This window comes from Micromonospora sp. NPDC004551, assembly GCF_040609975.1.
Lineage (GTDB): Bacteria > Actinomycetota > Actinomycetes > Mycobacteriales > Micromonosporaceae > Micromonospora.
Genome location: NZ_JBEXLM010000016.1, coordinates 1 through 57,671 on the forward strand (window position 1 = coordinate 1; position 57,671 = coordinate 57,671).

Consider the following 57,671-nt stretch of genomic DNA (forward strand, 5'->3'; position numbering starts at 1 on the left):
CCGGTGGACTACGCCTCGCACTCGTCGTCGGTGCAGGAGGTCGCCGAGCGGCTCCGCACCGACCTGGCCGACATCGCCCCGCAGCCCGGGCACCTCCGGCTGGTGTCGACGCTGACCGGCGACTGGGTCGACCCGGCCACGATGACCGCCGACTACTGGTACGACAACCTGCGCCGGACCGTCCGGTTCGACGCGGCGGTCCGCACGGCCGTCACGGCCGGGCACACCACGTTCGTGGAGATCAGCCCGCACCCGGTGCTCACCATGCCGGTCACCGCGATCCTCGACGACCTCGGCGCCACCGGCCACACGCTCGGCACCCTGCGCCGCGGCGACGACGACCCGACCCGGCTGCTGACCAACCTGGCCACCGCACACACCCTCGGCCTGCCCGTCGACCTCACCACCGTCCTCCCCGAAACCGACACCGTCGAACTGCCCACCTACGCGTTCGCGCACCAGCGGTACTGGCTGGACGGCAGCGGCGGCCCCGAGCCGGACCTGCTCCAGGGCGGCGCCGACCCGAACGACACCGGCTTCTGGGCGGCAGTGGAACGCGGTGACCTGACCGCCCTCGCCGACGTCGTGGCCACCGAGGACACCCCGGCCGGGCAGGCCGTCGACGCGCTCCGTCCGGCCCTGCCGCTGCTCACCTCCTGGCGCCGGCAGCGCCGCCGGCAGTCCGACATCGACAGCTGGCGCTACCAGGACACCTGGAAGCCGCTCACCGGCATCGCCAACCGGGGCATGGCCGGCACCTGGCTCGTGGTGCTGCCCACCGGCGACATCGTCGAGCCCTGGCAGGACGCCTGCGTCGAGGCGTTCGCCGCCGCCGGCGCCGACGTCGTCCCGGTGCCGGTCAGCACCCCCGACGCCGACCGGGACCTGCTCGGGAAGCTCCTGCGCGAGGCCCTCGCCACCGGCGCTCGCACGGGCGACGAACCGGCCGAGGTGGCCGGGGTGGTCTCCCTGCTCGCCTTCGACGAGCTGATCCATCCGCTGTACCCGTCGGTGCCCGGCGGCTTCGCCGCCACCGTCGCGCTCTTCCAGGCCCTCGGCGACGTCGGCCTCTCGGCGCCGATGTGGAGCGTCACCTCCGGCGCCGTCTCCGTCGGCCGCGCCGACCTGCTCCGCTCACCCACCCAGGCGATGGTCTGGGGTTTCGGCCGGGTCGCCGCGCTGGAACAGCCGCAGCGCTGGGGCGGCCTGGTCGACCTGCCCGAGGCCGTTGACGACCGCTGCGCCGGCCTGCTCGTCGCCGCTCTCACCGCCGCCGGCGAGGAGGACCAGATCGCGGTGCGCCCCGGCGGCCTGCTCGGCCGCCGGCTCACCCGGGTCCCGCTCGGCGACAGCCGGCCCACGCACCCGTGGGAGCCCTCGGGCACCGCGCTGGTCACCGGCGGCACCGGCGCCCTCGGCGGACACGCGGCCCGCTGGCTGGCCCGCAGCGGCGTGCCGAACATCATCCTGGTCAGCCGGCGGGGCATGGCCGCGCCGGGCGCCCAGGAACTCGTCGACGACCTCACCGCGCTCGGCGCCCGGGCCGGCGTGGTGGCCTGCGACGCCGCCGACCGGGACGCCCTGGCCGAGCTGATCGACGGGATCCCCGCCGAGCATCCGCTCACCACGGTCGTGCACGCCAGCGCGGTGCTCGACGACGCCATGATCAACGATATCCGGATCGACCAGATCGAGCGGGTGCTGGCCGCCAAGGTCGACGTCGCCTGGAACCTGCACGAGCTGACCCTGGACCTGGACCTGGCCGCGTTCATCATGTTCTCCTCGTTCGCCGGCTCGGTGGCCAGCTCCAGCGTCGGGAACTACGCCCCGAGCAACGCGTTCCTCGACGCGCTCGCCCAGCACCGGCGCGGCCTCGGCCTCACCGGCACCTCTATCGCCTGGGGCGCCTGGGCCGGTGGCGGCATGGCTGACGGACCACTCGGCGAGCTGCTGCACCGCCACGGCGTACCCGAGATGGCCCCGGAGGCCGCGATCGCCGCCCTGCACCAGGCCGTCGACCACGGCGAGGCGTTCCTCACCGTCGCCGACATCGCCTGGGAACGGTTCTCCGTCGCCTTCACCGCGACCCGCCCCGGCCCGCTGATCAGCGACCTTCCCGACGTGCGCCGGCTCCGGGCCGCCGACCGGGCCACCGGCGCCGACCTGCCCGACGGGCCGGAGTCGCTGCGGGAGGGGCTCGCCGGGCTACCGCCGGCCGACCGGCTGGCCGTGCTGCTCGACCTCGTCCGCGGCCAGGTCGCCGCCGTGCTCAACTACGCCGCCGGCGAGTCGGTGGACGAGCACCGGGCGTTCCGCGAGCTGGGCTTCGACTCGGTCACCGCGGTCGAGCTGCGCAACCGCCTCGGCAGCGCGACCGGGGTGGCGCTGCCGGTCACCCTGGTCTTCGACTACCCGACCCCGACCACGCTGGCCGAGTACCTCTACGCCGAGGTGGCCCAGGACGACGTGGTCACCCCGACCGCGCTCCTCGACGACCTCGACCGGATCGCCGACGGGCTCGACGTGGTGGTCCGGGACGAGGCCGCCCGGGTCCGGGCTACCGTCCGCCTCCAGGCCATGCTCTCCCGGCTCGGACAGGGCGGCGGCGACGGCCTCGGCCGGCACCTCGACGAGGCCACCGACGACGAACTGTTCGCCATGGTGGACCGGGACCTCGGTCTGTCCTGACCCGCTCCGGCTCTCTCCCCGTCCCCTGCGAGGAAGCGGCAACCCATGGCCAATGAAGACAAGCTCCGCGACTACCTCAAGCGGGTCATGGCCGACCTGCACGACACCCGCCGCCGGCTCAGCGAGGCCCAGTCCCAGGAACTGGAGCCGGTGGCGATCGTGGCCATGAGCTGCCGCCTGCCCGGCGGCGTCCGCGATCCGCGGGACCTGTGGGAGCTGCTGCGCGACGGCCGGGACGCCGTCACCCCGTTCCCCGACGACCGGGGCTGGGACCTGGGCCGGCTCTACCACCCCGATCCCGACCACCCGGGCACCTCGTACGCCCGGGAGGGCGGTTTCCTCGACGGCGCCGGCGACTTCGACCCCGCGTTCTTCGGCATCAGCCCGCGCGAGGCCCTGGCCATGGACCCGCAGCAACGGCTGCTGCTGGAGACCGCCTGGGAGGCGGTGGAGGCGGCCGGGATCGACCCCGCCGCGCTGCGCGGCAGCCGGACCGGGGTGTTCGTCGGCACCAACGGGCAGGACTACGGGACCCTGCTGATGATGTCGCCCGACGGCGACGAGGGGCACTCGATGACCGGCGGCGCGGCGGCCGTCGCGTCCGGCCGGGTGTCGTACACGCTCGGCCTGGAAGGGCCGGCCGTCTCCGTCGACACGGCCTGCTCCTCCTCGCTCGTCGCGCTGCACCTGGCGGCGCAGGCCCTGCGGGCGGGGGAGTGCGAGCTGGCCCTGGCCGGCGGCGTCACCGTGATGGCCACCCCCGGGCTCTACATCGGATCGAGCCGGCAGCGCGCCCTGTCGCCGGACGGGCGGTGCAAGTCGTTCGCCGCCTCCGCCGACGGCGCCGGCTTCTCCGAGGGGGTCGGCTGGCTGCTGGTCGAGCGGCTGTCCGACGCACGCCGCAACGGGCACCCCGTGCTGGCGATCCTGCGGGGCAGCGCGGTCAACCAGGACGGGGCCTCCAACGGGCTCACCGCGCCGAACGGACCCGCCCAGCAGCGGGTGATCAGCCAGGCCCTCACCGCGGCGCGGCTGTCCACCGCCGACGTCGACGTCATCGAGGCGCACGGCACCGGCACGACCCTCGGCGACCCGATCGAGGCGCAGGCGCTGCTGGCCACGTACGGGCAGGACCGCGGCGACGGCGTCCCGGTGCTGCTCGGCTCGGTGAAGTCGAACATCGGGCACGCGCAGGCCGCCGCCGGGGTGGCCGGTGTGATCAAGATGGTGCTCGCCATCCGGCACGGGCTCGTGCCGGCGACCCTGCACGTGGACGAGCCGTCGCCGCACATCGACTGGTCGTCCGGAGCGGTGGAGCTGGTCACCGAGGCCCGGCCGTGGCCCTCGGTGGACCGGCCCCGGCGGGCGGCGGTCTCGTCGTTCGGCATCTCCGGCACCAACGCCCACGTGATCATCGAGCAGGCCGGTGAGCCGGACGAGCCGGCCCCGGCCGCGCCCACCGCCGGGCTGGTCGACGCGAAGGTCACCGTGTGGCCGCTGTCCGCCCGGTCGCGCGGCGCCCTGGCCGGGCAGGCCGCCCGGCTGGCCGCGGACCTGCGCGCGCAGCCCGGGGCGGACCCGGCAGCGGTCGGCTGGTCCCTGGCCACCACCCGGTCCACGTTCGATTGGCGGGCGGCCGTGGTGGGCACCACCACCGGGGAACTGCTGGCCGGCCTCGACGCGGTCGCCGCCGGCCTACCGGCCGGAAACGTGCTGACGGGCTCGGCGGACGGCACCGGCCCGATCTTCGTGTTCCCCGGTCAGGGCGCGCAATCGGCGCGGATGGCGGCGGGGCTGATCAGTCGGACGCCGGTGTTCGACGCGACGCTCGCCGAGTGCCAGCAGGCGCTGGCCCCGTACCTGGATGTCGACCTCGTGTCGGTGCTCACCGGCGCCGACGAGTCCTGGTTGGACCGGGTGGAGATCGTGCAGCCGGTGCTGTGGGCGGTCGGTGTCGCCCTGGCAGCGGTCTGGCGGCACGCCGGCGTGGTCCCGCAGGCGGTGATCGGGCACTCCCAGGGGGAGATCGGCGCGGCCTGCGTCGCGGGGATCCTGTCGCTCGACGACGCCGCGAAGACCGTGGCGTTGCGGTCCCGGGCCCTCGCCGTGCTGCGCGGGACGGGCACGATGGCGTCGATCGACCTGCCCGCCGAGGCGGTCACCGGGCGCCTGGGCGGGTTCCCCGGCGTCGGCGTCGCGGCCGTCAACGGCCCGGCCACGACCGTGGTGTCCGGTCCGCCGCAGGCGGTGGCCGACCTGGTGGCGGCGTGCCAGGCCGACGAGGTGCGCGCCCGCCTCATCCCGGTGGACTACGCCTCGCACTCGCCGTCCGTGCAGCAGGTCGCCGAACGGCTGCGCACCGACCTGGCCGACGTCACCCCCCAGCCGGGCCACACGCGGCTCGTCTCCACGCTGACCGGCACCTGGGTCGACCCGGAGACCATGACCGCCGACTACTGGTACGACAACCTGCGCCGGCCGGTCCAGTTCGACCCGGCCGTGCGCACCGCCGTCGACGCCGGTCACACGACGTTCGTGGAGATCTCCCCGCACCCGGTGCTGACCATGCCGGTCACCGCGATCCTCGACGACCTCGGAGTCACCGGGCACACACTGGGCACCCTGCGCCGGGGCGAGGACGACCCCACCCGGCTGCTGACCGCCCTCGCCACCGCCCACACCGTCGGCCTGCCCGTCGAGCTCACCCGGGTCCTCGCCGGTACCGGCACCGTCGAGCTGCCCACCTACGCCTTCGACCACCAGCGGTACTGGCCCGCCCCGCCGCGCTTCGCCACCGAGGGCGACGGCGAACCCGACCCCGACCGGTGGCACTACCGGATCACCTGGGCGGCACTGCCCGACCTGCCGCTCACCCGGCTCACCGGCGCCTGGCTGGTTCCCGTGCCCGCCGACCTGGCCGACGACCCGCTGGTCGCCGGGGTGCTGGCCGCGCTCGGCAACGTCGGCGCGGATCCCGTACCCGTGCCGGTCGACCCGGCCGGCGACGCGACGGCGCTCACCGACCGGCTGCGCGCCGCGCTCCCCGCCGACGGGCCCGCCGCCGTGCTCTCCCTGCTCGGCCTGGACGAGCACCCCCACCCCGACCACCCGGCCACCCCACGCGGCGTCACCGGCACCGCCCACCTGGTGCAGGCGCTCGGCGCCCTCGGCGTCGAGGCGCCGCTCTGGTGCGCCACCCGGCGGGCCGTCGCGACCGACGCCGCCGACCACGCGCCGCACCCGGCCGCCGCCGCCGTCTGGGGCCTCGGCCGGGCCGTCGCCCTCGAACACCCGGCCCGGTGGCGCGGCCTCGTCGACCTGCCGGACACCCTCGAGGCGCACACCGCCGCCCGGCTCTGCGCCGTGCTCGGCGCCGACAGCGGCGAGGACCAGGTCGCCGTCCGCGACACCGGCGTCCTCGCCCGCCGGCTCACCCGGATCACGGACCCGGCGCCCGGCGACGACGACTGGCGGATGCGCGGCACCGTGCTCGTCACCGGCGGCACCGGCGGCCTCGGCGGGCACCTGGCCCGCTGGGCGGCCCGCTCCGGCGCGGCGCACGTGCTGCTGGCCAGCCGCCGCGGCCCCGACGCCCCCGGGGCCGGCGACCTCGCCGCCGAGCTGACCGACCTCGGGGTACGCGTCACCGTGGCGCGCTGCGACGTCACGGACCGCGCCCAGCTCGCCGCCCTGCTCGCCGACCTCCCGGACGACGCGCCGCTCACCGCCGTGCTGCACACCGCCGCCGTGCTCGACGACGGCGTCGTGGACACCGTCACCCCGGCCCGCCTGCACACCGTCGCCGCGCCCAAGAGCACCGCCGCCGACCACCTCGACGCGCTCACCCGCGACCTCGACCTCGACGCGTTCGTGCTGTTCTCCTCCGTCGCCGGCACCACCGGCAACGCCGGGCAGGGCGCGTACGGGGCGGCCAACGCGCAGCTCGACGCCCTCGCGGAACGGCGCCGGGCCGAGGGGCTGCCGGCGCTCTCCGTCGCCTGGGGCGCGTGGAGCGGGGCGGGCCTGCCCGCCGACAACGAGCGCGCCCAGCAGCGGCTGCGCCGGGGCGGCATGGTCGCCATGGACCCCGGTCTCGCCGTGGCGGCGCTGGCCCGGGCGCTGCGCCGCGGCGACCGCACCACGGTGATCGCCGACATCGACTGGACCCGGTTCGCCCCGGTGTTCACCCTGGTCCGGCCCAGCCCGCTCCTCGCCGACCTGCCCGAGTTCCACGCGGCCACCCGACCGGTCGAGACCCCGGCCGAGGAGCCGGCCGTACCCTCTTCGGAGCTGGCCCGCCGGCTCGCCGGCCAATCCGCGGCGGAGCGGAGCGCGGCGCTGCTCGACCTGGTCCGGCAGTGCGCGGCCGGCGCCCTCGGCTACGGCTCCGCCGACGACATCCCCGCCACCCGGCCCTTCCGGGACCTCGGCCTGGACTCGCTGACCGCCGTGGACCTGCGCAACCTCCTCGCCGCCGCCACCGACCTGCGGCTGCCCGCCACCCTCGCCTTCGACTACCCGAGCCCGGCGGTGCTCGCCGGGCACCTCGACGAGCTGATCAGCGGGGCCGCCGCCGAGGTCGCCGCGCCGGTCGCGGCGGCAGCCCCCGACGAGCCCCTCGCCATCGTCGCGATGAGCTGCCGGTTCCCCGGCGGGGCGGACGACCCGGAACGGTTGTGGCAGCTGCTCGCCGCGGGCGGCGACGCCATCGGTGACTTCCCCACGGACCGGGGCTGGGACCTGGACCGGCTGTTCGACGCCGACCCCGCCACCGAGGGCACCAGCTACGCCCGCCAGGGCGGCTTCGTCCCCGGCGTCGCCGACTTCGACCCCGGATTCTTCGGCATCAGCCCCCGCGAGGCCCTGGCCATGGACCCGCAGCAGCGGCTGCTGCTGGAGGTCTGCTGGGAGGCCGTCGAGCGGGCCGGCATCGACCCGCAGGCGCTGCGCGGCAGCCCCACCGGCGTCTTCGTCGGCACCAACTACCAGGACTACCGCAACCTGATGATCACCGCCGAGGGCGCCGAGGGGCACCTCATGACCGGCAACGCCGGCAGCGTGCTCTCCGGCCGGGTCTCGTACACCCTCGGGCTGGAGGGGCCCGCCGTCTCGGTGGACACCGCCTGCTCCTCGTCCCTGGTCGCGCTGCACTGGGCCGGCCAGGCGCTGCGCGCCGCCGAGTGCTCCCTCGCCCTCGTCGCCGGGGTCACCGTGATGTCGACCCCCGGCGTGTTCGTCGGGTTCAGCCGGCAGCGCGGGCTGGCACCGGACAGCCGGGTCAAGGCGTTCGCCGCCGCCGCCGACGGCACCAGCTGGGGCGAGGGCGCCGGCGTGCTGCTCGTCGAACGGCTCTCCGACGCCCGCCGCAACGGCCACCCGGTCCTCGCCGTGATCCGGGGCAGCGCGGTCAACCAGGACGGCGCGTCCAACGGGCTCACCGCCCCCAACGGGCCCGCCCAGCAGCGGGTCATCCGGGCGGCCCTGGCCAGCGCCCGCCTCGACGCCGCCGACGTGGACGCCGTCGAGGCGCACGGCACCGGCACGAAGCTGGGCGACCCCATCGAGGCCCAGGCGCTGCTGGCGACGTACGGGCAGGACCGGCCCGGGGACCGGCCGCTGCTGCTCGGCTCGATCAAGTCGAACATCGGGCACACGCAGGCCGCCGCCGGTGTGGCCGGCGTGATGAAGATGGTGCTCGCCCTGCGCCACGGCTACCTGCCGCCGACCCTGCACGTCGACGAGCCGAGCGACCAGGTGGACTGGAGCGTGGGCGCGGTCGAACTGCTCACCGAGGGCCGGTCCTGGCCGCTGACCGGCCGGCCGCGCCGCGCCGCCGTCTCCTCCTTCGGGATCAGCGGCACCAACGCCCACACCATCCTCGAACAGGCCCCCGAGCCGCCCGTGCCGGCCGGCGAGCCCGCCTCGCTGCCCGTGGTGCCGGTGCTGCTGTCCGCCCGGACCGCCGAGGCGCTCGCCGCCCAGGCCGGTCCCTGGGCCGACCGGCTCGCCGGGCCGCAGGCGCCCCCGCTGGTCGACATCGGCTGGTCGTCCGCCGTCTCCCGGCCCGCCCTGGACCACCGGGCCGTCGTGCTCGCCACCGAGCCCCGGGAGCTGCGCGCCGGGCTCCGCGCGCTGGCGGCCGGAACGGACGCGCCGATGCTGGTCACCGGGGCGGTGGCCGCCCGCCCCAGGGTGGCGTACCTCTTCTCCGGGCAGGGCGCGCAACGGCCCGGCATGGGACGCGAGCTGGCCGCCGCGTACCCGGTCTTCGCGGCCGCCCTCGCCGAGACCTGCGCCGCGCTCGACCCGCACCTGTCCCGGCCGCTGCGGCCGCTGCTCGACGCCGAGCCGGGCACCGCCGATGCGGCGCTGCTGGACGACACCGAGTTCACCCAGCCGGCGCTGTTCGCCGTCGAGGTGGCGCTGTTCCGGCTGCTCGCCGCGTGGGGGCTGCGTCCCGACGCGGTGGCCGGGCACTCCATCGGCGAGTTCGCCGCCGCCCACGCCGCCGGGGTGCTCACCCTGGCCGACGCGGCCGAACTGGTCGCCGCCCGGGGCCGGCTCATGCAGGCACTGCCCGCCGGCGGGGCGATGCTCGCCGTCGCGGCGGGCGAGGAGGACGTGCGACCCACCCTCGGCGCGGGCGTCGCCGTCGCCGCGGTCAACGGGCCCGCCGCGGTGGTGGTCGCCGGCACCACCGACGCCGTCGCGGAGGTCGCCGCCGAGTGGACCGCCCGGGGAGTACGCACCCGGCGGCTCGCCGTCAGCCACGCGTTCCACAGCCACCTCATGGACCTGGTGCTCGACGACCTCGCCGCCGTCGCCGCCCGGCTGCCGCACCACCCCCCGGCCGTGCCGCTGGTCTCCACGGTCACCGGTGTGCCCGTCGAGGCGGCGGAGATCGGCGCGCCGGGCTACTGGGCGCGGCACGCCCGCGAAACGGTGCGCTTCGCCGACGCGGTCGCCGCGCTGCGCGCGCAGGGCTGCACCGCGTACGTGGAGATCGGCCCGGACGGCGCGCTGACCGCGCTGGCCCAGGGCGTCCTGGCCGACGGTGGCCGGATCCCGCTGGTCGTGCCGACCCTGCGCCGGGACCGGCCGGAGCCGGCCGCCCTGCTCCGCGCCGTGGCCGCGCTGCACGCGCACGGGATCTCCCCGGACTGGCCGGCGCTGTACGCGGGCACCGAGCCGCAGCCGGCCGACCTGCCCACCTACGTCTTCGACCGGCAGCGGTACTGGCCGGAGCCGCCGGCCTGGCTGACCGCGCCCGTCGACGACGGCACCGAGGTGGAGCGCCGGTTCTGGGCGGCCGTCGACGCCGAGGACGTCGACACCCTGCTCACCGAACTGGACGTGGCCCGCGACCAGCCGTTCGGCGCCGTGCTGCCGGCGCTGTCCGCCTGGCGGCGACGGGGCCGCGAACGCTCCCTGGTGGACGGCAGCCGCTACCGGGTCCACTGGCAGCCGGTGGCGCCGCCGGACGCCCCGCCCGCGCCGGGACGCTGGCTGGTGCTGCTGCCCGCCGACCGGGCCGCCGACCCGGGGCTGGACGCCTGCGCCCGCGCCCTCGGCCCGGCGGTGACCACCGCGCCGGTCGACACCGCCGCCGACCCCGACGAGCTGGCCGCCCGGCTGGCCGACCTGGTCGCCGCGACGACCGCCGAAGGGCCGCTGTCGGTGCTCTCCTTCCTCGGCCTCGACGAGGCCCCGCACGCCGAACACCCCGTGCTGCCGCGTGGCCTGGCCGCCACCGTGCACCTGCTGCAGGCCCTGACCGACCTCGACGCGCCGGCCCGGCTGTGGTGCGCCACCCGGGGCGCGGTCGGCGTCGGCGACGACGACGGGCCGGCCAGCCCCCGGCAGGCGGCGCTCTGGGGCCTCGGCCGGGTCGCGGCGCTGGAGCAGCCCGCCCGCTGGGCCGGCCTGGTCGACCTGCCCGCCGTCCTCGACGACGCCGCCGCGTACCGGCTCGCCGGCCTGCTCACCGCCGCCACCGAGGACCAGCTCGCCCTGCGCGACACCGCGTACGCCCGCCGGCTCGCCCCCGCCGCCACCGAGGGCGAACCCGAGCCGTGGCAGCCGCGCGGGACCGTCCTGATCACCGGCGGCACGGGTGCGCTGGGCGGGCACGTGGCCCGCTGGGCGGCCGGCGCCGGCGCCGAACGGATCGTGCTGACCAGCCGGCGCGGCGTCGACACCCCCGGCGCCACCGAGCTGGTCGCGGACCTGGCCGCGCTCGGGGTCGACTGCCGGGTGGCCCGGTGCGACGCCGCCGACCGGGCCGGCATGGCCGACCTGCTCGCCGACCTGCGCCGGGACGGCCCGCCGCTGCGCGCGGTGGTGCACGCCGCCGGGGTCAGCGAGGTGGTGCCGCTGGCCGAGACCACCCTGGAGGACCTGGCGTACGTCATCGGCCCCAAGCTGGCCGGCGCCGAACTCCTCGACGAGCTGCTCGACGGCGTTGAACTGGACGCGTTCGTGCTGTTCTCCTCGATCGCCGCCGTGTGGGGCAGCGGCGGGCAGGGCGCGTACGCGGCCGGCAACGCCTACCTCGACGCGTTCGCCGAGCGGCGGCGGGCCCGTGGGCTGGCCGCCACCTCGGTCGCCTGGGGCCCGTGGACCGAGTCCGGCATGTTCGGCGAGGGCGCTCCGGAGCAGTTGCGCCGCCGTGGTCTGCGGGTGATGCCGCCGGGACTGGCGATGGCCGGGCTGCGGCACGCCCTCGCCGCCGGCGACACCTGCGTCACCGTCGCCGACGTCGACTGGGCCACCTTCCACCCGCTGTTCACCGCCCTGCGGCCCAGCCCGCTGCTCGCCGACCTGCCGGCCGTCCGGGCGCTCGCCGCCCGGCCCGCCGAGCCGGCCGGCCCGGCCGCCCCCACCGGGCGGGACCTGGTCGCCGAGCTGCGCCCGCTGCCGGCCGAGGAGCGGCGCGCCGCCCTGCTGGACATGGTGCGCACCGACGCGGCGAAGGTGCTCGGGCACCCCTCCGCCGATGCCGTGGACGCCGAACGGGGCTTCCTCGACCTCGGCTTCGACTCGCTCACGGCGGTGGAGCTGCGCAACCTGCTCACCGCGGCCACCGGGCACGAGCTGTCCACCACCGTGGTCTTCGACCAGCCGACTCCGGCCGCCCTCGCCGACCACCTCGACGCGGAGCTGTTCCCCGGCGAGGGCGATCCGGACGACGGCGGCGACGAGGAGACCGTCCGGCGGGTGCTCGCCGCCATCCCCCTGGACCGGCTGCGCCAGGCCGGCCTGCTCGACCAGCTGCTGCGCCTCGGCCGCGACACCGCCGGCCCGGCGCCGACCGCCGGGGTGCCGGCCCCGCCCGCCGCACCCGAGGGCGAGATCCGCGACCTCGATGTCGCCGGGCTGGTGCGGATGGCCCTCGAAGGATCCGACTCGTGACCCGGCCGGCCGCAGGGAGGCCCCGATGAGCGTCTCACTGGACGAGGTGGTCGGCGCGCTGCGCGCGTCCCTCCTGGACAACCAGAAGCTCAAGCAGCAGAACCGGCAGCTCGCCGACCGGCTCACCGAACCGGTGGCGATCATCGGGATGAGCTGCCGGTTCCCGGGCGGCGTCCGCTCACCGGAGCAGCTGTGGGAGCTGGTCGCCGAGGGTCGGGACGCGATGGCCCCGTTCCCCGCCGACCGCGGCTGGGACCTCGACGCGCTCTACGACACCGACCCGGACAGCCGGGGCACCTCCTACGTCCGCGACGGCGGTTTCCTGCCCGACGCGGGCGACTTCGACCCGGCCTTCTTCGGCATCAGCCCGCGGGAGGCCCTGGCCATGGACCCGCAGCAGCGGCTGCTGCTGGAGACCGCCTGGGAGGCGTTCGAATCCGCCGGCATCGATCCCACCACGCTGCGCGGCGCGCCCACCGGCGTGTACGCGGCCACCAGCAGCCAGGGCGACTACGCCGCGCTGCTCACGGGCGTCGGCGGCGGGGTCGAGGGCTACCTGGGCACCGGCAGCGCCGCCGCCGTGGCCAGCGGCCGGATCGCGTACGCCCTCGGCCTCGAAGGGCCGGCGGTCACCGTGGACACCGCCTGCTCGTCGTCGCTGGTCGCGCTGCACCTGGCCTGCCAGGCGCTGCGGCTGGGGGAGTGCACCCTGGCCCTCGCCGGTGGGGTGTCCGTGATGGCCACCCCGACCGTCTTCGTCGAGTTCTCCCGGCAGCGCGGCCTGTCCACCGACGGCCGGTGCAAGTCGTTCGCCGCCGCCGCCGATGGCACGGGCTGGTCGGAGGGGGTGGGGATGCTGCTGGTCGAGCGGCTGTCCGACGCCCGCCGCCATGGGCACCCCGTGCTCGCCGTGGTCCGCGGCAGCGCGGTCAACCAGGACGGCGCGAGCAGCGGGCTGACCGCCCCGAACGGGCCCGCCCAGCGGCGGGTCATCCGGCAGGCGCTGACGAACGCGGGCCTCACCGCCGAAGAGGTCGACGTGGTCGAGGCGCACGGCACCGGCACCACCCTCGGCGACCCCATCGAGGCGCAGGCGCTGCTGGCCACGTACGGGCAGGGCCGCCCGGCGGACCGGCCGCTGCTGCTCGGCTCGGTCAAGTCGAACATCGGGCACACCCAGGCGGCGGCCGGGGTGGCCGGCGTGATCAAGATGGTGCTGGCCATGCGGCACGGCCGCCTGCCGGCGACCCTGCACGTCGACCGCCCCACCCCGCACGTCGACTGGTCCGCCGGCGCCGTGGAGCTGCTGACCGAGGCGCGGTCGTGGCCCGACACGGGCCGGCCCCGGCGGGCCGGCGTCTCCGCGTTCGGGGTCAGCGGCACGAACGCCCACACCGTCCTCGAATCGGCCGCCCCCGAGGACACCGCCGCGCCCCCGCCCGCCGGCCGGCCCGCCCCGCCGGCGCCGTGGCTGGTCTCCGCCCGCTCGGCGCCGGCGCTGGCCGGGCAGGCCCGGCGGCTGCTCGACCACCTCACCGCCCACCCCGGGCTGCGCCCGGCCGACGTGGCCTACTCGCTGGTCACCACCCGGGCGGCGCTGCCGCACCGGGCCGCGGTCACCGGCGACGACCGGGACGCGCTGCTCGCCGGGCTGCGGGCGGTCGCCGAGGAACGGCCCGCCCCCGGCGTGGTGCGCGGCGTGGCCCGCCCGGCCGGCAAACTCGCGTTCCTCTTCACCGGCCAGGGCGCCCAGCGTCCCGGCATGGGCGCCGAACTGCACCGCCGGTTCCCGGTCTTCGCCGCCGCGTTCGACGAGGTGGCCGCCGAACTCGACCGGCACCTGAGCCGCCCCCTGCGGGAGGTGGCGTTCGCCGCGCCCGACACCGCCGAGGCGGCCCTGCTGGACCGCACCGAGTTCACCCAGCCGGCGCTCTTCGCCTTCCAGGTGGCCGCGTACCGGCTGGTCACCTCCTGGGGCCTGCGTCCGCACCACCTGCTGGGGCACTCCGTCGGCGAGCTGGCCGCCGCGCACGTGGCCGGCGTGCTGTCGCTCGCCGACGCGGCCGCCCTGGTGGCCGCCCGGGCCCGGCTCATGCAGGCGCTGCCCGCCGGCGGGGCCATGCTCGCGGTCCGCGCCTCGGCCGACGAGGTGGCGCCGCTGCTCGACGGGCGGGTGGCGCTGGCCGCGGTCAACGGCCCCGCGTCGGTGGTGCTCTCCGGCGACGAGGACGCCGTGCTGGCGGCCGGCGAGCGGCTCGCCGCGGCCGGCCGGCGGACCCGCCGGCTGCGGGTCGGCCACGCCTTCCACTCCGCCCGGATGGACGACATGCTGGCCGACTTCCGGGTGGTGGCCGAGAAGCTCAGCTGGCACCCGCCGACCCTGCCGCTGGTCTCCGACCGCACCGGCGCGCTGCTCACCGCCGCCCAGGCGACCGACCCCGGCTACTGGGTGGAGCACGTCCGGGACACCGTCCGCTTCCAGGCGGGGGTGGCCACCCTGGCCGCCGCCGGCACCGGGACCTACCTGGAGATCGGGCCGGACGCGGCGCTCACCCCGCTGGCCCGGGAGTGCCTGCCGGACGCCGAACCGGCCGCGTTCGTGCCGCTGGCCCGCCGGGAGCTGCCCGAGGCGGCCGGCCTGCTCACCGCGCTCGCCGCCGTGGACCTGCGCGGCGCCGCCATACGTTGGGCCGCCCTCTTCGACGGCACCGGCGCCGCCCGGATCGACCTGCCCACGTACGCCTTCCAGCACGAGCGGTTCTGGCCCGCTCCGATGCTGCTCGACCTGACGCCGCGGCCCGCCGACCCGGCTGACGGGGAGTTCTGGGCGGCCGCCGAGGGCGGCGACCCGGCCGCGCTGGCCGGCGTTCTCGGGCTCGACGCCGACTCGTCGGACGCGCTCGGCGACCTGCTGCCCGCCCTGGCCGGCTACCGCGACCGGCAGCGCCGGGCGTCCCGCGTGGACGGCCTGCGCTACCGGACCGGCTGGGTGCCGGTCGACCCGCCGTCCGGCGCCGCGCCGGACGGCCCCTGCCTGGTGCTCGTCCCCGCCGGCGAGTCGCCGGAGGCGGTGCTCTCGGCACTGCGGGCCGAGGGGCTGGACCCGGTGCCCGTACCCGTGCCGGCCGGCGGCGCACCGGGCGCCGCGCTGCGGGAACGGCTCGACCCGGCCCCCGCCCGGGTGCTGTCCCTGCTGGCCACCGGCCCGGACGCCCTGGCCGGCACCGCGGGGCTGGTCCGCGCGCTCGCCGAGGCCGGCGTCACCGCTCCGCTGTGGTGCGTCACCCGCAGCGCGGTCGCCGCCGGCGCGGACGACCCCGCGCCCGACCCGGCCGGCGCGTCCGTCTGGGGACTCGGCCGGGTCCTGGCGCTGGAGCACCCGCGCCTCTGGGGCGGCCTGCTGGACCTGCCCGCCGACCCGGACGCCGCGGCGCTGGCCGCGCTGGCCCGGGTCGTGGCGGCCGGCGGCGCCGAGGACCAGCTCGCCGTCCGCTCCGGCGGGCTGCGCGCGCGGCGGCTGGAACGGGCCCCGGCCGGCCCGGACCGGGCGTGGCGGCCCCGCGGCGCGGTGCTGGTGCACGGGGACGCCCCGGTGCGCCGCCCGCACCTGCTGCGCCAGCTCGCCGGCTGGGGCGTCACGCACCTGCTGCTGGTCGGACCGCCCGTGCCGGCCGCCGATTTGGCCGGCGTCGACGTCGTGACGGTGGACGGCCCGGACGCCCTGCCCGCCGCGCTCGACCGGCTCGCCGCGGCCGGCACCCCGGTACGCACCGTGCTGCACGTGGCCGACGCCGGCGGGCCGGGCGAGCCGACGGCCGCCGCCGATCCCGAGCGGCTGGCCGCCACGGTCACCGCGCGTCTCGACGAGGTGGCCCGGCTCGATGCCGCCTGCGGCGACCGGGACGTCGACGAGTTCGTCATCTTCGCCTCGACCGCCGCCACCTGGGGCAGCGGCGGCGCGGCGGTCGCCGCGGCCACCGGGGCCGGGCTGGCCGCCCTGGCCGCCCACCGCCGGGCCGCCGGCCGGCCGGCGACCGTTCTGGCCTGGACACCATGGGCCGGTGAGGTGGCCGAGCCGGATCAGCTGCGCCGGCGCGGCATCCGCCCGCTCGACCCCGGGCCGGCCCTCGACGCGGTACGGCGGGCCGCCGGCGCCGGCGACGGCGAGGTGGCCGTCGCCGACGTCGACTGGCCGGCCTTCGTGCCGGCGTTCACCGCCGTCCGGCCCGCCCCGCTGCTGCGCGGCGTGCCCGACGCGGCGGCGGTCCTCGACGGGGCCGCCGCGGACCGCGGGCCGGCGACCGACCCGGCCCGCGCCCTGCGTGACCGGCTGGCGGGCGTCCCCGCCGGGGACCGGCAGCGGATCCTGCTGGACCTGGTCCGGGCGCACGCGGCCACCGTCCTGGGGCACGCCGGACCGGGCGCCGTCGAACCCGACCGGGACTTCCTGGAGCTGGGCTTCGACTCGCTCACCGCGCTGGAACTGCGGGACGCCCTGCACCAGGAGACCGGGGCGGAGCTGTCCGCCACCCTGCTCTTCGACCACCCCACCCCGATCGCGCTGGCCGGGCACCTTCTGGGTCACCTGCTCGGCGCGGAGGCCGGCGCCGCGCCGTCCGGCGCGGGCGCACCGGAGGGCGGGGGCGGCATCCTCGGCGGGCTGTTCCGCGAACCCAAGGCCCGCGCCGACGCCGCCGGGTACGCCGAGCTGCTGGTGAAGCTCGCCCAGTTCCGCCCGAGTTTCACCGAGCCCGCGCAGCTCACCCGCCCGGCCGGCATTCTGCGCCTCGCCGACGGGCCGGGCACCCCGGTGGTCTGCTGCTGCACCATGTCCCTGCTCTCCGGCCCGCACGAGTACGCCCGCCTCGCGGCCGGGATGCGCGGCCGGCGGGACGTGTGGGCGCTGCCCAACCCCGGCTTCGGGGCTGGCGAGGAGCTGCCCGCCGACCTCGACGCGCTGCTGCGGGTGCACGCCGACACCGTGCTGCGCACCGTCGGCGCCGGTCGGTTCGTGCTGGCCGGGCACTCCGGCGGCGCCATGGTGGCCAACGTGCTCGCCCGCGAGCTGGAGCGGCAGGGCCGGCCACCGGCCGCCGTGGTGCTCATGGACACCTACCCGCCCGGCAGCGAGGTGCTCGGCGGCTGGACCGCGCAGCTGCTCGACGGGATGGTCGAGCGGGACAGCGCGTACACCCCGATGGACGACCACCGGGCCACCGCGTGGGCCGGCTACCTGCCCCTGTTCCTGGACTGGCGGCCCGCGCCGGTGGAGTCCGCGACGCTGCTGGTCCGGGCCAGCGAGCCGCTGGGGGAGTGGGCCGGGGATCCGGACGGCTGGCGGTCGGTGTGGCCGTACCCGCACGAGGCGCGGGACGCGGCCGGCGACCACTTCACCATGGTCGGCGAGCGGGGCCCGGAACTCGCCGCCACCGTGGACGAATGGCTGACCGCGCAGGGGCTGTGAGGCCGGCGGCGCACCCGCCCCTGGCCTGCCCCTAGCGCCCCCTATCGCAGCGACGACAACTGTCCCATTCCGGGACGAGGACGGGAGCATGACGACGTGGACGAGGCAGTGGTGGTCGATGGGCTGGTCAAGCGGTACCGGCCCGACATGCCGCCCGCGGTGGACGGACTGAGTTTCTCCGTCGCCGCCGGCGAGGTCTTCGGTCTGCTCGGGCCGAACGGCGCGGGCAAGACCACGACGATCGGGGTGCTGACGACCCGGGTACGCGCCACCTCCGGCCGCGCCGTGGTGTGCGGCGCGGACGTGGCAAGGGCGCCGGCCGTGGCCCGGCAGCTGCTGGCGGTGGTGCCCCAGCGGGTCAACCTGGACCGGGCGCTCACCGTCCGGCAGAACCTGCTGTTCCACTCCGCCTACCACCGGGTGTCCCGGGCGCAGCGGGTCCGGCGCGCCGACGAGCTGCTGGAGCAGATGGGGCTCACGGACTTCGCGAACGCCCGCACCGACTTCCTCTCCGGCGGCCTGGCGCAGCGCGCCATGATCGCCCGGGCGCTCATGCACGCCCCGAGGGTGCTCTTCCTCGACGAGCCGTCGAGCGGCCTCGACCCGCAGTCCCGCCTGTTCGTGCACGACCGGATCGTCGACCTGAAGCGTGCCGGGGTCACGGTCGTGGTGACCACGCACGACATGGAGGAGGCGGAGAAGCTCTGCGACCGGGTCGGCATCGTCGACCACGGCAAGCTGCTCACCCTGGACTCCCCGGCCGCGCTCACCCGGACCCTGCCGGGCAGCAGCACACTGACCCTGGTCGTGGCCGCCGGCGCCCCCGCCGAGGAGGTGCAGGCCGCGCTGGCCGCGGTCCCCGACGTCGAGCGGGTGGAGCGGCTGCGCGCCGGTGGGGCGGCCGAGATGCCGATGTTCCCCGGGATGCCACCCATGCCCGAACCGCCCGCCGACCCGGACGCGCCGCTGTCCTTCCGGGTCTACACCGCCGGCGCGCCGGCCAACGCCGTACCGATGGCGTTGAAGATCCTCACCGACCTCGGCTGCGAGGTACGCGACCTCAGCGTCGGCCAGCCCAGCCTGGAGGACGTCTTCATCCACCTGACCGGAAGGGAACTTCGGTGAGCGTCACCGCCCCCGCCGCACCGGCCGCACCGGCCGTCGCCCCGCCCCCGCCGGTACGAGCCCGGGACCAGTTCGCCAGCTTCCGGGCGGTGCTCTGGCGCGACCTGTTCGTCACCAGCCGGGAGCTGGGCGCCTTCCTGGCCCAGGTCTTCCTCCAGCCGCTGTTCATGCTGCTGATCTTCGGCAAGGTGCTCAAGGACCTCGGGTACGCCAGCGACGACTTCGCCAACGTGCTGCTGCCCGGCGTCATCGCGCTCAACGCGTTCCTGATCGGCCTGGAGAACACCGCCCTGCCGATGGTGATGGACTTCTCCTTCACCCGGGAGATCGAGGACCGGCTGCTGTCGCCGATGGCGATCCCGCTGGTCGCCTTCGAGAAGATCGTCTTCGGTGCGGTCCGCGGCCTGATCGCCGGCCTGGTGCTGATCCCGGTCGGCATGCTCATCCTGGGCGTCACCTGGCCGCTGTCGACCCTGCTGCCGGTCGTCGGGGTGCTGGCGGTCGGCGCGCTGGTCGGCGCGGCCATGGGCTTGACCTTCGGCACCCTCGTCCCGCCGCACCGCATCCAGATCCTGTTCACCGTGACCATGACTCCGCTGATGTTCACCGGCGCCACCCAGTTCCCGCTGCGGGCGCTGGACTCGCTGCCCTGGTTCCAGGTGATCTGCTCGATCAACCCGCTCACCTACGTGAGTGAGGCGACCCGCTCGCTGGTCGCCCCGCCCGGCGTCGAGTCGGTGCCGTTGTGGCTGGACCTGCTCGTGCTCGCCGGGGTGTTCGTGCTGTTCACCGCCCTCGGCATCCGCGGCTTCCTGCGCCGCGCGATGGACTAGGGGGCCCGGGCACGATGACCGCCGACGAGGGAACCCTACTGCTCGTCAGCTCCGGCAGCGCCGGCCTGTTCAACCCGCTGCTGACCCTGGCCGGTGAGTTGAAACGCCGGGCCACCCGGCCCGTCCGGTTCGCCTGCACCGACGAACGGCGGGCCGACATCGAGGCGCTTCCCGGCGACGGCGACGTGCGGTTCGTCCCGCTCGGGCCGCCCCGGCTGGAGGTCCGCCCGGAGCACTGGGACGACGAGACGCACCGGCGCATGTCGGCCGGCTCGCGGGTGGAGAACTTCGCCAGCTACGTGGACACCTCGGCGGACTACGACTACCTGCACCAGCTCTACGAGCGCTGCCTCGACGTGATCGAGGCGGAGCGGCCGGTGCTGGCCGTGGTCGACTCGTTCGCCTCGTTCGGCCTGGACGCGATGACCGCCCGGGGTGTCCCGTTCGTCATCAGCGTCTCGGTGCCGCCGTCGAACTTCCTGCAGGACAGCCTGCCGCCCGCGTACCCGATGCCGCTGTCCGGGCTGCCGCTGGACATGAACGCCACCCAGCGGGCGGCCAACGCCCGTTTCCGGGCGGCGCTGCTCGCGGCGCTGACCGAGCCGGAGCGGCTGGCCCGTGGCACCGCCGCCGCCGAGCGGCGCCGGGCCGCCGGGATCAGCAACGCCGAACTGCGCCCGACGCAGTACGCCGAGGCCGCCGAGGCGCTGCTCGCGTACACGGTGTTCGGGTTGGAGTACCCGTTCGACACCGCCCCGGCGACGCTGCGCCTGGTCGGCTCGATGGTGCCCCGCGAGATCGTCCCCAGTGCCGAGGGCGCCGGGCTGCGCGCCTGGCTCGACGCCCACGACTCGGTGGTCTACGTCGGCTTCGGCACCATCATGCGCCCGTCGGCGGCCCAGGTGGCCGCCCTGGTCGAGGTGGCCGCCCGGCTCGCGCCGGAGCACCACGTGCTGTGGAAGCTGCCCGCCGACCGGCACCGGTTCCTGCCGCCGGCCGACGAGCTGCCGGCCAACCTGCGGGTCGAGTCGTGGTTGCCCTCGCAGGTCGAGGTGCTGGCCCACCCGCACGTACGGGTGTTCTTCAACCACGCCGCCGCCAACGCCATCCACGAGGCGGCGTGGTTCGGGGTGCCGCAGCTGGTGATGCCGTTCTGGTTCGACTGCCACGACGGCGCGGTCCGGGTGCTCGACGCGGGGGTGGCGCTGGCCGTCGAGCACGAGGACCCGCTCGACGTCGACGACATCACCGGGAAACTGCGCCGGCTGCTGGCGGAGCCGACCTTCCGCGACCGCGCCGCACTGTGGCAGGCGTGCCTGCGCCGGGCGGGCGGCGTAACCGCGGCCGCCGATTTGGTGCTGCGCCTGTGCGACGAGAGAGCACCCGGCCGTACCCTCGCCGCGGTCGGAAACTGAGCGCGGCGGAGCGGGGGCGGCGCCCGGCGCCGCCCCCGCTCCGGCCACTCAGGACGCCGCGCTCTGCATCTCCTCGGCCAGCGGCTCCGCGTAGGCGACCAGCCGGGCCGGCAGGTCGGTGCGGCGCTTCACGTCCAGCTTGCGGTAGACGCGGGTGAGGTGCTGCTCGACGGTGCTGACCGTGATGAACAGCTTGCTGGAGATCTGCCGGTTGGTGTGCCCCTGCGCGGCGAGCGCGGCCACCCGCCGCTCGGCCTCGCTCAGCCCGTCCTCCGGTTCCGCCGGTTCGACCGGCGGGGCGGACGGCAACCCGCCCGTGTCCCGCCGTACCAGCCGCTGGGCGAGCACCGACGCCCCGCAGTCCTGGGCCAGCTGGTAGGCCCGGCGCACGAGCAGCCGGGCCTGCGCCGAGTCGCCGGCCCGTTGCAGCGTCTGGCCGGTGTCGCCGAGCGCCCGGACCAGCTCCAGCCGGTCGCCGCAGCCCTGCAGCAGGTTGACCGCCTCGGAGAGCAGCTTGCGCCGGTGGTCAGGGGCGGCGGTGCCGGCGAGCAGCCGCAGCGTCCGGCCCCGGGTCCGCTCGTCCACCCCGTGCGGCACGCGCAGCTGCTCCTGGAGCAGCTGGGTGGCGTGCGCCTTGTTGCCCACTGCGAGCTGCACCCGGGCCAGCTCCAGCCGCCACGGCACCAGCCCCGCCACGTCGACACCCCAGGCACGCATCAGCTCACCACAGCGGCGCAGGTCGGCGGTCGCCCCGTGAGCCCGGCCAAGGGCCAGGTGGTGCCGGGCGCGGGCGGCCAGGTAGTGCAGGCCGAGCGGGGTGCGGAAGGCGCCCGCCGGCACGGTCTGGGCCAGCCACCGTTCGGCCTCCGCGTGCCGACCCGACTCGGTCGCGCAGGCGATCAGCGTGGCCAGCGGGCCCGCCGCGGCCACCCCCCACGCGGCGACCGGCAGGTCGTCCAGCGCGGCCCGGGCGTGCTGCTCGGCTCCGGGCAGGTCACCCAGGCGAAGTGCCGCCTCGGCGCGCAGCGCCCGCAGCACCGCCCGCCAGACCGGGGCGTGCCGCACGGCGGGCCGGTCCAGCAGCGCGGCGGTCCAGGCGGCGACCCGGTCGGCACGGCCGGCCCAGAGCAGTGCCAGCAGCGGAGCCGCCAGCAGGGCCAGCGAACCGTCCTCGGCGTGGTGCCGGTGCAGCAGCTGCTCGGCGCCGCCGACCGGGTCCGGCTCGCCGTTCGGGGTGAGCGCCGCGCCGAGCACGGTCAGTGCCTGCAGGGAAGGGCAGCCGCTGGCGGTCAGCCCCGCCGCCCGCGGCATGCCCGCCGTCTCGCGCACCGACGCCGGATGGTCCGGATTGGACAGGGCCAGCAGCAGCCGCATGGCCCGCAGCCGGCCGGTGGCGCCCGAGTGGGCCTGCTCCGCGTCCCCGGCGCAGCCGGCCACCGCCTCCCCGGCCTCGTCCACCCGGCCCTGCCAGAGCAGGTACGGCACGGCGGCGAGGGTGGTGGACGCCGGCCAGCCGGCGTCGCGGGCGGTGTCGACCAGCTGCCCCAGGTGGCCGTTGGCGGCCAGCGGGTTCACCTGCCAGCGGGCACTCACCAGCATCGACGTGGTGGCGGTCCGCTGCTCCTCGTCCACCTCGGCCCGGCTGACCAGGCGCAGGCAGGCGGCGGCCACGTCGGGGCGGCCGGCGGTCAGCGCCTGCGCGGCGGCGTCGTGCAGCACGGGCACGGTCCAGGCGGCGTCCGCCCAGCCGGCGGCGACCAGGTGTTCAGCCACCGTGCCCGGGTCGACGCCGTGCTCGTGCAGCATCTCGGCGGCCCGCTGGTGCAGGGTCCGGCGTTCCTCGGCGGACATGTCGGCCAGAATGGACCGGCGGATGCGCGGGTGGCGCAACCGGTCGTGGTCGAGCAGGCCGGAGGTGCGCAGCACCCGCACCGCCGGCGCGGCCGACTCGGGCACCATGTCCAGCAGGTGGCCGAGCAGCTCCGCCGGGGCCGGCCGGTCCAGCACCGCGAGCGCCTGCGCGACCCGGCGGACGCCCGGCTCGTGCCGGTAGAGGCAGCCGAGCACAGCCTGGTCGAACCCGTCGCCGAGCGCGGCGTCCGGGGTGGGCTCCTCGTCCGTCTCCTCGCGCAGCCGCTCCTCGATCAGCGCCCTGGTGAGCAGCGGGTTGCCACCGGTCATCCGCAGGCAGCGTTCGGCGGTCTCCCGCGCGGCCGGCTCGGCGTCGTCGTCGACCAGCCGGGCGATCGCCTCGAGGGTCAGTGGTGGCAGCGTGATCCGGGTGAAGTGCGGCTGGCTGAACAGCTCGGCCCGGAAGTGCGGGTGGGCCGGGCGCAGCATCCGCGCCTCGGTCAGCACCACCATGATCGGGGCGTGCCGCAGCCGGCGGGCCACGTACAGCAGGCAGTGCAGTGACGCGGGGTCGGCGTGGTGCACGTCGTCGACGGTCAGCACCAGCGGGCCCGGCTCGGCCAGGTCGAGCAGGGTGCTGAACAGTCCGTGCAGTACCGGCGCCCAGACCCGGTCGGGGACCGCCGGCCCGTCCGGGCCCTCCCCGCCGGGTTCAGGCAGTGGCTCCCGTAGCAGGCTCTCCACCCGGTTCGCCGGCTCCGGGCCCAGGCGCGCGCCGTGCAGCAGCTGCCCGAGCACGCCCAGGTACAGCCCGCGCTCCGCCCGCGAGCCGGCTGCGCTGAGCACCCGCCCGCCGGTGGCCGCGGCCCAGTCGCCGAACGACTCCAACACACTCGTCTTGCCGCTGCCGACCGCTCCGGTCACCAGCGACACGTGCCCCCGGCGCTGCTGTTCGCAGCTCCGGAAGGTATCTCGTAGAAGGTTGATCTGTTCCTCTCGCTGCACCAGCACCGTTCGTGTCAGCCCCTCTCGTCCGCGGTGCCGCGCCGGGATCACCGTCGCTGACCGGCACCGCTCCCCCCAATGCCGACGGCAGCCCCCTCCGTCACACCGGTCCCTGGTGTGAACAGAGGTCTGCACCGGGCCGCCGTGCCCGGGTGGACCGGAATCCTCCCCTCCGGATCGGCCCCGCGGGGCGGGCGCTCGATCCGGTTGCAGGGAGTCTGGCACCGGCTCCGATGTGCGACAACGGTCCCGGGACCCCACGGTTTCGCGGGTAAACCTGCGGTGCCCCTGGACCGTTAGGGGTTGCGGCGCCGACCGTGAGGGGGGTGCGAGCCGGCCGGATGAATGACGCGTGTCGCCATGATGGACAGCGCGAGTCGGCCGTGTGCGCCGATCGTGCCACACCCGCTCGAGGGCCGCACGCCGGCCGGGCGGCCGCGGCCACCCGCCCGGGGGAGGCGGTGGCGGGTGTCCGCGGCCGGGCGGATCAGTGGCCGAGCCGGAGCCGGGCTGCCAGCTCGCTGCGGGAGTTGACGTCGAGCTTGCGGTAGATCCGGGTCAGCCGCTGCTCGATCGCGCTGACCGTGAGGAACATCTGCTCGGCGATCTCGCGGTTGGTGTGTCCCTGCGCGGCCAGCGAGGCCACCTGCGACTCGGCGTCGCTGAGGCCGGTCAGCAGCACCCCGGGCTCGCCGCCGGGTTCCGCCGGACCGGTCCGGCCGGGCGGGGGAGTGGGCCGCAGGACCGGGATGCCGCACTCCTCGGCGAGCACCCGGGCGGCCCGGGAGGTGCTGCGGGCCTGGCGCAGGTCGCCGGCCTGTTGCTGGGCGTGCCCGAGGTCGGTGAGGGCGTGCGCCAGCTCCACCCGAGCGCCGCACTGCCGCAGCAGCCGTACGGCGGTGCGCAGGTGCCGGATCCGCTCCGGTCCCTCGTGCACGGTGGCCAGCACCCGCAGCGCGGTACCGCGGTACCGCACGTGCGAGGGGCGCAGCCGGTCCAGCTCCTCCCGGATCACCTTCTCGGCCTGGTGCCGGCGGCCCAGCCGCAGCAACGCCCGGGCCGTGTCGGTGCGCCAGGGAACCAGCGGGGCCAGGTCCAGCCGCCACGACGTCATGAGCTGGCCGCAGAGCTGGAAGTCGGCCAGCGCCGCCTCGGGGCTGCCGGTGGCGAGCGCGTGCAGGCCGCGCGCGTGCAGGTAGTGCAGGCCGAAGGGCGTCTCGAACAGCGCCGGCGGCACCGGCGTACGCAGGCAGTCGGCCGCCTCGTCCCACTCCTCCAGGCAGGTCAGCGTCCGCAGCCGGACGGCCAGCGGCGCGCCGATGACCACCCCCCAGCCCTTCGGGGAGAGCCGGTGCAGGGCCGCTTCGGCCAGCTCGCGGGCCCGTGGCAGGTCGCCGCGCCGGCCGGCCACGGTGGCGGCGGCCGCGGCCAGCAGGGCCCGCGGGGTGTGATGCCGGCGGGCGGAGGCGACGCCGTCCAGCCGGTCGCACCAGTCGCCGGCGAGGTCCAGCCGGTCGGCGTAGATCATCGCGAGCACTGCGCAGACGGCGTTCCACATGTTCGGTTCGTCGTCCAGCGCGAGCGTGGCGAGGGCGCGCTCGGCGTCGTCGACCGCTCCGGCGTCACCCCGCTCCAGCACCGCCCCGAGCAGGGTGACGCCGCGCAACCGGTGTTTGACCCGGGCCAGGGTGAGCGGATCCCGGGCGGCTTCCCGGGTCGCGCCCGCCCCGCCGACGGGCACCCCGGGGTAGAGCGTCGCCATCCAGCCCCGGGTGACGATCAGCTCGGCGGCCGAACCGGGGTCGTCGCTGTCCGCCCGTTTCCCGAGGTGCTGGATGAGTTCGACGGCCCGGTCGATCTGCCCGTGCCAGAGCAGGTACTGGATGGGACCGGCGGCCTGCCGGCTGCCCAGGTGGCCGGCCCGGATGGCGGTGGCGACACCGAGCAGGTGGGGGACCGCGGCCTGCGGATCGAGCCGCCAGTCGGCGCGGGCCAGGGCGGAGCGGATCCGGGCGCGCAAGCACTCGTCTTCGCACCTGCGGTTGGCCTGGCGGAGGAAGCTCCGGGCCCGGTCTACGTCGCCGTCGGCCAGGGCCTGCTCGCCCGCGTCCAGCAGGGTCTGCGCCATCCAGGGCGCGTCCGGCTCGTCGGTGCGCAGCAGGTGCGCGGCGACCCGGACCGGGGGCGCGCCGTCGTCGTGCAGCAGCTCCGCGGTGGCCCGGTGCAGCCGCCCACGCTCCTCCATCGTCATGCCGTCGAGCACCGCCTGGCCGACCGCGGGGTGCCGCAGCCCGCTCGCGCTGATCAAGCCGGCGCTGGTCGACGCGTCGACCGCCCGCAGGTTCAGCTCGGAGGGCAGGTCGACGAGATGGGGCAGCAGCGGGCCGTGCAGCGGCTCCTCGGTGACCGCGAGTACCCGGGCGGTCTTCAGCACCAGGTGCTCGCACCGGTAGAGGCAGCTCAGCACCGCCTCGCGGAAGGCCTCGCCGGGTGTCGGCCGGTCGTGCCCAGGGGAGTGGTCGTCGGCCAGTGCGTGCACCAGCAGCGGGTTGCCGCCGCTGATCCGGTGCGCCTCGTCGGCGATGCTGCGCGCCACGGGCACGCTGAGCCGGTCGGCGAGGACCCGGTAAGTCCCCTCCGGCGACAGCAGCGGCAGCCGTACCCGGTGCACCCGGGCCGGGTGGAGCAGTTCGGCGTGCACGGTGCGGTGCCACGGCCGGGTGCGCGGCGACTCGCCCAGCACGATCAGCACGGGCAGGCCGGTGACCCGGCGGGCCAGGTAGTCGAGGCAGCGCAGGGACGGCCCGTCGGCGTGGTGGACGTCGTCCACCGCGACCACCGTGGGGGCCCGCGTGGCGATCTCCAGCAGTTCGCCGCCGACGGCGGCGGCGAGCGCGGCGTGCACCTCCTCGTCGGCCGACTCAGCCCAGCGCAGCACGGCCCGGTCGAGCAACCGGCCGATCCGCTCGCGGGCGGCGGCGTCCAGGGTGGCCCGGCGGAAGAGTTGACGGATCACCTCCAGCGGCACCGTGCGCTCACTGCGCGAGGCGCTTGCGCCGAGGAAGTCGACGCCGGCCACGACGCACCGCCGGGCGAACTCCTGCAGGAGCGTGGTCTTGCCGGTCCCGACCGGCCCGGTGAGCACCGTGACGGGTCCGGACGGATCGACGGGCCGGTGCAGGTCGCCGAGCCGATCCGTCAGGATGTCGAGGTGCCGGGCCCGTTCGACAGGCGTCATCGGGCCGTTCCCGGAACGAGGGTGGCCGGGCCGCCCGCCCGCCGTGGTCTACCGGGACACCCGATGCAGTCAGCGACCCACAAACCCTTGACCCATTCCGATTGGCGAATGCCGACAACTATGGTACGGCGTAGGTGTTTCATCGAACGTCGCACCTGGTCCCTGCGCGTCGGAATGCCGCCGCGACCTGCAGTTTTTGCAATTAGCGGGTCATGCCCACGCGTAGCGTCCCTATCGATCCCGATTCATGCAGTGGAGTATGGCAGTCCGGCAATTGGGCGGCAAGCCAGGCGATGTAAAGGATAGGCAAACATGGCTGACGTTCGCTGCGGCCGGCGCAACCGGCCAGTCGGCGGTGACGACGCAAAGTCATCCGGCTGATTCGGAACGTGACCGTCCGGCGTTGCGCTGGGCCGGTTGGTGACGTTTTCCAGAGTTGCCGGTAATGCACGGGAACGCGGCGCCGGACGCCGGCTGCGCCGGTACGAGGCCGGGCGGGTAGGGGCCTGACCGGCTGTCGGTCCAGTGCGGCCGCCCGAAGCGGGCTTTTCGGCGTGGTGATCGACCGGACCGTGGAACGCCCGCTCGAATGGCGCGATCGGTCCTCCCGGGACGATTTCCGGCACGGCCCGGTCCGCCTGCCGGCCCTCGCCCGGACTTGCCCGGTTCGGGAGATCTGGAAGCTGTTTGCCGCAACTTGTCGTTAAAGAAAGAATATGCGGCGTGGATGCCCGGGAAACGCAAACGCCAAAAGCGCGCCCCGTCGCCGGAAGTTGCTCGGAAATGAACCGGCGACGGCAATTCGCGCGACAAATCGGCGCGGTTGCCGCGACCGTGGCCCGCAAATCGTCGCGTCGATTCCGCGGCGTCCCACCGCCGCAGTTCCCGCACGGGGATAAACGCGAACATCCTTCGCGGCGACGGCCCCGGCGCCCACCGGACCAGCCGATCCGTCGGCCCGGCAACCGCCTCGGCCGGACCGCCCGCCGCAGGCGACGGACCGGCCTAGGGGTTGTCGCCGGCGGTGCCGCCGCCTTAACTTCGGGGCGTCCGCCGCGGTGACGGGGAAGGCGGGCGCGGGCCGGGTGGGCCCGGGACGTGAAGGGTTCGCGCGTGATCTCCCAGCCACCACCGAGACTCGCCAACACCCTCGACAGGGGTCAGGACAAATGATTCTGCTGCCGGCGCTCCGGGGCTCCGGGGCGGACCGCCCCGACGCGCTCCGGGTGGCCGGCAGGACACTCTCCAGTGAGGACCTCCAGGGCTGCGCCAACGCCGTGGCCGACCGGATCCGGGGCGCCCGGGCCGTCGCGGTCGACGCCCTGCCCAGCCTCGAGGTGATGGTCGGCATGGTCGGCGCGGTCCAGGCCGGCGTACCCCTGGTGCCGGTGCCACCGGCCGCCGACGCCGGTGAGCGGAGCCGGATGCTGCGCGAGACCGGGGTGAATCTCCTACTCGGCGCCGCCGCGGTCGACCCGGGCCTGCCGGTCGTCCCGATAGACCTGCGGGAACGCACCTGGACCACCCATCCCGACCCGGCGCCGGGCAGCGACGCGGTGATCCTCTACACCGGCGGCGTCGATGGGCCCTCCCGGGGAGTGCGCATCTCCCGCCGGGCGATCGCCGCCGACCTGGACCTGCTCGCGGGCGCCTGGCGGTGGAGCGACGAGGACGTGCTGGTCCAGGGCGCCCCGCTGTTCCGGGCGTACGGGTTGGTCGTCGGCCTCCTCGGCGCGCTGCGGGTGGGCAGCCGCTTCGTCCACCTCGACCGGCACGCCGCAACCGGGCCGCCGGGCACCATCTACCTTGCGCTGCCCGGGCAGTGGGCCCGGATCGCCCGGGACGCCCCGCGGGCTAGGGCGCTGTCCGCGGCCCGGCTCCTGATCTCCGGCGACGCGCCGCTGGCACCCAGGGTGGGGGAGCGGCTGCGGCTGCTCACCTCGCACCGTCTCATCGAGGGGTACGGCACCACCGAGACCCTGGTCGTGGCCACCGGTCCCGCGGGCGCTGCCGGCACCCCCCTGCCCGGGGTGCGCACCCGGCTGCTGGGCCGCGACGGCCGGCCGGTGCCCGCCGACGGCGAGTCCGTCGGCGAGCTGAACGTTCTCGGCCCGGCGCTGTACAGCGGCTACGTCGCCCGGTCGGAACCGGCGCCGCCCGCCGACGGCTGGCACCCGACCGGCGACCTGGCCACCGTGGACCCGGACGGCGGCCACCGGATCCTCGGCCGCCGGGGCACCGACGTCGTGGGGTGCCGGGACCGGCCGGTGTACGCCCGGCAGGTGGAGGAGGTGCTGCTCACCCACCCGGGGGTACGCGACGCCGCCGTGGTGGGCGCCCCGCACCGCACGCGCGGCGAGCAGGTCGTCGCGTACGTCGTGGCGGCCGCCGGGCTCACCGCCCAGACGCTCATCGACCACGTGGGCCGCCTGCTCTCGGCCCGGCACCGGCCGCGGCGGGTGCACTTCGTCGACGAACTGCCCCGCAGCGCGCAGGGCCGGGTCCGCAAGTCCCTGCTGATCACGGCAGGGTGAGCCGGCCGGCACCCGTACCCGACCCCTAACGAGGCCGCGGACGGGATCGGCGGGCGGCCCGGCACCTAGCATCCCCGGGTGTGATCGAGCGGATCCTGCCCCCGGCCGTGGTGGTGGAGGAATGCTTCACCGACCCCGCCGGGCTGACCCTGCACCCCGCCGAGGAGCCGGTCGTCGCGAACTCGGTGCCGAAGCGCCGCCGGGAGTTCACCACCGTGCGGCACTGCGCCCGGCGCGCGCTCTCCCGGCTCGGCCTGCCGCCCGCGCCGATCCTGCCCGGCGTGCGCGGGGCGCCGTCCTGGCCGGCCGGCGTCGTCGGCAGCATGACGCACTGCGAGGGCTACCGGGCCGCCGTCCTGGCCCGCGTGGGCGCGGTCGCGAGCGTCGGGGTGGACGCAGAACCGCACGCGACGCTGCCCGACGGGGTGCTCGAGGCGATCGCCCTGCCGGCCGAGAGGGCCCGCACCGCCGCGCTGGCCGCCACCGATGCGGCGGTGCGCTGGGACCGGCTGCTGTTCAGCGCCAAGGAGTCGGTCTACAAGGCCTGGTTCCCGCTCACCCACCGGTGGCTGGACTTCGCCGAGGCGGACATCACCCTCGATCCGGGCGGGACCTTCGCCGCCCGGCTGCTGGTGCCCGGCCCGCGACTCGGCGGCACCGAGCTGACCACCTTCCACGGCCGGTTCCTCGTCGGGCAGGGCCTGGTGCTCACGGCCGTCGCCGTTGCGGCCCCGTCCGGCTGAGCCGGCGCGTCACCCGTCGGCCAGCAGGTTCTTCTGCACCTTGCCCATCGCGTTGCGGGGCAGGGCGTCGACCAGCCGGACCTGCCGGGGCCGCTTGTGCACCGAGAGCTGCCGGGCCACGAAGTCGATCAGCTCGGCCTCCCGCAACCCGTCGCCGACCACGTACGCCGTCACCTGCTGGCCCAGATCCGGATGGGGCGTGCCGACCACCGCCGCCTCCCGGACCCCGGGATGCCCGAGCAACGCGTCCTCCACCTCGCCGGCCCCGATCCGGTAGCCGCCGCTCTTGATCAGGTCGGTGGCGGCCCGGCCGACGATCCGGTGCCAGCCGTCCGGCCCGACCGTCGCCACGTCCCCGGTGCGGAACCAGCCGTCCGCCGTCCGGCTGGCCGCGTCGGCGTCCGGCCGGTGCAGGTAGCCGTCGAACAGGGTGTCGCCGCGCACCTGGAGCTCGCCCATCGCCGCCCCGTCGGCGGGCAGCGGACCGCCCTGCTCGTCCACCACCCGGGTGCGCACCCCGGGCAGCGGCAGGCCCACCGTGCCCGGCCGCCGGGGCCCGTCGGCGCGGGCGCTCACGGTGATCAGGGTCTCGGTCATGCCGTACCGCTCGACGACCCGGTGCCCGGCCAGGTCGGCGAGCGCCGCGAAGACCGGCTCGGGCAGCGCGGCGCTGCCGGAGACCAGCAGCCGCGCCCCGCGCAGCGCCCGCGCCGCGTCCGGGTCCGCGGCGATCCGCGACCAGATCGTGGGTACGCCGAAGTAGAGCGAGCCGGCGGCGGCCGCGTACCGCTCGGGGCGGGGCCGGCCGACGTGGTGCAGCCGGCTGCCGAGCCGCAGCGGGCCCAGCACGCCGAGCACCAGCCCGTGCACGTGGAACAGCGGCAGCCCGTGCACCAGCCGGTCGTCCGGCGTCCACGCCCAGGCGTCGGCGAGCCCGTCGAGGCAGGCGGCGACGGCGCGGCGGGACAGCACCGCGCCCTTCGGGGCGCCCGTGGTGCCGCTGGTGTAGAGGATGAGCGCGGTGGCCGCCGGGTCGGGCTCCGGGTGCCGGGTGTCCGAGCGGCGGGTCAGGTCGACCGGCACGGCCGGGGGCGCCGCCGGGGAGTCGACCACCTCGCCGCCAGCGGGTGCCAGCAGCACCTCGGCGCCCGAGTCGCGCAGGATGTGGTCGCGCTCGACCGGCCCGGCGTCCGGCGGCACCGGGACGACGGCGGCGCCGGCCAGCAGCCCGCCCACCACGGCGACCACCGTCTCCAGGCTCGGTGCGGCCGGCACGGCCACCCGCCGGGCGCCGCGCAGGTCGTCGGCGACCGCCGCGGCCGTCCGACGCAGCTCCACCCAGGACATCGACCGGTCGTCGACCCGGACGGCCTCCGGACGCTCGTCGGTGGACTCGGACAGCCAGCTCAGCAACGGCACGGTGCGGGCCCCTCTTCCCGGTCGCGGCGGCGGGCGCGCCGGACGACCCGACCGTAACCGGGGCACCCCGGGCCGGCCACCCCTACCGGCGGCGTGCCCGCGCCACGACACCCCGCATTCACCGGCCGAAGGGTTGAACCGCGCCTCGGTTGCCCGGATGATGGTCGGCGGCGACCCGCCGGGCGGGAGCGCGCCCCGTAACCGACGCCGCCCACGTGACGGAGGACCACGCCAGATGCCGGTCATCGAAGTCGAACACCTGCACAAGAGGTACGGCGACAAGGTGGCGGTCGACGACGTCTCGTTCACCGTGGAGCAGGGCGAGATCTTCGGCGTGCTCGGCCCCAACGGCGCGGGCAAGACCACCACCGTGGAGTGCGTCCAGGGCCTGCGCCGCGCCGACGGCGGCCGGGTGCGGGTGCTGGGCCTCGACCCGGTGCGGGACCGCACCGAGGTGCGCCAGCGGGTCGGCGCCCAGTTGCAGGAGAGCCAGCTCCCCGACAAGCTGCGCGTCCGCGAGGCGCTGGACCTCTACCGGTCCTTCTACCGCAACCGCGCCGACATCGACGAGCTGCTGACCGACCTGGGCCTGGCCGAGCAGCGGGACACCGCGTTCCACAAGCTCTCCGGCGGCCAGAAGCAGCGGCTGTCGGTGGCCCTGGCGCTGGTCGGCCGGCCCGAGATCGCGGTCCTCGACGAGCTGACCACCGGCCTGGACCCGCAGGGCCGGCGGGACACCTGGGAGCTGGTCGAACGGATCCGCGACCGGGGCGTGACCGTCGTGCTGGTCACGCACCTGATGGAGGAGGCCGAGCGGCTCTGCGACCGGCTCGCGGTCATCGACGCGGGTCGGGTGGTGGCCATCGACACCCCGACCGGCCTGCTGTCCCGGGTCGGCACCGAGCACCGCGTGCACTTCCGTCCGCTGGGTGCCCTCGACGACGCCGTCCTGTCGGCGCTGCCTGAGGTCACCGGGGTGAGCCGCAGCGGCGACGAGGTGACCGTGACCGGGCCCGAGGAGGTGCTCCAGGCGGTGCTCTCGGCGCTGGCCGAGCGGAAGATCCGCTACGCGGGGCTCCGCGTGGACCAGCCCACCCTGGACGACGCCTTCGTCTCCCTGACCGGCCGTGCCGCGCGCACCGGCACCCCGCCGACGATCGACGGAAGGTCCTCGTGAACGCCCTGTCCAAGCTCGTCGCCGTCGAGGCGAAGCTGTTCCTGCGCGAGCCGGTGTCGCTGTTCTTCGTCTTCGCGCTGCCGCTGGGACTCATGCTCGTGTTCGGGCTGCCGCAGCGTGGCTCCACGACCGAGGGCACCGGGCAGCACGGGGAGCTGACCTTCCTGCCGTCCCTGGCGCTCGCCCTGACCATCGGCATGCTCGCCCTGTTCACGCTGCCGATGGCGCTGGGCATCTACCGGGAGCGGCGGGTGCTGCGGCGGCTGGCCACCACCCCGGTCAACCCGGCGCTGCTGCTCATCGCCCAGGTCGTGGTCAACCTGGCCATGGGGGTGGCCGGTGCCGTGGTGACCGCGCTCGGCGTCCGGCTGCTGCTGGACCAGCCGGCCCCGGCCAACATCCCGGGCTTCGTGCTGGCCTTCCTCCTGGGGGTGGCCTGCCTGTTCGCGATCGGCCTGCTGATCGCCGCGCTGGCCCCGTCCGCCCGGTCCGCCCAGTCCATCGGGCCGACGCTGTTCTTTCCGCTGCTCTTCCTCGCCGGGGCCTGGCTGCCCCGCGACCAGATGCCCGCCGTGCTGGCCCGCGTCGGCGACTACTCGCCGCTCGGCGCCACCGTGGACACCATCGCCGCGGCGTGGGCCGGGCAGACCCCGGCCGTCCCGCAACTGCTCGCCCTCGCCGTCACGGCCGTGCTGGGTTGCCTGCTCGCGGTCCGTTTCTTCCGCTGGGAGTAGCAGTCCCCGGGGCACGCCGTTAGGGGGTGCCTAAGGGTTCTGGCGATCTGTGAGCTGGATTACGTTCGATTCGCCCGAGAGGTCGTCGCCGGACGTGCGGGACAACCCGCTTCCGGGCCGGCGCCGTCTCTCCGGTGCGGCGCTGCGACAGCGGCCCGCGCACGGCGCGGCGGAACGACGAGCGACGGAGGTCGTGCGATGACAGCTTCTTCCGATCCCGCCCCGACCGTCCGGACGGCAGACTCCTTCGTCAACGGTGACGACCGGATCGCCTGGTCGGTACAGGCCAACCAGATAGGCACGGATGCCACCGGCATCGTCGAGGCGGTGCTCGAGGGCGGGCCGGCGACGCTGCCGGCCGAGCTGCGCAGCCACCGGGTGTCCCCGGTGGATTCCAAGATCAAGGTACGCCACTACGGGGGCTACGAACACTTCGAGCGGGACTCCGCGGGGGTCGCCGACGGCGTGCCCGTGGTGTTCCGCTGGACCGGGCGTACCCGCATCGCCGAGTGAACGGAAGGCGGTAGGTCGATGGGTGTCGGGGATCCGGCGGCCGGCGCGTACCTCGCGGTGAGCGACGTGGCCACGGTCACCGCGTTCTACGCGGAGGTCTTCGAGGCCGTGCCGGTGCAGCGGGAGTGCCTGCCGGACGGGCGGGTCCTGCACGCCGAGCTGGTCGTCGGTGGACACCGGCTGACGGTCAGCGAGTGGTGCGACCCCGCGGCCGAGGCGGCCGGAAGCGCCGGACCGCTGCCGCTGGCCCCCGCCGACCCGCACCTGCTGGTCGAGCGGGCCCTGGCGGCCGGCGCGACCCTCGAACCCGGCGCCGCCGGGCCGGTGGACGTCGTGTTCCGGGACCCGGCCGGGCAGCGCTGGGCGGTGACCGGAGCGGGCCGGACCGGGTAGCCGACCCTCGACAGCGTTCGGCCCCGCCACCGTCGCCGGTGGCGGGGCCGATTTCACGCGATCAGCGGCGGGCGCTGGGACGCATGGCGCCGCTGCGCCGCCGGTGCTGCCAGTAGAGGTCCCGCCGAGCGCCCTTCGGGAAGCCGGGCAGCCAGGGCTTGACCGGCCCGGCCGGGTGGATGATCGCCGAGTCGGTGAGCTTGCCGCCGTACTCGGGCTCCCGCCGCCAGGCCATCAGGTCGTTCCACCGATGCGGCAGCCGCAACCAGTTGTCGTAGACCGCGAAATTGAGCGCGTCCTGGTCCGGATAGCGCGACTCGTGCGCGTGCCGGCGGAGATAGGCCAGCGAGGTCTCGGTGACCTCGCACTCCCTCCACCGTTCGACGTCGATCAGCAGCACGCCGGAGTTGAAGTAGAGCGCGAAGGGGTCGAGGTCGGTGTAGCCGGACAGCCCCGGGATGCCCCCGATGTCGAGCAGCCGGCGGTTGAACGGGTCGCGTACGGCCCCGAGCGGCCGGCCGTCCATGTCCACGTCGAACAGTGGCCGGATGCTGTTGGTGCACATGGTGTCGCAGTCCAGGTAGAGCACCCGGCGCACGCCCTCCGGCAGCGCCGCGGGCACCAGCAGCCGCAGGTACATGGCGGGGGACAGATACGCCATCACCGGGTCGTTGCCCTTGGACAGGCTGACCCGGGAGGTGTCGACCGTCAGGTATTCCACCGTCGCGTTCGGCCCGGCGACCCGGGCGAGGGTGGCCCGGGCCGTGGCCGGCACATCGTCGGCGATCAGCCAGTACCGGAGCTCCTCGCCCGGGTTCGACTCGGCGACGGTCGACATGACGACCGCGGCGTGCGCCGCGTACGCGGCGTCAAAGGTCAGGGTGAGGTCCAACGTGCTCTCCTTACGCTTGGCTGGCGCGAGCGCAACTCCGAGAAAGTAGCTGCGGAATTGTCGGAGCGGCAAGGAGAAACAAATCCCTCAGGGGTTCGGAAATGGACCCCTGAATTCACCCCTCAATTCGAAGTCGTCCCTGGACATGCGGTACGGGCCGCCGGTGTGCCATCGTGGGCCGTCCGGTCCGGGCCGCCGTGGTGCGTGCCCCGAGGGGAGGGGAGCGCCCATGGGGGAGGGTTCGTCCGGGCCGCTGACCGGCGTCCTGGTCGCGGACTTCTCCCGGATCCTGGCCGGGCCGTACGCGACCATGCTCCTGGCCGACCTGGGCGCCGATGTGATCAAGGTGGAGGCGCCGGGCGGCGACGACACCCGGACCTGGCAGCCGCCGGTGCGCGACGGGGTGTCGACCTACTACCTCGCCGTGAACCGCAACAAGCGGTCGCTGGTGCTCGACCTCGCCGAACCCGGCGACGCGGTGCTGGCCCGGCGCCTCGCCGCCCGGGCCGACGTCATGATCCAGAACTTCCGGCCCGGCGCGCTGCGCCGCTTCGGTCTCGACCACGACAGCGTCACCGCCGCCAACGCCCGGCTCGTGTACGCCTCGATCAGCGGGTTCGGCGCGGCGGGCGGCGCGGACCTGCCCGGGTACGACCTCATGGTGCAGGCGGCGTCCGGGCTGATGAGCCTCACCGGGGCGGCGGACGGCCCGCCGTACAAGGCGGGGGTGGCGGTCTTCGACGTGATCGCCGGGCTGCACGCGGCGGTCGGGATCCTGGCCGCGCTGCACCACCGGGCGGCCACCGGCGTCGGGCAGCACGTCGAGGTGGACCTGCTCTCCTCGGCCCTGTCCGGGCTGGTCAACCACTCCGGCGCGCACGTCGCAGGTGGGGTGGTGCCGCACCGGATGGGCAACGCCCACCCGAGCATCGTGCCGTACGAGCCGCTGCCCACCGCCGACGGTGAGCTGGTGGTGATCGCCGGCAACGACGGCCAGTTCCGCACCCTCTGCCAGGTGCTGGGCCTGCCCGGGCTGCCGGACGACCCGCGGTTCCGGCGCAACCAGGACCGCACCGCGCACCGCGAGGCGCTGCGGCCGTTGCTGGTGGCCGCCCTGGCCGGGCGGACCAGCGCCGAGTGGTTCCGCGACCTGCGCGCGGCGGGCGTGCCGTGCAGCCCGATCAACACGGTCGCCGACGGGGTGGCCCTGGCCGACGGGCTCGGGCTGGACCCGGTGGTCTCCGTCGGCGGCGTGCCGGGGGTGCGCCACCCGATCGGCCTGTCGGCCACCCCGCCCCGCTACGACCTGCCGCCGCCCGGGCTGGACGAGCACGGCGCGGAGCTGCGCGCCTGGCTGGCCGGGTGAGCGGTCAGCGCGCCGCGGCGGCCAGCAGGTCGTCGACCATTCCGGTGGCGGTCTCGGCCGCGGCGGCCGCGTCGGGGCGCCCGGCGCTGCCGTAGAGGCCCTCCACGATCAGCCAGATCCGGTCGGCGAGCCGGCCCGGGTCGGCCACCCCCAGCCGGGCCACCAGCGCGTCGATCTCCGCGCGGGTGTCGCGCAGGTAGTCCCGGGCCACCCGGCCGGGCTCGCCGGCGTCGCCGGGGAACTCGGCGAGGTAGAGGCGGAACGCGCAGCCGCGGAAGTCCGGGGCGGTGGCGGTCGCGGCGATCTCCGCGACCAGTGCCCGCAGGCGTGTCGCCGGGTCGCCGGGCAGGCCCTCGGCCGCCGCGGCGCCGGCCCGCTCGCGCTCGCGCCGGCACCCTCGCAGGTACGCCGCGACCAGGTCGTCCTTGCTCGGGAAGTGGGTGTAGAGCAGGTTCTTGCCGCAGCCGGCCGCGTCGATGACCTGGTTCATCCCGACGGCGCGGACGCCGTGCCGGTAGAACAGCTCCCCGGCGGTGCGCAGGATGCGTTCCCGGCTCCCGGGTGCCGCGGTGCGGGCCATCGCTCCTCCTTCGCCGTTCTGTGGCGAGAATAACGGACCGATCGGTCCGTTCGCGATTGACCGGGCCGTGGCCGGTGTCGCAGTATCGGACCATTCGGTCCCGGACCGACCGGTCCGGAAATGGTCCCAGGAGGCAGCGATGCGCGACGCGGTGATCGTCGAGGCGGTACGGACCCCGGTGGGCCGGGCGAAGCGAGGCGGGGCGTACCTCGACGTCCACCCCGTGGACCTGCACGCGCACGCGCTGCGCAACCTGGTCGCCCGGGTGCCCGGCCTGGATCCGGTCGAGATCGACGACGTGCTCGGCGGGGCCGTCGCCCAGGTCGGCGAGCAGAGCACCAACACGACCCGGCTCGCCGCGCTCGCGGCGGGCTTCCCCGAGTCGGTGCCCGGAGTGACCGTGGACCGGCAGTGCGGCAGCAGCCAGCAGGCCCTCAGCTTCGCCGCCCAGGGCCTGATCGCCGGGGCGTACGACATCGTGGTGGCCTCGGGCGTCGAGTCGATGAGCCGCGTGCCGATCGGCAGCGCCGCCCTGGTCGGCGGCGTCCGCGCCGACGTCGCCGGGCCTGCCGTCGCCGCGCGCTACCCGGGCGGGCTCGTCCCGCAGGGCGTCGCCGCCGAACTGATCGCCCGCAAGTGGGGCCTGTCCCGCACCCGGCTCGACGAGTACGCCGCCACCAGCCACCAGCGGGCCGCCGAGGCGTGGCGGCAGGGGCGGTTCGCCGGCCAGATCGCGCCGCTGCCGGGCGTCGACCTCGCCATGGACGAGACGATCCGGCCCGGTACCACCGTGGCGCGCCTCGCCGAACTGCCGCCGGCCTTCGCCGCCGAGCACTGGGCCGCCCGCTTCGGCGAACTGGACTGGAAGGTGACCGCGGGCAACTCCAGCCCGCTCAACGACGGCGCGGCGGCGCTGCTGCTCACCACCGGCGAGACCGCCCGCCGCCGCGGCTGGCGGCCCCGGGCGCGGATCCACACCGCCACCGTGGTCGGCGACGACCCGATCATGATGCTCACCGGCATCATCCCGGCCACCGCCAAGGTGCTGGCCCGGGCCGGCCTCACCATCGGCGACATCGACGCCTTCGAGGTCAACGAGGCGTTCTCCTCGGTCGTGCTGGCCTGGCTGGACGAGACCGGCGCGGACCCGGCGAGGGTGAACGTCGACGGCGGCGCCATCGCCATCGGCCACCCGCTCGGGGCCAGCGGCGCCCGGCTCGCCACCACCCTGCTGCACGTGCTCGAACGCACCGGCGGCCGCTACGGCCTCCAGACCATGTGCGAGGCCGGCGGCACCGCCAACGCCACGATCATCGAACGCCTCGACGGCTGACCGACGGTGCGGGCGGGCGGGGTCGGGTCAGTTGGCGATGCCGGCGAACGCCACCACCCGCTCCGCCCGCAGCCGGACCAGCAGCTCGCCCGGCACGGCATTGCGCCGGCCGTACTCCTCGGCGCGATCAGCGCCCATGTAGCGGGCCGCGATGCGGGTGGACCAGGGCAGCGACTCGACCGGATCCTCGCTGATCGTCACGGTGCCCCGCACGGTGACGAAGGCATAGGGCGGCTGCTCCTCGTCGACGGTCAGCGCGGCCCGCGGGTCACGGACCAGATTGCGCCCCTTCACGCTGTCCCGTCCGGTGTTGAAGATCAGGTCGTCGCCGTCGAGCACGAACCAGACCGGAACCACGTGCGGGGAGCCGTCGGCCCGCACGGTCGCCAGCTTCCCCGTCCGGGTGCCGGCGGTGACGAAGGCCCGCCACTGGTCATCGCTCATCCGCTGCGCCATGCGGCCATCCTGCCCCACCATTCCGACACTCCGGCCCCGGCCCGCTCCCAGCCAGCTCACAGCCGCGCGACCTGTCCGACCGGCCGGGCCCGACGTAGCCTGGACCGGCCCGCAACCCCTTCTGACCTGGGAGATCACACGGTGTCGTACGCCCTCACCGCCGGACCGGCCGGTCCGGTCCCGCCGCGCCGACCCGCGCGGCGGCCCTGGCCGCGCTGGGCGCGGTGGTGCGTGGCGGTCGGCACCACGCTCATGACGCTGAGCGGGGTGGCGCTGGGCGGCAGCGCCTACCTGCTGCACGCGGCGACCGGCCAGGTCACCCGGCAGAACCTGCTCGGCGCCGCCGCCGCACCGGCCGAGCAGCACCGGACGATCACCGGGGCCAAGAACATCCTGCTCGTCGGGGTCGACGCCCGTCCGAACCAGGACCCGAGCCAGCTCACCCGCGCGGACTCGATCATCCTGCTGCACGTCCCGGCCGACCACTCCCAGGCGTACCTGGTCTCGCTGCCCCGGGACTCGCTGGTCACCATCCCGGCGTACGACAACGGGGCGACACCGTTCCGCGGCGGGCAGAACAAGATCAACGCGGCCTTCGCGTTCGGCAGCCGGGGGCTGACCGGCTCGGCGGCGCTCTCGCACGGTTTCGAACTGCTGGCGCTGACCGTCCGGGACCTGACCGGCATCACCCCCGACGCCGGCGGGATCATCGACTTCCAGGGCTTCAAGAAGATCGTCCAGGTGCTCGGCCAGGTCTGCATGTACGTCGACGAGACCACCACCTCGATCCACGTGGGGCACGACGCCGCCGGCAAGCCCGCCGCGCCGTACGCGATCAACCCAGACGGCACGGTGAACCACCGCATCACCGGCGTGACCCCGAACATCTACACCAAGGGCCAGCACTGCCTGGACCCGGCGCAGGCGCTGGACTTCGTCCGGCAGCGGGACCTGCTGGCCGACCACGACTTCGACTACGGCCGGCAGCGCCACCAGCAGCAGTTCGTCAAGGCGGTGCTGAGCCAGGTGGTCAGCCAGGGCCTGGACTCGCCCACCAAGCTGCCCGGGCTGCTGTCGGCGGTCGGCCGGACGATGACCGTCGACGACGGCGGCATCCCGCTCGCCGACTGGGCGTTCGCCATGCGGGGCGTCAAGCCGGAGAAGATCACCACGATCAAGACCAACGGCGGCACCTTCAACAGCCGTACCGTGCCGGGCGTCGGCAGCGCCGAGATCCTCAGCCCGACGAGCATGCAACTGCTGCACGCGGTCCGCGACGACACGGTGGACTCATTCGTCGCGGCCCATCCCACCTGGGTGACCGACTCCGGCCCGGCCACCGCCGATCACTGACATCGGGACCGACCGAGGGACAGTCAGGCTGTGCCGTCGATGTCGGCCCCCGTCGAGGCGCGGTCCGGAGTCGGCGTGGGATCAGGGCGGCCGAGGGCGGCGGCCGCCTCCGCCCCCAGAGCCCGGAAGTGCGGCCAGCCTTCCCGGCCGTCTCGAGGCTCACCGAGCCGCACCGTGAGGAATGCGTCCGCCGACAGCCAAGCCTGGGTGTAGACGCCGCCCCACTCGGCCAGGAAGTCCTGCTTGTCGACGTACTTCCTGGCGACATACAGCCCGGCCACGTCCAACATGGCGACCGCTCGGTTGATGAGGTCGAAGTTGTCCGGCTCCTCGTCCCGCATCCGCTGGACGGACTCCACTGTCTGAGCGCGAGTGAAGAGGAGCCGCCGCCCTCGCTGCAGGTCCGCCTCCACGAGGCGCTCATGGAGCTTGAGGAACAGGTCCCGACGGTCCTGTCCCCGGCGATCCTTGTAGGAGAGGCCGGTGAACGCCAGGGCGGCGATCGAGATCAACAGTGAGGCGGAGGCGCTGACCTGGGGAAGCCACCCGGCATCCGTCATGCCTCGAACCTAGCCGAACGCATCAATCTCCTCTGTCGGTCACGTCCTACCGAGCAGATCATGATTCTCCGCGCGGTATGGGTGACGAATGAGCCACCCGGTGGGCGCCGGCCTCAGGTGCGCGGCGCGGCCACGGCGGCCTGGGCGTCGACGACGCCCCAGCCGTACAACGGCGTGTAGACGCCGCGCAGCCCGACGATCGGGGTACGGGCGGTCGCCATCAGCACCGAGTACACGTCGGCCACGCCACGCCCCTGGGCGACGAGAAGCGCCGCCACACCCGACACGTACGGCGTGGCCATCGACGTGCCGGCGAAGGCGTCGTAGTCACCCTGCCCGCAGGTGGCCGAACCGGCGCCCACCGGAACGCTGGACCAGACGTCGTCGTCGCAGTTGACGAGGCCGGCGCCGCCGGGCGCGGCGACCGCCTTCAGATCGGCCTTCACTCCCAGGTTCGAGTACCACGCCTTGACCTCGTTCCGGTCGGTCGAGGTGACGCAGAGGGCGCCGGTCTCCCAGGCCGGGGTGTCGCACAGGGGCGCCGTCTCGTTGCCGGCGGCCGCGATGACGGCGACGCCCTTCGCCTGCGCGTACGCGATAGCACCGGTCACCTCGGACTCCAGGCCGGTGAGGGTGAGGGCCTGGGTGCCGGGCTGTGCGCCGAGGCTGAGGTTGACCACCTTGGCGCCGTGGTCGGCCGCGTAGCGGATGCCCGCGGCGATGTCGGCGAAGCTGCCGGTGCCCGCCTCCAGCACCTTGATCGGCATGATCTTCGCGTCGCGGGCGACACCGGCGACACCGACGCCGTTGCCGGTGGCCGCGGCGGCGATGCCGGCCACGTGGGTGCCGTGCTCGTCGCCGGCGTCGGGCACGCCGTTCGGGCCGCGCCAGTCGCCGTTGCCGCAGGAGGTCGTGCCGCAGTCGAGGAAGGTCGCGCCGGGGACGAGTTTGGCCGCCAGATCCGGGTGGCCGAGGTCGACGCCGGTGTCGACCACCGCGATGACCACCCCCGCGCCCGTGCTGGTCGCCCAGGCCTGCTCGGCATGGATCTGTCGCAGACCCCACTGCTTGTCGTACAACGGATCGTTGACGGCCGCCTGGGCGGGCGCCGCGGTGACCGCCACCAGCGCGGTGACGACCGCGGTGCCGGCCAGTAAGCGGGTGAACGGCATGAGATTCTCCTCCCGACGGACAGCAGTTCGTCTATGCATCGGGCATCGGGCGCGAAACGCAACAGCGGCCGGATCTTCCGACCGGCCGGCCGTAGGAGGGCGCGGGCCGGGATCCCGACCCGATCTGGCTGGCCGACCGGGACGCCGACTCGCTCGGTGCGAGGCGGGCGGTCACCGGCGAACCGTCACCTGCGCTCCGCCGACCACTGACCCCGGCGCGATCCGCTCTCGCTGGGAGGAACGTCCTTCGGCGGCGTCAGTTGAGCTGCTCGGCCAGCGCGACGATGACGCCCGCGGGCCCGCGGACGTAACAGAGCTGGTAGCTGTCCTCGTATCGCGTCAGCTCGCCGACGAGTTCGGCGCCCCGGGTGCGCAGGCGGGCAACGACGTCCTCGATGTCGTCGACGGCGAACATGATGCTGCGGAGACCCAGCGTGTTCGGCGGTGCGGCGGGCGGCTCGGCGCTCACCGCCGCCGGGGAGCGGAACCTCGTCAGCTCCACCCTGCCGTGGCCGTCCGGGGTCCGCATCATGGCGATGTCGGCCCGGACGCCGTCGAGCCCGTTGAGACGGTCCACCGACGGTCCCTCGATCGGCGCCTCGCCCTCCAGCTCCATGCCGAGTTCGGCGAAGAACGACACCGCGGCCTCGAGGTCGTCGACGACGATGCTGACGTGGTCCATCCGCTGAATCGCCATGCCGCCGAGCATAGTGACGGCCGCGTATGGATCACCGTCCGAGCGCGTCCCGGGCGGCGGCGGAGCCGGCGGGCACCACCCGGCCCGCGGTGGCCGAGACGGCGTTACGCACCTCGTCCGCCAGTCGCGCCGAGCTGCCACCCGCCGCCCGCAGCTGCGCCAGACCCGTGCGGCCGAGGACCGCGGCGGCGACGAGGTAGCCGGCGGTCAGTCCGGACACGGCCAGCCGCCGGGGCAGAAACGACTCCAGCATGCGCAGCACCGTCGTCGACGCCGCCCCGACGCCCAGCACCAGGCAGCCTCCGGCCGTAGCCAACAGGGCGAGACCGACTCCCGCGGGCAGGGCGGCGTCGGCGAGCTGTTGCCGGACCTCCCGCACCTCCTCGCGGACCACGTCGGCCACGTCCGCTGCCAGGCGCTCCGTGGGACTTGCCGTGCCCCGGTTCCGTCCCGGCTGGTGTGCCGCCTCTTCCGTCATCGCTCATTCCTCTCCCGCAACCGAGCGGCACCCGCATACCCTCAGGCTCAGCCGCCACACCCCGGGCGGCGAGGTGACGCGGGGGTGACGGCGGGGCGACGGCCCCGCGGGACCCTCGGCGGCGTGAGCAGCTTCCCGGGCAGCCCGCGTACGCTCCGCGGCGCCATCATCGCGGTGGACCCGCTGGGGCCGCTGTCCCGGGTCGTGGTGTTCCAGTACAACCCCGACCAGGTGCAGCGCACCATCGCGCCCCGCTCCGGCGGGGAGTCCGGGCAGCGGGCCGCCGACGCGCACCGCGCCTGGGGCGCGCCCACCGAGGCGATCACCATGACGGTCGACGTCGACGCCGCCGACCAGTTGGAGACCGGCGACCCGGTGGCCGCCACCGTCGGTGTCCTGCCCCAGCTGTCCGTGCTGGAGATGCTGCTGCACCCGGGCAGCGTCCGGGTGATCGCCAACTCGGTGCTGCTGGCCGCCGGGACCATCGAGATCCTGCCGGTGGAGCTGCCCATGGCGGTGCTGGTCTGGGGACCGGCCCGGGTGGTGCCGGTGCGGATCACCCAGCTCGGCGTCACCGAGCAGGCGTTCAACCCCGCGCTGAGCCCGATCCGGGCCACGGTGGACGTCTCCGCCCAGGTGCTCACCTACGACGACCTGTCGCTGACCGACGTCGGCTACGGGCTCTACCTCGCGCACCTGGTCGCCAAGGAGGTCCTCGCCATGGTGGGCGCGGTCACCGGCGCCGTCGACGCCGTCACCGACTTGGCCGGAGGGTGACATGACCGGGCGCTACGACTCTGTACCTGTGGCCGGGACGACCGTGCCCGACGGCGCTGGCGGCCTGCGCGAGGTGCGCTACCTGCGGCGGCGGTCGCTGCCGGAGCTGCGCGACGTGCGGGCCGCCGCCACCCACCGGGTGAGCGCCGGTGACCGGATCGACCTGGTCAGCCACCGGTATCTGGGCGACGCCGCCGCGTGGTGGCGGATCGCCGACGCCAATGGGGCGCTCGACCCCGAGGCGCTGACCGGCCCGGACGCCGAGGGCGAGCTGATCGTCATCCCGCTGCCGGGGGTGTGAGGTGCTGCTCGGGTCCGGGCTGCGGCTCACCGTCCTGGCGGGACGGACCGTGCCGCTGCCGCTGTCGGTGGACCTGGCCCAGCGCTGGCGCTCCACCCGGGTCACCGAGAGCGACGCCGAGCGCAGCGCCTTCTCGCTGGTTTTCGACGCCGGCCGGGCCGGCCCGCTCGCCGCCGTGGACAGCCCGTTCGGGCCGACCGGGCCGCTGGTCCCGTTCGCCCGGGTGGTGCTCGTGCTGACCTTCGGCGTGGTGCCGGTGGTGCTCTTCGACGGCATCGTCACCGAGACCCGGCTCGACCCGGGCACCGGCGCCGGTCGGGCCACCTTCACGGTCACCGGGGAGGACGTGGGCAACCTGCTCGACCGCGAGGACCGCGACGTCGAGCATCCCGCCCTCGACGACTACCTGACCGTGCTGAAGATCCTCGCCCCGTACGCGGCGCGCGGCATCCTGCCGAAGGCGCTGCCCGCCCCGGTCACCGACCCGCCGCTGCCGATCGACCGGATCCCCACCCAGCACGGCACCGACCTGGAACACCTCGCCGAACTCGCGGAGCGGCACGGCTACGTCACCTACGTCGACCCCGGCCCGCTGCCCGGGATCAGCTCGTTCTACTGGGGACCGCCGGTGCGGCTCGGCCTGCCGCAGCCCGCCCTCGCCGTCGACCTGGGCTCGGACAGCAACGTGCGCGAGGTGTCCTTCCGCACCGAGGCGACCCGCCCGGCCACGGTCACCGGCGCCGTGCACGACCGGCGGACCGGGGTCACCCTGCCCGTGGCCGCGGTGGCCAGCACCCGGCCGCCGCTGGCCGCCGTGCCGTTCGCGCTGGCCAACGCCGGGGACGTGCGGCGCCGCCGGCTGCGCGAGGGCAGCAGCGACGCGGTCTCCGCCTTCGCCCGCGCGCAGGGCGAGGTGGACCGCGGCGCCGACGCGCTGGTCGCCGAGGGCACCGCCGACGGCGCCCGCTACGGGGCGGTGCTGCGCCCGCGCGGCCTGGTCGGCATGCGCGGCGCCGGCTGGAGCCACGACGGCCTCTGGTACGTCCGCCAGGTCGAGCACGACCTCGCCTACGGCGGCTACCGGGTCGGCTTCACCCTGTCCCGCGACGGGCACGGCTCGATCACCCCCGCGCTGCCCCGGAGCCCGTCATGACCACCCGGGAGGAGCGGCGATGACCCGGCAGTTCTTCGGTGTCTACCGAGGCAAGGTGGAGCAGAACGTCGACCCGATGCTGCGCGGGCGGGTGCAGGTGTCCGTCCCGAAGGTGCTCGGCGACGGGCGGCTGGCCTGGGCCGAGCCGTGCGTGCCCTACGCCGGCAACGGTGTCGGCGGGTTCAATCTGCCGCCGGTGGGCGCCGCCGCCTGGGTGGCGTTCGAGGGCGGCAACCCCGACTACCCGGTCCTGCTGGGCTGCTACTGGCAGGTCGGCGAGTCGCCCGCGCCCGGCCTGCCGCAGCAGCGGGTGTTCCAGTCCGACTCGGTGAGCGTGACGGTCAGCGACCTGCCCATGGTCGGCGGCCTGACCATCGAGGTGGGGCCGCCGGCCGTGCTGATCCCGCTCAAGGTGGTGCTCGGCTCCGGCGGGATCGAGCTGTCCACCGGGGCCACCAAGGTCGTCCTCGACGGTGTGCGGGTCTCGGTCAACGACGGCGCGCTGGAGGTGATGTGATGCCCGGACCTCTCGTGCACCAGGGCGCCGTGGTGATCTGCGCGCACGGCGGCCAGGCGATGCCCACCGTGCCCAACCCCCGGGTACGCGTCGGCGGCCAGGCCACCGTGCTGCTCGCCGCGCCGTGGACGGTGGCGGCCTGCCCGTTCCCGCCGGTCTCCGGCGGCCCCTGCGTGACCAGCGTGTGGAGCGTCGGCAGCGTCCGGGTGCGCTCCATGGGACAGCCCCTCGTGCTGGCCAGTGGCCTGGCCACCTGCGCGCCGACCGGGGTGCCGCTGGCGGTCACCGCCAGCCAGTTCCGGGCGGTGGCGACGTGACCGCCGGCCGGCACGTCGGCTTTCCCCTGCGGGTCGGCGGCCGCGGCCGCACCACCTTGGTCGGCGACGAGGACTACCTGCGCGGCCTGGTCGAGGCCGTGCTCTTCACCCGCCCCGGCGAACGGGTCAACCGGCCCGACTTCGGCAGCGGCGTCGACCGGCTCGTCTTCGCCCCGGCCGGCGACGAGATGGCGCACGCCACCCGGGCGCTGGTGCACGGCGCGCTGCAACGCTGGCTCGGCGAGCTCGTGCAGATCGACGACGTGCGGGTCGAGGCGGCCGACGCCCAGCTGCGGGTGACCGTCAGCTACGTGCCGCTGGTCGCCGGGGCGGCCGTCGGCGAGCGCCGCACCCTCACCGTGCTGGGCGGCACCCCGTGACCGCGCCGCTGCTCGACCGGGAGGCCCGCCGGGCGCTCGTCGAGGGAGAGAGCACCTTCGACGGGATCGACCACGTCGAGGTGCTGTCGAACCGGCCCGGCACCCCGGGGCACGTTCCCGGCGCGCCCCGCCAGCGCACCCTCCTGGTGCACCTGCTGCGCGGCCCGGTCCCCGCCGACCTCGACGCCGGCCGGGTCCGCCTCCTCGGCGGGGTACGGGTCGACCCGCGGGTCAACCCGGTGCGGGTGCTCTGGGCGTACCCGGCGAACGTGGTGGCGGCCGGGCCGCCGCCCGGGGTGACCGCGGCCGACCGGACGCTGGTGACCGGGGCGGTGCCGGCGCCCGAGCGGGCCCGGGTGCTGGTGGTGCGCACCTCCTCCAGCGGGGACTGGTCCAGCTACCTGCTCGCCCTCACCGGCCCGGGCGGCGAGGGCTTCCCGGCCGGCTTCGACGAGCCGCTGGCCACCTGCCCGTTCGCCTTCGCCGTCGACTGCCCCGACGAGCTGGACTGCCGGCCCGACGGCGGCTGCCCGCCGGTGCCCGCCACCACCCCCGCCCTGGACTACCTGGCTCGCGACTACGCCGGTCTGCGCACCCGGCTGCTCGACCGGCTCGCCGTGCTGCTGCCCGGCTGGACCGACCGCAACGCGGCCGACCCGCTGGTCACCCTCGCCGAGCTGTTCGCCTACGTGGGGGACCGGCTCACCTACCGGCAGGACGCGATCGCCGCCGAGGCGCACCTGGCCACCGCGCGGCTGCGCCCCTCGGTGCGCCGGCACGCGCGGCTGCTCGACTACCGGATGCACGACGGCTGCGCGGCCCGGACCTGGCTGACGTTCCGCACCGGCGCGCCCCTGACCCTGCCGGCGCGCACGCCGGTCGCCGGGGTCGAGGACCCGCTGCCGCCCGACGCCGGGGTCGAGGTCGCGGTGGACGCCGGCGCCACCGTCTTCGAGACCCTCGCCCCGGTGGCGCTGCGCCCGGCCCGCAACCAGCTCGACCTGCACGCCTGGGGTGACCCGGACGCCTGCCTGCCGGCCGGCGCGACGAGCGGCTGGCTCCGGCACCCGGCCGGCGCCGACCCGCAGCTGCGCGCCGGCGACGTCCTCGTCCTCGCGCCCGCCGACGAGACCGGGACCGTGGTGGGCGACGAGGCCCGGCGGCAGGCCGTCCGGCTCGACCGCGACCCGGTCACCCGCGCCGACCCGCTCGCCCCCGCCGGCACGGTCGTCCGCGAGCTGCACTGGGCCGCCGAGGACGCCCTGGCCGTCCCGCTGCCGGTGGCCCGACGGGCCGCCGACGGCACCGCCGCCCCGGCCGCCGTCGCCCTCGCCAACGTCGCGCTCGCCGAGCACGCCGCCGCGCTGCCCCCGCGCGGGCTGCTGCCGCCGCAGGCCCCCGCCGACGGCGCGTACCGGCCGCGGCTGCCCACCGGGCGGCACCCGGTGGCCTGGACCGACGCGGTGGTGGACGCGCGCAGCGCCGCCGCCGCGCTGCGCCCCGACCCGCGCCGCGCGCTGCCCGCCGTGCTGCTCGACGACGGCAGCCGCACCTGGACCCCGGTGCCCGATCTGCTGGCCAGCGGCCGGCTGGACCCGCACGTGGTCGCCGAACCGGAAACCACCGGCGTGCTGCGGCTGCGCACCGGCGACGGGATCAACGGCCGCCGGCCGGCGCCCGGCGTCACGCTCACCGCCTGGCCCCGGGTCGGCGGCGGCACCGCCGGCAACGTCGGGGCGGACGTGCTCACCCTGCCGCTGCCCACCGCCGCGTGGGCGGTGCCGGCCGGCCTGAGCGTCAGCAACCCGCTGCCGGCCACCGGCGGGGTCGACCCCGAGTCCGTCGACGAGGTGAAGGAGTTGGCCCCGTACGCGTTCCGCACCCAGTTGCGCGCCGTGACCAGCGCCGACCACGCCGCCGCCGCCGAGGAGAACCCGGGCGTGCAGCGCGCGGTGGCCCGCCGCCGCTGGACCGGCTCCTGGTACGCCCAGGAGGTCACCCTCGACCCGGTGGCCCGCCGGGCCGGCGATCCCACGCTCGCCGCCGAGGTGGCCGCGCTGCTCGACGTACGCCGGCTGGCCGGCACCGACGTGGAGCTGGCGCCCCCCGCGCACGTCCCGCTGGAGATCGTCCTCGGGGTCTGCGTCACCGACGGCCACCTCGCCGCCGACGTGGAACGGCGGCTGCGCGCCGAACTGTCCAACCGGGTGCTGCCCGACGGCCGGCTCGGGTTCTTCCACCCCGACCGGCTCACCTTCGGCCAGTCCCTGTACGTCTCCGACCTCGTCGCCGCCGTCATGGCCGTGCCCGGCGTCGGCTACGTCGAGGTGGCCGACGACGACGTCACCGGCCTGAGGTTCCGCCGGCTCGGCCGCCCGCCCGCCGGGGAGGTGGCCCGCGGCCGGATCGACGCCGCCGCCCGCGAGGTGCTGCGCGCCGACAGCGACCCGAGCAACCCGGAGTACGGCCGGGTCGCCTTCCATCTGCGCGGTGGCGCGTGAGCTGCGGCTGCGGTGGCGGATGCGGGTGCGACCCGCTGCGGCCGCCCGCGCCCGAGGTGACCAACCCGCCTGGCCAGCCCGCCCTGGCCTGGCGGGTCGCCCCGCACAGCCACGCCCTGGCCCGGATGCGGGCCGCGCTCGCCGACCCGGGACTGCCGGCCGGCGTGCGGGCGGTGGCCGGGCAGGACGGGGACGACCCGCTGCTGGCGCTGCTCGACGCCGCCGCCGTGATGACCGACGTGGTGTCGTTCTACACCGAGCGGATCGCGCAGGAGTCGTACCTGCGCACGGCCACCGAGCTGACCTCGGTGCGCAACCTCGCCGGCATGATCGGCTACCAGCCGCGCCCCGGCGTCGCCGCCGCCGTGGACATCGCCTTCGACGTGGAGGACGCGCCGGGCGCACCGTCGCAGGTGGACGTGCCGGCCGGCACGCCGGTGCAGTCGGTGCCCGGGCAGGGCGAGCTGCCGCAGACCTTCGAGACCGGCGCCGACCTGCGCGCGTACGCGGTGTGGAACGCGATCCCCGGCGCCACCGCCGGGCCGCAGGAGATCGACTTCGCCACCGACGCGATCTGGCTGCGCGGCACCGCGCTCGGGGTGCGGTCCGGCGACGGCGTGCTGGTGGTCGGCGCCGAACGCCGCCGCTACGGGCGCACCCCCGCCCACAGCCGGGCCGCCGCCGACCGGCGGCGCGACGACGAGCGCTGGGACTTCCGCGTCGTCACGGCCGTCGAGGAAGGCCCGCCCGGCCTCGCCGGCTGGACCCGGCTGGTGCTGGCCGAACGGATCGGCTGGCGGCGTGCGACGCCGCTGACCGCCGAGGAGGACGTGCAGGTCCACGCCTTCGCCACCCGGACCAACCTGTTCGGCTGGAACGCCCCCATGGCGGGCCTGCTCGCCGGGAACCACCCCCCACCGCCCGGCATCACCAACGGCGAGTGGGACGACATCGACAACCCGTTCCCGCCCGGCCACCCGACCCCAGCCGACGTGGTCGAGGTCGACGGCGACCACCCCCGGATCGTGCCCGGCTCCTGGCTGCTGCTCGAACGCCCCGACTACCGCGAGCTGTACGCCGTCGAGGCGGCCGACCCGGCCGGCGACTCCCGGTTCGGAGTCAGCGGCCGGACCACGCAGGTGCGCGTCGACATCACCGAGAACCTGGACACCTTCGGCCGCCGGGAGACCCTGGTACGCGGCGAGTCCCGGCCGCTGCCGGCGGCGGAGCGGCCCCTCATGGAGCCGGTCGGCGGCCGGCGGCTCACCCTGGTCGCCACCGACCCGCCGCTGCCCGCCGGCCGCCGGGTGGTGGTCACCGGGTTCCCGCCCGGCGGCCCGCCCGCCGACCCGCTCGTCGCGGCGGCCACCGCACCACCGCTGGCCGAGACCGCGGTGGTGCTGGCCTGCGCGGTCGCCGCCGACGGCCGGACCATGACCGTCGACCTGGACCGCGACCTCACCCTGAGCTACGACCCGCGCGGCCTGCGGGTGCGCGGCAACGTCGCCGCGGCCACCCACGGCGAGACCGTCGTCCAGCCGCTCGGCAGCGGCGACCCCACGGTCGCGTTCCAGCGGATGCGCACCCGGCGCGGCCCGCTCACCCACGTCCGCGACGACAGCCCCGCCGGCGCGCGCAGCACCCTGGAGGTCCGGGTCGACGGCGTGCGCTGGGAGCCGGTGACCGCGCTGGACACCTCCGGCCCGCGCGACCGGGTGCACACCGAACGGCTCGACGACGAGGGCCTGGCCACCGTCACCACGGGCGACGGCCGGCACGGCGCCCGGCTGCCCGGCGGCGTGGAGAACGTCGTGGCCACCTACCGGGTCGGGGTCGGCGCCGCCGGCGCGGTCCAGGCGGGCCAGCTCAGCATCCTGCCCCGCCGCCCGTACGGGGTGCGGGCCGCCGGCAACCCCGCCCCGGCCCGGGACTGGGCCGATCCGGAGCAGCTCGACGCGGCGCGGGCGCACGCCCCGCTGCGGATCCGCACCCTGGACCGGGCGGTGTCGGTGGCCGACCACGAGGACTTCGCGGCCGGCTTCGCCGGGGTCACCCTGGCCCGCGCCGACGACGTGTGGGACGGCCGGGAGCAGGTCGTCGTCGTCTCCGCGCTGGGCGCGGCGGCCGGTGGCGGGGCCGCCCCGGCCGGGCCGGAGCTGGTCGCCGCGCTGCGCGCCGCCCTGGTGGCCGCCCGCGACCCCGGCACCCGGCTCGCCGTGCTGGCCGGGCAGACCGTCCCGTTCGGACTGCACGTCGACCTCGCCCACGACCCGGCGTACCCGCGCGCCGACGTGGAGGCCGCCGTCCGCGCCGCCCTCGCGGCCGCGTACACGCCGCCGGCGCTGGGCTTCGCCACCGGGGTGGTGGCCTCCCGGGCCCTGGTCACCGTGCGCGCGGTGCCCGGGGTACGCGCCTGCACCCTGCCCCGGCTCGCCGCGCCTCCCGGCTCCGTCGCCGTCGACCTGCTGGCCGCGCTGCCCGGCCGGTTCGCCGGCACGGTGCGCCCCGCCCAGGTGCTCACCCTCGCCGAGGTGACGATCGGGGTGATGTCGTGACCGAAACCGCCCTGCGCCGCCTGCTCGACCTGGTGCCGGTGCACCTGCTCGCCCGCGACGCCCAGGCCGACGGCGGCACCGGCCCGCTCACCGCGCTGCTCGCCGCGGTGGCCGGCGAGCTGGAGCTGCTGGAGGCCGACCTCGACCGGCTGCACGACGGGTTCTTCGTCGAGACCTGCGCCGAGTGGCTGGTGCCGTACCTCGCCGACCTGGTCGGCGTCGCCGAACTGCCGCCCGACCTCGGGGTCACGGTGAGCCGGCGGGCCCTGGTCGCCAACACCGTCGCCTACCGCCGGCGCAAGGGCACCGTGGCCGTGCTGGAACAGGTCGCCCGGGACGTCACCGGCTGGCCGGCCCGCGCCGTCGAGCACCACCCGCTGCTCGTGGGCGCAACCCACGTCAACCACGTCCGCCCCGACCGGCCGGCCACCGTCTCGCTGCGCGGCGCCGCCCGGATCGAGGCCGCCGCCGTGGTCAGCCCACCCGGGCCGCGCGGCGCCCTCGACCCGCTCACCCACACCGCCGAGGTACGCCGCATCCCCACCCTGCGTGGCCGCTACGGCATCGACCACGTGGCCGTGCACCTGTTCCCGACCCAGGCGTACGAGGTGGGCGCCCCCGAGGCCGACCCGCCGGCCGGCCCGAACGGCGGCTGGTCGGCCGCCCGGGCGGCAGGGGACCACTGGACGTTCGACCCGCTGGGCCGGGCCGTGCCCCTGTACGCCCCGCCCCGCCGCGAGGAGGCCGTCGAGCGGCTCGCCACCGAGGCGGACCTGCCCGTGCCACTGCGCCCGCGCCGGCTGCTCGACCTGCTCGGGCAGGCCCGGGGCGGCACCCTGCCGGCGGCCGCGCTGCCGCTCGGCGTACGGCTGCGGGTCGGCGGTGTCGACCAGCCCGACCTGCCCCCGGACCGGATCCGGGTCTGCCACCTGGAAGACCTCGCCTCCGGCGCGGCGCCGCAGGTGATGGTCGATCCGGTGGCCGGGCGGCTGCGGGTCCACGCGCCGGCCGCCCCCGACGCGGTCTTCGTCCGCTACGCCTACGGCGGCCTCGCCGACGTCGGCGCCGGCACCTACGACCGCACCGCCGCCCACGAGGCGCTGCTCGCCACCGACGCGGGCGCCCCGGTGACCGACGACGGGCCGGACGCGCCGCCCGCCGCCGGCCAGACCGAGGTGTGCTCCGGCGCGTCCGCCCCCGCCGGCAGCGTGCCCACCCTCGTGGCCGGCCTGGCCGCGGCCGAGGCGTCCTGGGCCGCCCCCGGCAGCACCACCCGCGGCGGCACGTACGTCGTCTCGGTCGCCGACAGCGCCGCCTACCTTGGGGACGTCGCGGTCACCGTGCCCGCCGGCACCCGGCTCGTGCTGGTGGCCGCCGGCTGGCCGACCCGCCGCCGCCCCGACGGCGAGGTGCTCGCCCCGGTCCCCGGCCGGTACGCCCCCGACGGGCTGCGCCCGCACCTGCGTGGCAACCTGCGGATCACCGGCGAGCCGGGCAGCAGCGTGGTCGTCGACGGGCTGCTCGTCGAGGGCGACGTGATCGTCGCGCCCGGCCAGCTCGGCCATCTCACCGTCGCGCACGCCACGGTCACCGGCGCGATCCGCGTCTCCTCGGCCGCCGGCGGGCCCAACAGCCGGCTCCAGCTCCGGCTCAGCCGGGTGGTGGCCGGCGCCGTCACCCTCGCCGCCACCGTGCCGATGGCCACCGTGGACACCTGCGTGCTCGACGCCACCACCGCCGGCGGGACCGCACTCGCGGGCGAGGGCGTGCACGTCTGCCTGGAGGGCAGCACCGTGCGCGGCGCGGTGCGGGTACGCAGCCTCGACGCCAGCAGCTGCGTGCTCGACGGGCCGGTGGCGGTGGCCCACCGGCAGGTCGGCTGCCTGCGATTCAGCTACGTCGCCCCCGGCTCGCGCACCCCGCGCCGCTACCGCTGCGTGCCGGCTGAGGGCGAGCCCGGCCCGCTCCCGGTGTACGCGGCCACCGACCCGGCCTCGCCCGCGTACCCGGCCCTCGCCGGGTCCTGCCCCGTGGCCATCCGGGAGGGCGGCGAGGACCGGGCCGAGCCGGGCGTGCACCACCACCTCAGGCGACCGCTGCGGCTCCGGGCGGCGCAGCGGCAGCTCGACCCCTACCGGCCGGTCGGCATCGAGCTCGGGATCTTCGGGAGTTGACGTGCACGGAGACTTCACCCGCTGGACGTTCGACCCGCGCGACGGCTACCGCCAGGTGCTGTTGCAGCAGGGCCGGATGCTGCTCGACGCCGAGTGGAACGAGCAGACGAAGATCACCGCCTGGCACGACGAGGAACGGACCCGCGACATCGTCGGCAAGGCCGGCGGGCCGCTCGACGGGGCCGGCTTCGCCGTGGTCGACACCGCCGGCGCCACCCCCACCGCGACCGCCTGGGCGGACCTGCGGATCACCCCCGGCCGCTACTACGTCGACGGCGTGCTGGTCGACGCCGCCCCGCCGGCGGCCGGCGGGGCCGGGCACAAGCTCGCCGACCAGCCCTACCTGCCCAAGATCGGTGACCTGCCCGGCCTGCCCGAGCCCACCGCCGACGGCCGGTACGCCGTCCTGCTCGACGTCGCCGACCAGCACGTCACCGCCGACCAGGCGCCCCGGCTGCGGGAGTCCGCCCTCGGCGGACCGGACACCACCACCCGGGCCCGCACCGTGTGGCAGGTCCGGCTCGTCAAGGTGGCCGCCGGCACGGCCTGCGCGAACGTGGTGGACCCCGTGTGGGGCGGCCGGACCGCACCCACCATGACCGCCGCGCTGCGCGAGGTGGACCCGACCGCCGACCCGTGCCGGCTGAGCGGCTCCGGCGGCTACCGGCGGCTGGAGAACCAGCTCTACCGCGTCCAGGTCCACGACGTGGCCACCGACGGCACCGCCCGCTACCTGTGGTCCCGCGAGAACGGCAGCGTGGTCGCCGGGCTGACCGCCATCGGCCCGCCCTCGGCGGCCGCCGCGGCGGCCGGGATGGACGCCGAGCTGACCCTGGACCGGGTCGGCCGGGACGAGGAACTGTCCTTCCGCGAGGGCGACCTCGTCGAGGTGACCAGCCCCGACCGCGAGCTGCACGGCCGGCCCGGCCACCTGGCCACCGCCGGCGCCCCGGACGGGACCGCGCTGCCGGTGACGTGGGCCGCCGGCGCACCGGCCAGCCTCGCGGCGCTCGGCCGCACGCCGATCGTCCGCCGCTGGGACGGCCCCGCCCAGGTCGCCAACGCCAGCCCCGACGAGCTGGACGACGCCGGCATCGAGGTGCGCTTCGGCGCCGGCGACTTCCGCGTCGGCGACCACTGGCTGATCCCGGCCCGCACGGTCCGCCTGGTCTACGGCGTCAGCGCCCTCTCCGGCACCATCGACTGGCCCACCGATGAGCTCGGCAACGCCCTGGCCCGCCCGCCGCTGGGACCGGTGCACCACGTCGCGGTGCTCGGCATCCTCCGCCGCACCACCGTCGGCGGCGCCGGCCGCTGGGCGCTCGACGACGACTGCCGGCCGCTCACCCCGCCCCTGACCGACCTGGTCACCCTCGACCTGCTCGGCGGCGACGGCCAGCAGGCCCCGCCCGGCCAGCCGCTACCCGAACCGGTGCGGGTGGTCGTCCGCAACGGCGGCCGGCCGGTGCACCGCGCCCGGGTCCGGTTCACCGCCGTCGACGGGCACCTGGCCACCGGCGTGCCCACCGCCGCCGACCCGGCGCAGGTGGTCCTGGAGACCGACGCCCACGGCCAGATCGACGTGCGCTGGCTGCTGCCCAGCACCGGTGCGACCACCCGAGTGCTCACGGCGGTCCGGCTCGACGACGCCGACGCCCCGGTCGACGCCGAGGTCCGGGTCACCGGCCGCCGCGACGAGGGCGGCACGGTCTGCCTCGTGGTCCGCCCCGAGGCCGACCTGGCGCAGCTGTTCGCCGACCTGTCCGGGGTCACCGCGCTGGCGCTCTGCCTGACCGCGGGGGAGTGGACGCTGAAGGAGCCGGCGGTGCTCATCGGAGTGTCCTGCGTGCTGGTCACCGGGGTCGGCTCCGCCACCCGGATCGTCGCCGCCGCCGAGTCGGCGCTGCGGTTCATCGACTGCGGCGAGGTGCAGGTCCGCGACCTGTCCGTGGCCGCGGCGCCGGCCGAGAACGACCAGCGCAACGGCGCCCTCGACATCCAGCGCACCGGCCTGGTCCTCGTCGAACGGGTCCAGGCCGAGATGGGCGACGCCCCGGCCGCCGTCGGCAGCGGGATCACCGTCCGCGGCGACGACCGCGAGGGCGGCCGGCCGGTGGAGCGCGCCGTGGTCCGGGACTGCCGGGTCGAGGCGGGCCACGCCCAGACCGGCGTGCTGGTCCTGAACAGCCGGCGCACCGACGTGACCGGCTGCGACGTGGTGGCCACCGGCGACCCGGGCGCCGACCCGGAGAAGCGGTTCCTCGAGTGGCTGAGCGATGCCCGCTTCGCCCGGCGGATCGCCCGGCGGGCCGTGCACCCGCTGCTCGCCGGGGAGGACGGGCTCGGCCTGCGGCGCGGCTGGTCGTCGCTCGTGGAAGCCCGCACCCTGCGGTTCGCCTCCGAGATCGACGACTCGAAGGGCTGGACCGCCTACCTCGGCGACCAGCAGGTCAAGACCGTCGAGGAACTCCAGGACCTGGTCCGCGACGACCTGGTCCGGCACAACCCGGACTCCCGGTTCTTCGACGAGCGGACCCGCTTCGCCGCCTGGCTGCGGCGGGTCGCCGAGGAGTTCGCCACCGCGGCCACGGCCACCGCCGGCATCACCGTCGCCGGGACCACCGCCGCCGACGTCCGGGTCCGCGACAACACCGTCGCGGGCGCGCTCACCGGCATCAGCGTCGCCCTGGGCGACCCCGACAAGGAGCGCGAGACGGTACGCCGGGTGTGGATCACCGGCAACACGGTCACCCCGCCGGCGCGTGCCGCCACCGCCTACCTGCACCAGGGCGTGTACGTCGGGGACTGCCACCGCCTCGACGTGTCGTCCAACGTGGTCGACCTGACCGGCGCCGAACCCGGCTACCCCGTGCAGGGCCTGCTCTGCGCCGGCCGGCTCGGCCCGCACGCCGTGGCCGCCGCGAACACGTTCGACGGCACCGTGCTCGGCATCCGGGTGGTTCCCGGCCCGTCGGGCTCGCCCGCGCTGTGGGTGGCGCGCGACAATCTGTGCACCACCGGCCCGGCGCTGGTCGACGGCACCGGGGCGTGGCGCGACGAGGGGAATGTGGGCGTGTGAGGGTGGCGGAGGCGGCCGAGCCGTCCCGGTCGGGCGACCGGGACGAGCCCCAGCGCGCCCGCCCGACGGCGCAACGGCCGGCCGAGCGGGCGGGCAGGGCCGCCCGCAGCACCCACAGCGTCGCCCGCATCCCGGTGCACGCCCCGCCCGACCCGGCCGCCGAACACGACGCCCACGCCACCGCAGCCCGCCTCGTCGCCGCCCGACCCACCCACGCCACCGCCGCCCGGCCCACGCACGGCACCGCGGCCCGGCCCACGCACGGCACCGCGGCCCGGCCCGCGCCGCCGGCCGCCCCGGCGGCCCGGCCGGTCGCCCGGCTGGCCACCGTGCCCGATTCCCGGCTCGGCGCCGGCCGGCAGCTGACCGGCGCCGAACGCGCCCGCTACGAGCCGGGGCTCGGCATGGACCTCACCGGGGTACGCCTGCACGACGGCCTCGCCGCCAAGCTCGCCGCCCGGGAACGGCGGGCGCACGCCTTCACGTA

36 protein-coding genes (1 of these 36 running past the window's edge) are annotated in these 57,671 nt (G+C 76.0%); 26 read left to right on the forward strand and 10 right to left on the reverse strand.

What is annotated here, in order from left to right; genetic code table 11:
* The 6 genes from ABZW14_RS19620 to ABZW14_RS19645 all read left to right on the forward strand — a co-directional run.
* Positions 1–2,688, forward strand: a 2,688-nt coding sequence (locus tag ABZW14_RS19620; protein ID WP_355348132.1) for an SDR family NAD(P)-dependent oxidoreductase, incomplete at its 5' end; no start/stop codon positions are given.
* A 45-nt stretch (positions 2,689–2,733) separates the two neighbouring features.
* Positions 2,734–12,099 carry a type I polyketide synthase gene (locus ABZW14_RS19625; RefSeq protein WP_355348135.1) on the forward strand — a complete coding sequence of 3,122 codons (9,366 nt, stop codon included), beginning with the start codon at positions 2,734–2,736 and terminating at the stop codon, positions 12,097–12,099.
* Between the two features lie 25 nt (positions 12,100–12,124).
* A complete protein-coding gene (locus ABZW14_RS19630; RefSeq protein ID WP_355348138.1) occupies positions 12,125–17,563 on the forward strand; it encodes a type I polyketide synthase in 5,439 nt (1,812 codons plus the stop codon).
* 96 nt (positions 17,564–17,659) lie between these two features.
* Positions 17,660–18,688: an ABC transporter ATP-binding protein gene (locus tag ABZW14_RS19635; protein WP_355348141.1), complete on the forward strand. Its 1,029-nt coding sequence runs from the start codon at positions 17,660–17,662 to the stop codon at positions 18,686–18,688.
* The gene (locus tag ABZW14_RS19640) at positions 18,685–19,521 is read left to right on the forward strand and encodes an ABC transporter permease (protein WP_355348144.1); all 837 of its coding nucleotides are present in this window, start codon (positions 18,685–18,687) and stop codon (positions 19,519–19,521) included. Before ABZW14_RS19635 ends, ABZW14_RS19640 begins: the two co-directional genes overlap by 4 nt.
* Before the next feature lie 14 nt (positions 19,522–19,535).
* Positions 19,536–20,936: a glycosyltransferase gene (locus ABZW14_RS19645; RefSeq protein WP_355348147.1), complete on the forward strand. Its 1,401-nt coding sequence runs from the start codon at positions 19,536–19,538 to the stop codon at positions 20,934–20,936.
* Between the two features lie 48 nt (positions 20,937–20,984).
* Here ABZW14_RS19645 and ABZW14_RS19650 read toward each other — a convergent pair whose 3' ends face one another.
* Positions 20,985–23,843: an AAA family ATPase gene (locus ABZW14_RS19650; RefSeq protein ID WP_355348150.1), complete on the reverse strand. Its 2,859-nt coding sequence runs from the start codon at positions 23,841–23,843 to the stop codon at positions 20,985–20,987.
* A 436-nt stretch (positions 23,844–24,279) separates the two neighbouring features.
* Positions 24,280–27,030: an AAA family ATPase gene (locus tag ABZW14_RS19655; RefSeq protein ID WP_355348153.1), complete on the reverse strand. Its 2,751-nt coding sequence runs from the start codon at positions 27,028–27,030 to the stop codon at positions 24,280–24,282.
* A gap of 1,169 nt (positions 27,031–28,199) precedes the next feature.
* Between ABZW14_RS19655 and ABZW14_RS19660 the strand changes: the two genes are divergently transcribed.
* Together ABZW14_RS19660 and ABZW14_RS19665 are read left to right on the forward strand one after the other, a co-directional pair.
* The gene (locus ABZW14_RS19660; RefSeq protein WP_355348156.1) at positions 28,200–29,564 is read left to right on the forward strand and encodes an AMP-binding protein; all 1,365 of its coding nucleotides are present in this window, start codon (positions 28,200–28,202) and stop codon (positions 29,562–29,564) included.
* Positions 29,565–29,644: 80 nt separating this feature from the next.
* Positions 29,645–30,307 carry a 4'-phosphopantetheinyl transferase superfamily protein gene (locus tag ABZW14_RS19665; protein WP_355348159.1) on the forward strand — a complete coding sequence of 221 codons (663 nt, stop codon included), beginning with the start codon at positions 29,645–29,647 and terminating at the stop codon, positions 30,305–30,307.
* 9 nt (positions 30,308–30,316) lie between these two features.
* Here ABZW14_RS19665 and ABZW14_RS19670 read toward each other — a convergent pair whose 3' ends face one another.
* Positions 30,317–31,726 (reverse strand): acyl-CoA synthetase, encoded by a 1,410-nt coding sequence (locus ABZW14_RS19670; RefSeq protein WP_355348162.1) that lies wholly within the window; start codon positions 31,724–31,726, stop codon positions 30,317–30,319.
* 235 nt (positions 31,727–31,961) lie between these two features.
* Here ABZW14_RS19670 and ABZW14_RS19675 point away from each other — a divergent pair, with 235 nt between their 5' ends.
* From ABZW14_RS19675 to ABZW14_RS19690, 4 genes are all read left to right on the forward strand, one after another.
* Positions 31,962–32,903, forward strand: coding sequence for an ABC transporter ATP-binding protein (locus ABZW14_RS19675; RefSeq protein WP_355348165.1), 942 nt, complete (start codon positions 31,962–31,964; stop codon positions 32,901–32,903).
* A complete protein-coding gene (locus ABZW14_RS19680; RefSeq protein WP_355348168.1) occupies positions 32,900–33,637 on the forward strand; it encodes an ABC transporter permease in 738 nt (245 codons plus the stop codon). The genes ABZW14_RS19675 and ABZW14_RS19680 overlap by 4 nt, the downstream gene beginning before the upstream one ends.
* A gap of 198 nt (positions 33,638–33,835) precedes the next feature.
* The gene (locus tag ABZW14_RS19685; protein ID WP_355348171.1) at positions 33,836–34,150 is read left to right on the forward strand and encodes a DUF5988 family protein; all 315 of its coding nucleotides are present in this window, start codon (positions 33,836–33,838) and stop codon (positions 34,148–34,150) included.
* 18 nt (positions 34,151–34,168) lie between these two features.
* Positions 34,169–34,543, forward strand: a complete 375-nt coding sequence (locus tag ABZW14_RS19690; protein WP_355348174.1) for a VOC family protein — start codon at positions 34,169–34,171, stop codon at positions 34,541–34,543.
* A 61-nt stretch (positions 34,544–34,604) separates the two neighbouring features.
* On the opposite strand, the gene ABZW14_RS19695 is transcribed toward ABZW14_RS19690, so the two are convergent.
* On the reverse strand, positions 34,605–35,435 hold the full coding sequence (locus ABZW14_RS19695; protein WP_355348176.1) for a glycosyltransferase family 8 protein: 831 nt from the start codon (positions 35,433–35,435) through the stop codon (positions 34,605–34,607).
* 229 nt (positions 35,436–35,664) lie between these two features.
* Here ABZW14_RS19695 and ABZW14_RS19700 point away from each other — a divergent pair, with 229 nt between their 5' ends.
* Positions 35,665–36,801, forward strand: coding sequence for a CoA transferase (locus tag ABZW14_RS19700; protein ID WP_355348179.1), 1,137 nt, complete (start codon positions 35,665–35,667; stop codon positions 36,799–36,801).
* A 4-nt stretch (positions 36,802–36,805) separates the two neighbouring features.
* Here ABZW14_RS19700 and ABZW14_RS19705 read toward each other — a convergent pair whose 3' ends face one another.
* Positions 36,806–37,381, reverse strand: a complete 576-nt coding sequence (locus ABZW14_RS19705; protein WP_355348182.1) for a TetR/AcrR family transcriptional regulator — start codon at positions 37,379–37,381, stop codon at positions 36,806–36,808.
* A gap of 139 nt (positions 37,382–37,520) precedes the next feature.
* Here ABZW14_RS19705 and ABZW14_RS19710 point away from each other — a divergent pair, with 139 nt between their 5' ends.
* On the forward strand, positions 37,521–38,714 hold the full coding sequence (locus ABZW14_RS19710) for an acetyl-CoA C-acyltransferase (RefSeq protein ID WP_355348185.1): 1,194 nt from the start codon (positions 37,521–37,523) through the stop codon (positions 38,712–38,714).
* Positions 38,715–38,741: 27 nt separating this feature from the next.
* Here the strand turns inward: ABZW14_RS19710 and ABZW14_RS19715 are convergent, their stop codons facing one another.
* On the reverse strand, positions 38,742–39,170 hold the full coding sequence (locus ABZW14_RS19715; RefSeq protein ID WP_355348188.1) for a PPOX class F420-dependent oxidoreductase: 429 nt from the start codon (positions 39,168–39,170) through the stop codon (positions 38,742–38,744).
* 141 nt (positions 39,171–39,311) lie between these two features.
* On the opposite strand from ABZW14_RS19715, the gene ABZW14_RS19720 reads away from it, so the two are divergent.
* On the forward strand, positions 39,312–40,523 hold the full coding sequence (locus tag ABZW14_RS19720) for an LCP family protein (RefSeq protein WP_355348191.1): 1,212 nt from the start codon (positions 39,312–39,314) through the stop codon (positions 40,521–40,523).
* 23 nt (positions 40,524–40,546) lie between these two features.
* Here ABZW14_RS19720 and ABZW14_RS19725 read toward each other — a convergent pair whose 3' ends face one another.
* From ABZW14_RS19725 to ABZW14_RS19740, 4 genes are all read right to left on the reverse strand, one after another.
* Entirely contained in the window at positions 40,547–41,083 is a 537-nt protein-coding gene (locus tag ABZW14_RS19725; protein WP_355348194.1) for a hypothetical protein, read from the reverse strand.
* Between the two features lie 113 nt (positions 41,084–41,196).
* Positions 41,197–42,255, reverse strand: coding sequence for a S8 family serine peptidase (locus ABZW14_RS19730; RefSeq protein ID WP_355348197.1), 1,059 nt, complete (start codon positions 42,253–42,255; stop codon positions 41,197–41,199).
* Between the two features lie 256 nt (positions 42,256–42,511).
* Complete coding sequence (locus ABZW14_RS19735; RefSeq protein WP_355348200.1) at positions 42,512–42,952, reverse strand: VOC family protein; 441 nt, start codon at positions 42,950–42,952, stop codon at positions 42,512–42,514.
* Positions 42,953–42,983: 31 nt separating this feature from the next.
* A complete protein-coding gene (locus tag ABZW14_RS19740; protein ID WP_355348203.1) occupies positions 42,984–43,430 on the reverse strand; it encodes a phage holin family protein in 447 nt (148 codons plus the stop codon).
* A gap of 123 nt (positions 43,431–43,553) precedes the next feature.
* Here ABZW14_RS19740 and ABZW14_RS19745 point away from each other — a divergent pair, with 123 nt between their 5' ends.
* The 11 genes in view from ABZW14_RS19745 to ABZW14_RS19795 are tightly spaced (at most 56 nt apart) and all read left to right on the forward strand, a layout consistent with a single transcriptional unit that may run on beyond the window.
* On the forward strand, positions 43,554–44,207 hold the full coding sequence (locus tag ABZW14_RS19745) for a hypothetical protein (RefSeq protein ID WP_355348206.1): 654 nt from the start codon (positions 43,554–43,556) through the stop codon (positions 44,205–44,207).
* A 28-nt stretch (positions 44,208–44,235) separates the two neighbouring features.
* Positions 44,236–44,508 carry a LysM domain-containing protein gene (locus ABZW14_RS19750; protein ID WP_355348209.1) on the forward strand — a complete coding sequence of 91 codons (273 nt, stop codon included), beginning with the start codon at positions 44,236–44,238 and terminating at the stop codon, positions 44,506–44,508.
* Position 44,509: 1 nt separating this feature from the next.
* Positions 44,510–45,661 carry a hypothetical protein gene (locus tag ABZW14_RS19755; RefSeq protein WP_355348212.1) on the forward strand — a complete coding sequence of 384 codons (1,152 nt, stop codon included), beginning with the start codon at positions 44,510–44,512 and terminating at the stop codon, positions 45,659–45,661.
* 19 nt (positions 45,662–45,680) lie between these two features.
* Entirely contained in the window at positions 45,681–46,178 is a 498-nt protein-coding gene (locus tag ABZW14_RS19760) for a phage baseplate assembly protein V (protein ID WP_091261546.1), read from the forward strand.
* Positions 46,178–46,495 (forward strand): hypothetical protein, encoded by a 318-nt coding sequence (locus tag ABZW14_RS19765; RefSeq protein ID WP_091261547.1) that lies wholly within the window; start codon positions 46,178–46,180, stop codon positions 46,493–46,495. Before ABZW14_RS19760 ends, ABZW14_RS19765 begins: the two co-directional genes overlap by 1 nt.
* On the forward strand, positions 46,492–46,875 hold the full coding sequence (locus ABZW14_RS19770) for a GPW/gp25 family protein (RefSeq protein WP_355348216.1): 384 nt from the start codon (positions 46,492–46,494) through the stop codon (positions 46,873–46,875). The genes ABZW14_RS19765 and ABZW14_RS19770 overlap by 4 nt, the downstream gene beginning before the upstream one ends.
* A complete protein-coding gene (locus ABZW14_RS19775) occupies positions 46,872–49,376 on the forward strand; it encodes a putative baseplate assembly protein (protein WP_355348219.1) in 2,505 nt (834 codons plus the stop codon). The genes ABZW14_RS19770 and ABZW14_RS19775 overlap by 4 nt, the downstream gene beginning before the upstream one ends.
* A 56-nt stretch (positions 49,377–49,432) precedes the next feature.
* Positions 49,433–51,931: a baseplate J/gp47 family protein gene (locus ABZW14_RS19780; protein WP_355348222.1), complete on the forward strand. Its 2,499-nt coding sequence runs from the start codon at positions 49,433–49,435 to the stop codon at positions 51,929–51,931.
* Positions 51,928–54,105: a phage tail protein gene (locus ABZW14_RS19785; protein ID WP_355348225.1), complete on the forward strand. Its 2,178-nt coding sequence runs from the start codon at positions 51,928–51,930 to the stop codon at positions 54,103–54,105. Before ABZW14_RS19780 ends, ABZW14_RS19785 begins: the two co-directional genes overlap by 4 nt.
* Position 54,106: 1 nt before the next feature.
* Positions 54,107–57,184 (forward strand): DUF6519 domain-containing protein, encoded by a 3,078-nt coding sequence (locus ABZW14_RS19790; RefSeq protein WP_355348228.1) that lies wholly within the window; start codon positions 54,107–54,109, stop codon positions 57,182–57,184.
* A protein-coding gene (locus ABZW14_RS19795; RefSeq protein ID WP_355348231.1) for a DUF4157 domain-containing protein crosses the window boundary here: on the forward strand, positions 57,181–57,671 show its 5' portion. The gene runs 3,985 nt beyond the window's last position; 491 of the gene's 4,476 nt are visible here — the first part of the coding sequence; its start codon is at positions 57,181–57,183; its stop codon lies beyond the right edge, outside the window. The genes ABZW14_RS19790 and ABZW14_RS19795 overlap by 4 nt, the downstream gene beginning before the upstream one ends.

What these genes read in the sequence shown, in the direction of transcription:
- ABZW14_RS19625 (WP_355348135.1), top strand. Translation starts at nt 2,734, where the DNA reads ATGGCCAATGAAGACAAGCTCCGCGACTACCTCAAGCGGGTCATGGCC.
- ABZW14_RS19630 (WP_355348138.1), top strand. Translation starts at nt 12,125, where the DNA reads ATGAGCGTCTCACTGGACGAGGTGGTCGGCGCGCTGCGCGCGTCCCTC.
- ABZW14_RS19645 (WP_355348147.1), top strand. Translation starts at nt 19,536, where the DNA reads ATGACCGCCGACGAGGGAACCCTACTGCTCGTCAGCTCCGGCAGCGCC.
- ABZW14_RS19655 (WP_355348153.1), bottom strand. Translation starts at nt 27,030, where the DNA reads ATGACGCCTGTCGAACGGGCCCGGCACCTCGACATCCTGACGGATCGG.
- ABZW14_RS19660 (WP_355348156.1), top strand. Translation starts at nt 28,200, where the DNA reads ATGATTCTGCTGCCGGCGCTCCGGGGCTCCGGGGCGGACCGCCCCGAC.
- ABZW14_RS19675 (WP_355348165.1), top strand. Translation starts at nt 31,962, where the DNA reads ATGCCGGTCATCGAAGTCGAACACCTGCACAAGAGGTACGGCGACAAG.
- ABZW14_RS19685 (WP_355348171.1), top strand. Translation starts at nt 33,836, where the DNA reads ATGACAGCTTCTTCCGATCCCGCCCCGACCGTCCGGACGGCAGACTCC.
- ABZW14_RS19690 (WP_355348174.1), top strand. Translation starts at nt 34,169, where the DNA reads ATGGGTGTCGGGGATCCGGCGGCCGGCGCGTACCTCGCGGTGAGCGAC.
- ABZW14_RS19700 (WP_355348179.1), top strand. Translation starts at nt 35,665, where the DNA reads ATGGGGGAGGGTTCGTCCGGGCCGCTGACCGGCGTCCTGGTCGCGGAC.
- ABZW14_RS19705 (WP_355348182.1), bottom strand. Translation starts at nt 37,381, where the DNA reads ATGGCCCGCACCGCGGCACCCGGGAGCCGGGAACGCATCCTGCGCACC.
- ABZW14_RS19710 (WP_355348185.1), top strand. Translation starts at nt 37,521, where the DNA reads ATGCGCGACGCGGTGATCGTCGAGGCGGTACGGACCCCGGTGGGCCGG.
- ABZW14_RS19715 (WP_355348188.1), bottom strand. Translation starts at nt 39,170, where the DNA reads ATGGCGCAGCGGATGAGCGATGACCAGTGGCGGGCCTTCGTCACCGCC.
- ABZW14_RS19725 (WP_355348194.1), bottom strand. Translation starts at nt 41,083, where the DNA reads ATGACGGATGCCGGGTGGCTTCCCCAGGTCAGCGCCTCCGCCTCACTG.
- ABZW14_RS19730 (WP_355348197.1), bottom strand. Translation starts at nt 42,255, where the DNA reads ATGCCGTTCACCCGCTTACTGGCCGGCACCGCGGTCGTCACCGCGCTG.
- ABZW14_RS19735 (WP_355348200.1), bottom strand. Translation starts at nt 42,952, where the DNA reads ATGGCGATTCAGCGGATGGACCACGTCAGCATCGTCGTCGACGACCTC.
- ABZW14_RS19740 (WP_355348203.1), bottom strand. Translation starts at nt 43,430, where the DNA reads ATGACGGAAGAGGCGGCACACCAGCCGGGACGGAACCGGGGCACGGCA.
- ABZW14_RS19760 (WP_091261546.1), top strand. Translation starts at nt 45,681, where the DNA reads ATGACCCGGCAGTTCTTCGGTGTCTACCGAGGCAAGGTGGAGCAGAAC.
- ABZW14_RS19765 (WP_091261547.1), top strand. Translation starts at nt 46,178, where the DNA reads ATGCCCGGACCTCTCGTGCACCAGGGCGCCGTGGTGATCTGCGCGCAC.